The following is a 57,671-nucleotide window of genomic DNA, read 5'->3' as shown; positions in this document are numbered from 1 at the left end:
CAAATGATGGATGGTCAGTGTTGATGCCGGTATCGATCACACCAACAACCATGCCTTCACCTTTGTTGCTACCGCCACCAAAGGCATTCGCCCAAACTTGCTTGGCACCGGTTTGCTCAATGGTGTTGAATGTCGACAGCGGATACACCTTGGAACGGGTAATGCGCTTAACGCCCGGCACCTTGGCAAGGCGCATCGCCTCATCCTGGCTCATGGTCGTGGTAAACGCATTGATCGCCACCGAGTAGGCACGCTCTACATTCACACTTAACCCTTGCAGGGCACTTGCTTGCGCCACAAAGTTTTGACGCTGGTTGGTTAGGTATTGGGTATAACCAGAAAGCTCCTGAGTCTTCAAATTCAGGGGCGTGCCTTGTTGCAAGCGAGCGCTGGCAACGATGGATTTGGTTTCCGCCAAACCGTTAATTTGACCATCATAAGCCGATAGCGGCGCATCTTCTAGCTCAACGATATAGGTATGAGCACCATGCACGCCCTCTTCCGCACGGAAGATCTTTCCCTGTTTTTTTACTGTTTTTGCTACATCACCCGACCAGTGACTTTCTTCAATCATGGGCTTAGGTGCATAGTCTGATGATGGCGCAACCCACTGCTCAGAAGCGACATTGACGGCACTGGCCGCTGAGCTTCCGATGTATAAGGCTGAAGCCACCATAAAGGAGACTTTCTTCAAGTTAAACATACTTAACCTTCGGTGTTATTTATTTTTTGTAATGAAGTTGTAATAACTTCCCCTCGCCGATGGTTATGTTTTATTCATATACGTGCAATTTGATGGCAATAAAAAAGACACCTTGATCCATTTTGCGACATGTGTTGCCATCAAATTGCAGACATAAAAAAAGCCGCTTAAAGCGACTTTTTCTAAATATAATAGGCAATTAGCTCTTTTTAACCGGGCGTTGCCAGCCATCCAGGTTACGCTGCTTTGCACGAGCTACAGCCAACTGGTTATCACCCACCTTAGCAGTTACCACTGAGCCGGCACCCACAGTTGCCGTGTTACCAATCTCAACAGGTGCCACCAGCGATGAGTTAGAACCGATAAAGGCGTTATCGCCGATAATGGTTTGCGACTTATTAACGCCATCATAGTTACAGGTAATGGTGCCGGCACCGATATTTACCTTCTCGCCGATTTGCGCATCGCCAAGATAGGTTAGATGATTCGCCTTTGAGCCCTTGCCTAAACGCGACTTTTTCATCTCGACGAAGTTGCCAATGTGCGAGTCTTCTTCCATCACCGCACCGGGGCGCAGGCGTGCAAATGGGCCAAGGGTACATTTGGCAGCCACGGTAGCATCTTCAATCAGGGTGTTGGCCTTAATCACCACACCATCGCCGATTTTACAGTTTTTCAGCACACAGTTAGGACCGATAACAACATCATCCCCCAGCTCGACGTTACCTTCAAAAATAACATTCACATCGATTTGTACGTCTTGCCCGGTTTTTACCTGACCACGTACATCTATACGCGCAGGGTCCGATAAACTGGCACCGTTAATCATCAATTCTTCGGCCTGCCAGGCTTGATAGGCACGCTCTAATTGGGCGAGCTGTACGCGGTTATTAGCGCCTTCCACTTCCATCGGGTGCTCAGGCTGACTAGAGCTGATTTCAACACCCTCAGCGTGCGCCATGGCGACGATATCCGTTAGATAGTATTCGCCCTGGGCATTGTTATTTGAGAGGTTCCCTAACCACTTTTTCAACAGGCCGCCGTTACAGGCCATAATACCAGTATTGATTTCGGTGATCGCTAGCTGCTTAGGGGTTGCGTCTTTTTGTTCAACGATGCCTACTAGTTTGCCGTTTTCACGTAGCATACGGCCATAGCCCGTAGGATTTTCAAGATCGACGGTCAGTACGGCTAAGCCTTGCTCGGGCGTAGCAGCCAATAACTTCTCTAATGTTGATTTCTTGGTGAGTGGTACATCGCCATAAAGGATCAGCACGGTATCGTTATCGCCGATATGTTCTTTTGCAACGGCCACGGCGTGGCCCGTACCCAGCTGCTCGGCCTGCAGCACCCAGTTAAGCTCGTTGCCGGTGAGTTGCTGTTGCAGCATCTCGCCACCGTGGCCATAGACCAGGTTGGTGTGCTTGGCGCCAAGGGCCTTGGCATTGTCGATAACGTGTTGCACCATGGGCTTACCGGCTATCGGGTGCAATACCTTAGGAAGCTTTGAGCGCATGCGAGTACCCTTACCCGCGGCCAAAATAACTGTGGTTAAATTCATTCTAATATCCTTTTTTCGCATCCACTGTCACACGGTTCAATTTGGCGCTTTAAATCAGCACATCCTGTGTCTGGATAGAGTAAAGTCCACTCAAGTCTTGACCAACGCCGTAACTGTACCATTGTGTACAAATTGGCAATATTGTAACCGCTCCACCATGAACATTGAACGAACAGACATAAAAAAACCCACGCTGTTAGCGTGGGTTTTTGCAAACCTTTTCGGTCGATAGCAATTAGCTATTACGCAATAGACGGATTACGCGAAGTTTGGCAAGAGCCTCTTCGAGTTGCACTGCGGCGCGCTGATAATCCAGCTCATCACTTTGTGCTTTATCCATTTGTTCTTGCGCTTCGCGCTTAGCTTGCTCTGCTGCTTGCTCGTCCAGCTCTTCGGCTCGAACGGCTGTATCAGCCAGCACGGTTACGTTATGAGGTTGAACCTCAAGCGTACCGCCTGCAACATAGATGATTTCTTCACCACCTAGCTGCTTAACTAAACGCACCATACCAGGTTTCAGGGCAGTTAGTAGCGGCGCGTGACCTGGGTAAATACCCAATTCACCTTCACTACCTGTCACTTGAAGTGTTTCTACACGACCGGAAAATAACTTTCCTTCTGCGCTCACTACATCAAGATGTACGGTCATAGCTGCCATACTCCCCTCCTAATTACATGCTTTTAGCTTTTTCTTGCGCTTCTTCGATTGAGCCAACCATGTAGAACGCTTGCTCTGGCATGTCGTCGAACTCACCGTTTAGAATGCCTTTAAAGCCTGCAATGGTGTCTTTTAGTGATACGTATTTACCAGGTGCACCTGTGAATACCTCAGCAACGAAGAACGGCTGAGACAGGAAACGCTGGATTTTACGAGCACGTGATACCACTTGCTTATCTTCATCAGACAGCTCGTCCATACCTAGGATGGCGATGATGTCTTTCAGCTCTTTATAACGCTGAAGTACGGTTTGAACGCCACGAGCTGTGTCGTAGTGCTCTTGACCGATTACTAGCGGATCAAGCTGACGTGAAGTTGAGTCAAGTGGGTCAACAGCTGGGTAAATACCTAGAGCTGCGATATCACGAGAAAGTACAACTGTCGCATCTAAGTGGGCGAAAGTAGTCGCCGGAGATGGGTCAGTCAAGTCATCCGCAGGTACGTATACGGCCTGGATTGACGTGATTGAACCAGTCTTAGTAGACGCGATACGCTCCTGTAGTACACCCATCTCTTCTGCAAGAGTTGGCTGGTAACCTACCGCTGAAGGCATACGACCTAGTAGTGCTGATACCTCAGTACCGGCAAGCGTATAACGATAGATGTTATCTACGAAGAAAAGAACGTCACGACCTTCGTCACGGAACTTCTCAGCCATAGTTAGACCAGTCAAAGCAACACGTAGACGGTTACCCGGTGGCTCGTTCATCTGACCGTATACAAGCGATACTTTATCAAGTACGTTTGAATCGTTCATTTCGTGATAGAAGTCGTTACCCTCACGAGTACGCTCACCAACACCGGCGAATACAGAGTAACCACTGTGCTCGATCGCGATGTTACGGATAAGTTCCATCATGTTTACGGTTTTACCTACACCAGCACCACCGAATAGACCTACTTTACCACCCTTAGCGAATGGACATACAAGGTCGATTACTTTGATACCAGTCTCAAGTAGTTCTACCGAGCTTGACTGATCTTCGTACGAAGGTGCTTCGCGGTGAATTGACATACGCTCTTCTTCGCCGATTGGGCCAGCTTCGTCAATTGCTTCACCTAGTACGTTCATGATACGACCAAGAGTAGCTTTACCTACTGGAACCTTGATCGCTTCACCTGTGTTTTCTACTGCTGTACCACGACGTAGACCGTCGGTAGTACCAAGTGCGATACCACGTACCACACCGCCGCCTAGCTGCTGCTGAACTTCTAGTGTCAGACCTGCTAGGTCGCCGTCTGTAACTTTTAGTGCGTCATATACGGCAGGCACGTTGTCTTGTGGGAACTCGATGTCCACAACGGCGCCGATAATTTGGACGACCTTACCTAAACTCATGTCTATTCCTCTCGTTAATCTTTGCCCGAAGCATTAAACTGCTGCTGATCCGCCAACAATCTCACTGATTTCTTGTGTGATTGCGGCCTGACGAGCCTTGTTATAAACAAGCTGTAACTCATCCATCAGGTCGCCGGCGTTATCCGTTGCGGCTTTCATCGCAACCATACGGGCGGCCTGCTCAGAGGCAGCATTTTCAACCACACCTTGATATACCTGAGATTCTACAAAGCGAACCATTAGTGTTTCCAAAAGGGCTTTTGGATCTGGCTCGTAGATGTAGTCCCAGCGGTGTGCTAGTTCTTCGCTTTCTGTTTTCGGCAAAGGCAACAATTGATCGATTGTTGGTTCTTGCTTCATGGTGTTTACAAACTTATTGTAAACAACAAACAAGCGGTCTAATTTGCCTTCGTTGTATGCATCAAGCATAACTTTTACAGGACCAATTACGTCCTGAACCGAAGGCGCATCGCCTAGACCTGATTTTTTGGCAAGCACAGAGCCACCAAAACGCTGGAAGAAACCGGCAGCCTTGCTACCTAGTACGGCGAAATCCGCAGATACGCCTTTTTCTTTCCATGCTTTGATTTCTAGGGCTACTTTCTTGAACTCGTTTGAGTTCAAGCCACCACATAAACCACGGTCGGTAGAGATGACGATATAACCAACGCGCTTGACCTCACGCTCTTCCAAATAGGAATGGCGATATTCGAGGCTAGCATTAGCAACATGACCGATCACTTTGCGTAAGTTTTCAGCGTATGGACGGCTTGAAGCCACACGGTCTTGCGCCTTCTTCATTTTAGAAGCGGCAACCATTTCCATAGCGCTAGTGATCTTCTGAGTATTCTTGATACTCCCGATCTTGCTTTTTATCTCTTTTCCGCTGGCCATGACTCTTTCTCCGAATCTGGGTGAGTTTTAAAATTAAAACTCACCGTTCATAACTAATTACCAAGTTTGCGTAGACTTGAACTTCTCTAGAAGTTCTTTCAGCTGCGCTTCGATCTCGGCGTTGTAGTTACCAGTTTCATTGATTTGAGCCATTAGCTCTGCGTAAGTGCTGTTTGCGTAAGAAATAAGAGCCGCTTCGAAATCCATGATTTTCGCGATTTCGATGTCTTTTAGATAGCCCTTTTCAGCAGCAAATAGCGACAGAGACATTTCCGCAACAGACATAGGTGCGTACTGTTTCTGTTTCATTAGCTCTGTTACGCGCTCACCGTGCTCAAGCTGGGCACGAGTTGCATCGTCAAGGTCAGAAGCGAACTGAGAGAACGCCGCTAGTTCACGGTACTGAGCTAGCGCTAGACGGATACCACCACCTAGTTTCTTAACGATTTTAGTTTGCGCGGCACCACCTACACGAGATACCGAGATACCAGCGTTAACGGCTGGACGGATACCCGCGTTGAACAAGTCAGTTTCTAGGAAGATCTGACCGTCGGTGATAGAGATAACGTTTGTAGGTACGAACGCAGAAACGTCACCACCTTGAGTTTCAATGATAGGCAATGCCGTCAATGAACCTGTTTTACCTTTCACTTCACCGTTAGTGAACTTCTCAACGTAATCAGCGTTTACACGCGATGCACGCTCTAGAAGACGTGAGTGAAGGTAGAATACGTCACCTGGGTAAGCTTCACGACCTGGTGGACGCTTAAGTAGTAGTGAGATCTGACGGTAAGCAACAGCTTGCTTAGAAAGATCATCATATACGATTAGCGCGTCTTCACCGCGGTCACGGAAGTATTCACCCATAGTACAACCAGCAAATGGCGCTAGGTATTGTAGCGCTGCTGATTCAGAAGCAGATGCAACAACAACAATCGTGTTCTCTAGTGCACCGTGCTCTTCAAGTTTACGTACTACGTTAGCGATAGTAGATGCTTTTTGACCAACCGCTACGTACACACACTTAACGCCTGTGCCTTTTTGGTTGATGATAGCATCGATAGCTAGTGCAGTTTTACCAGTCTGACGGTCACCGATTACAAGCTCACGCTGACCACGACCAACTGGAATCATCGCATCGATAGACTTATAACCAGTTTGTACTGGCTCATCTACTGATTGACGCTCGATTACGCCTGGTGCGATTTTTTCAACTGGCTCGAAACCGTCGTTATCTAGAGCGCCTTTACCATCGATAGGTGCACCTAGTGTGTTAACAACACGACCAAGTAGACCACGACCAACAGGTACTTCAAGGATACGACCGGTAGATTGTACTTTTACGCCTTCTTTAAGGTCTGCGTATGGACCCATTACTACGGCACCTACTGAGTCACGCTCAAGGTTTAGTGCGATAGCATAACGGTTGCCAGGAAGCTCAATCATCTCACCTTGCATACAGTCAGCTAGACCGTGGATGCGGATGATACCGTCAGTAACAGATACGATAGTACCTTCGTTACGAGCTTCACTTACAACTTCGAACTGCTCAATACGTTTTTTGATCAGATCAGAAATTTCAGTGGAATTAAGTTGCATGCTCTTCTTCCCAATTACGATTGTAGTGTAGTGGCCAGACGGCTAAGTTTGCCGCTGATACTGCCATCGATTACGGTGTCGCCGGCTTTAATAACCAGACCACCAACAACCGTGTTATCAACACTACAATTCAGCTTAACTTTGCGTGCGAAACGTTTTTCAAGTGCCGCGACTAGTTTCTCTTGCTGCGCTGCAGCAAGCTCGGTTGCAGAAACGACGTCAACGTCGATTTCTTTGTCATAATCCGCTTTAAATTCAGCGAATAATTGTGCAACCGCCGGTAGGGCGACTAAACGTCCATTTTCGGCCATTACCTTTACCAGGTTCTGGCCATATTCGTTGAGTTGCTCTGCACAAAGCTGAATCATAGTTTCAGCTTGTTTTTCAGCAGAGGCACTGCTCGACAGGAATCGAGTAACTTGCTCGTTCTTCGCTACTTCACCAGCGAAAAACAGCATCTCGTTCCAGATGTCGACCGCACCTTTGTCAACGGCAAATTCAAAAGCCGCTTTAGCGTATGGGCGAGCGATAGTAGTCAGTTCAGACATGCTCATACCCTCCTATTAAAGCTCGGCAACAAGTTTTTCAACTATGTCGCTGTGCGCGGCTTCATTGATTTCGCGCTCTAAGATCTTCTCGGCACCGATAACCGCTAGAGAAGCAACTTGCTTACGCAATTCTTCTTTGGCACGGTTACGCTCGGCTTCGATTTCTGAATGACCTTGAGCAATGATTTTTTCACGCTCTTCGTGACCACGAGATGTCTCTTCGTCAACGATTTGCGTCGCACGCTTTTTAGCTTGCTCGATGATTTCAGCAGCTTCTGCTTTAGCTTCTTTAAGTTGCTCGGTTGCTTTTTTACGAGCAAGTTCAAGATCTTTTTCAGCTTTATCAGAGGCAGCTAAACCATCTTCAATTTTCTTTTGGCGAGCCTCGATTGCACCGTTTAGTGGTGGCCACACGAACTTCATGCAGAACCATACAAAAACGATGAAAGCGATTAATTCACCAATTAGAGTGGCGTTTAAGTTCACGACCGCTCCTCCTTACATTTTGTTCGCAAAATAGTAGAAATTAACCTGCAAATGGAGCTAGAGCGAACAACATGTATAGACCGATACCTACACCGATCATCGCGATAGCATCGATAAGACCAGCTACGATGAACATTTTAACTTGTAGTTGAGGTGCAAGCTCAGGCTGACGAGCAGCTGATTCTAGGAATTTACCACCTAGGTTACCGAAACCGATAGCAGTACCAAGGGCACCAAAACCGATAAGTAGGGCAACAGCGATATATTTAAGGCCGATTACGATTTCCATTATTGTCTCCAATATTTTTGTAAATGATTAAAGTTAAAGTTAAAGTTAAAAAAATCTTTTTTGAGCCGGTTCTTAATGGTTGTCTTCAGACGCCATGCTCAGGTAAACAATTGTCAGCATCATGAAGATGAATGCTTGCAATACGATAACCAGGATGTGGAATACCGCCCATACAAAGTGCAGCGGCAATTGGAACAAACCAAGCGCAGCAATTAGGATGAAGATAAGTTCACCAGCATAAAGGTTACCGAATAGACGTAAGCCCAATGAAACCGGCTTCGCGATTAGAGTTACTGATTCTAAAAGCAAGTTAACCGGAATAAATAGGACTTGAACAACCACGTTTTTAGAACTGAATGGGTGAAGCGTTAGCTCCTTGATAAAGCCCATTAAGCCCTTAACACGAATCGAATAGAAGATGATGAGTGCAAACACCCCGATACCTAGCGCTAGGGTTAGGTTAAGGTCGGTTGTTGGTACCACCTTCATGTATACATCGTGAGAACTTTCTACGGCACCTGAAAGTACGCCGATTTGACCTGCAAGTGCAGGAAGGAAATCAACCGGGATCAAGTCCATTAAGTTCATCAGGAATACCCAGACGAAAATTGTCAGAGCAAGAGGAGCGATTAGTCGACTTCTACCGTGGAAAGTATCTTTCACGTTTTGATCGACGAATTCTACGACCATCTCGATAAAGCACTGAAATTTCCCGGGAACGCCAAGCGTTGCTTTGTTCGCAGCGCGCTTAAAGATCCATAAGAAAATCAGTCCAAGACCGATAGACCATGCGAGGGTATCTACATTCAGCTTCCAAAACCAACCGTCGCCAATACTGACTTGACCGTTAGTTAAATGGTGCTGGATGTAACCCGTTAAGGTAAGTTCTTCACCTGCAGCCATGTTTTATCCCAAAAGTTAATGATTAAAAAAAATCGGCGCTAACCACTGTGTAAACGTCACCAATATAAAGCAGGAAAAAAATGGCAACGCCATTACCGGATAAAGCTTAAATATCAGTGCGAACAAGAAAATCGTTAGCAAAAATTTTAATCCGTTGCCTCTTTTAAATGAGGCATACACTTGTTTTGCCTTGCTTGCGCCCACATATCGAAACGCATAGATAGCAAACAAAAAGTTAGGAAGTACCGCCACCAGTCCACCAGCCAATGCTGAAACCGCGGCATCTACTTCCCAACCTACTAAAACTATTACTGCAGCTATAATTGCTACGACACCCTGAAGAAGAACGCCTTTTAATGCGGCTTGGCGATACGGGCCAGACAACCTTTGCGTCACTTTCTATTAACCTTAATTACGTTAAGTTTCATTGGGGTGCTAAAACTGGCGAAATTATACTGATTTCTGGCCAATTTGCAACTTGAGCGGGATGAAATTGTGTCAATTTCACCCCCGTGATTACGGGGGCGAGAAGGGGATAATTAAACCTGATTTCGCTGCGGGTCGATACGCTCTAAAATACCTTCAAGCTCGTCTAAATTAGTGTAAGAAATCACTAGCTTACCCTTGCCTTTCTGGTTGTAGTTTATTTCGACCTTGGCACCGAGATTATCTTGGAGCTTTTGCTCTAACTGTTTGACATCTGGGTCTTTTTCTTTTTTAACCGGTTTTTCTGAGGGTTCCAACAGGGAACGCACCAGCTTTTCCGTCTCACGTACGGTTAATGCCTTGGCCACGGCGCTGCGAGCGGCCTCAGATTGCGCTTCACCACTGAGCGCCAACAGACAACGAGCATGACCCATCTCGATATCGCCATGCTCTAACATAATTTTTACATCGTCATTGAGGTTGTTCAGACGCAGCAAATTAGTCACTGTGGTACGAGATTTACCCACCGCATCGGCCACCTGTTGATGCGTCAAGGCAAACTCTTGGATCAAACGCTCCAGGGCGATGGCTTCTTCCATGGCGTTGAGGTCTTCACGCTGAATATTCTCAATCAGGGCGATGGCCACCGCGGCTTCATCCGGTACATCCTTGATTAAACAAGGGACCATATCGAGTTTAGCCAATTGCGCGGCGCGCCAGCGACGCTCACCGGCAATGATTTCGTACTGCTGTTCGCCTAACTGACGCACTACAATGGGCTGAATAATGCCTTGGGCACGAATTGAACTCGCCAGTTCTTCAAGCGCGTCTTCGGCCATATCCTTGCGCGGCTGATACTTGCCGGGGCGTAAAAACTCGATCGCCAGCTTTTGCAGCTCGCCTTTAACGGCTTGCTCGCTTGGCCCGTCATTGGCGCTTTGCTCTGACGCGGGTGCGGCGGGTTTTGACGACGTGAGTAGGGCATCCAGGCCCCTTCCTAATCCACGTTTTTTAGCAGACATTGATTCGCTTACCTCTAGATTTAGGCGACTGCAGGTGTTTGTTTTTCTTTGCGGCGCAGCATTTCACCGGCCAAGGCCAGATATGCCTTGGCTCCCGCAGAGGCTCTGTCGTAATACATGGCCGGGGCACCAAAGCTGGGTGCTTCTGCAAGTCGAACGTTGCGCGGAATAACAGTCCGATAGACCTTATCGCCAAAGTGCTGTTTCAGCTGTTCGGAAACATCGTTGGCAAGGCGGTTGCGCGGATCGTACATGGTTCGCAAAATGCCTTCAATCTGTAATTTGGGGTTAACCAGTTGTGCTAATTGCTCTATGGTGCCCATCAATGCGGTGATCCCTTCCAGCGCATAATATTCACACTGCATGGGAACCAACACCGAGTCGGCGGCGGCCATGGCATTAACGGTAAGCATATTCAACGACGGCGGACAGTCGATAAAAATATACTCGTAGTCGGCAAGGATCTTTTCCAAGGCGTTGCGCAAACGTACTTCGCGGGCAAACAATTCCATCAGTTTCACTTCCGCCGCGGTAACATCACCGTTGGCGGCGATCAAGTGATACTCACCCGAAGTCTGAGTGATCACCACCTCTTCGAAGGGTTTATCTTCGATCAGTAGATCATAGACGGTAGCAACATCGTCGTACTTATCAACGCCGCTGCCCATGGTGGCATTGCCCTGAGGATCGAGATCGATCAATAACACCTTACGTTTGGTCGCAGCCATTGAGGCCGCCAAATTTACGGCTGTGGTGGTTTTACCCACACCGCCTTTTTGGTTTGCAATAGCAATGACTTTAGCCACGTTGATCCTCGCCAATTAATTTTTTCTTAGAATTATAAGATGGCGCTCGCCCTCTAATTCAGGAACCCTAAGCTCAATATTTTGCTCGAAACTGAAGCCATCGGGAAGGTGTGCTAATTCCTGCTCAGGGTACTGGCCTTTAAGCGCAATAAAGCGGCCGTCCTGATCAATTAAATGCGCGCACCAATGCAGCATATCATCAATAGAGGCAAAGGCGCGAGATAGCACTCCATCTAATTTAACACTTGGCTGATATTCTTCAACTCGACTCTGCACCGGGGTTACATTTTTTAGGCCAAGCTCATGTTTCACCTGCTTTAAGAAGGTGACGCGCTTGCCAAGACTATCGAGTAATACGAACTCGGTATCGGGCAGGGCAATGGCCAAAACCATACCGGGTAAACCAGGTCCAGTCCCCACATCGATGTAGTGTTGACCTTTAAGGTGCTCGGCCACAACCAGGCTATCCATGATGTGCTTAACCAGCATGTCTTTAGGATCGCGAACGGAGGTAAGGTTGTAGGCTTTGTTCCACTTGTCCAGCAAAGCAACGTAGGCAAGTAATTGCTGAATCTGTTGCTCACTAAGAGAAATGCTGGCCTTAGCCAGCAATTGTTTAAATTTGTTTTCTAACACGCTTGCTCTTGGTTACGCCGATTTGCGCAACATACCTTGCTTCTTGAGATACACCAATAATAACGAAATCGCCGCTGGAGTAATACCAGAAATACGCGATGCCTGGCCGATAGTGTCGGGACGTGCATCGGTCAGTTTGGCGACCACTTCGTTCGACAAGCCGGAAACCTGGCTGTAATCGAATTCTTTTGGCAACAAGGTTTGCTCATGGCGCAGTTGCTTGGCAATTTCATCCTGCTGACGGGCAATATAACCGGCGTACTTGGTTTGAATCGCGACCTGCTCAAGGGCTTGCTCGTTGTCTGAGCCAGAAGCCAAGCCGTCAATTGCCATCAGATCCTTGTAACTGATCTCCGGACGACGCAATAGGTCTTCCAGGCTAGCTTCGCGGGTCATTGGCGACTTAAGCAGTTCGTTGACCGAATTCAAGGCCGGATGATCTTTGTGGATCCAGGTCGAGCGAATACGCTGGGTTTCCTGCTCCATCACTTCCAGCTTGTCATTGAACGCAGCCCAGCGCTCATCACATACCAGGCCTAGCTCTCGTCCTTTGGCCGTTAAGCGTAGATCGGCATTGTCTTCACGCAGCAACAGGCGGTATTCGGCACGGGAGGTAAACATGCGGTACGGTTCTTTGGTGCCTAGGGTTGCCAGGTCGTCGATCAATACGCCGGTGTAGGCTTCGTCACGACGTGGCGTCCATGAATCCTTGCCTTGCACTTGCAATGCCGCGTTCATACCGGCGATCAAGCCTTGGGCACCGGCTTCTTCATAACCCGTGGTGCCATTGATTTGACCAGCAAAGAACAGGCCATTGATAAATTTGGTTTCCAGCGATGGTTTTAGATCGCGGGGATCGAAGAAGTCATACTCGATGGCGTAACCAGGACGACAAATATGAGCATTTTCAAAACCGGCAATGCTACGCACTATGTCCATTTGCACATCGAACGGCAGGCTAGTGCTGATACCGTTAGGGTACAGCTCATAAGAAGTTAGGCCCTCAGGCTCAACGAAGATCTGGTGTTTGTCTTTATCGGCAAAACGAACGATCTTATCTTCGATTGACGGACAATAACGCGGACCTATGCCTTCAATCACACCGGAATACATGGGTGAGCGATGCAGGTTGTCGTTAATGATCTGATGCGTTTTCTCGTTGGTGTAGGTGATATAACAGGGGATCTGTTTCGGGTGATCACTGGCCTTGCCCATAAATGAGAAAACCGGAGTTGGGGTATCACCAGGCTGAGTTTGCATCTTACTAAAGTCCACGGTTCGCGCATCAATACGTGGTGGTGTACCTGTTTTCAGGCGATCAACGCGAAACGGTAATTCGCGTAGTCGACGTGCCAGTGCGATCGAAGGAGGATCACCTGCGCGGCCTCCTTGGAAGTTTTCTAAACCAATATGAATTTGGCCACCAAGGAAGGTACCTACGGTTAATACCACGCTTTGAGCACTGAACTTTAAGCCCATCTGGGTAACAACGCCGGTAACCTTATCACCTTCAACGATAAGATCATCACAGGATTGCTGGAAGATCTTCAGGTTTTCCTGGCGTTGCAAAATGGCTTGGATCTCGGCTTTGTAGAGAGCGCGATCCGCCTGAGCACGGGTTGCTCGTACCGCTGGGCCCTTAGAAGAATTTAGGGTTCTGAACTGGATCCCGCCTTTGTCGATGGCTTTGGCCATAGCGCCGCCCAAGGCATCGATCTCTTTAACTAAATGACCTTTACCTATGCCACCGATCGCTGGATTACAAGACATTTGGCCAAGGGTGTCCATGTTATGTGTCAACAGCAGGGTATTCATGCCCATACGTGCCGCAGCTAATGCCGCTTCGGTGCCAGCATGACCGCCGCCTACAACAATGACATCAAAGTGTTCATGGAAAATCATTTAACGTTTCCTACAACCGGTGAAAGAGAAAAGGGTGCGTATTCTACCTAGAAAATGAGGGAAGGGAAACGGTTAAATAGTGTTCAAGATCTCGAAGTGGATCATATATAAAATAAAGGATCTTTAAAGAGATCTTTTATTGATCTTACTATTAGTCTCGTCCAGATCTGTTGATAACCGATAAAAACTTTATAAATTCAATAGATTGAGCGATCTTAATTGTTGTAGATATGATCGGATCTAAGGGCTAATAAGCTCTGATCAAATAGCTGTTTTATACACAGGCCAATTCGCGATAGATCTTATCAAGTGCATAATCATCGCTTGGATCGCATGATACTAAGCTTTTATCCACATTCAGATCTAACTTTTCGATATTTTGTGAATAAGTATTGGGTAAGATCCTTATGCACTTTTCCATGCTTGCAGCAAATTAGGCAGCCATTGCTCAGCAGTATCTTCCGGTAGCTCTTCGCCAAGCACATCTATTTCTAGTTGCGGCAATAGCAGGGTGGCACCCTTGGTTTGTAACAAGGAAACGATATTTTTAGCGGCAAAGTTAAAGGTGTCGTAGCTGGAGTCGCCAACTCCTATAACCGCAAAACGAACTCCATCAAGCGGCTCACTTGTTGCTAATTGCTCGATAAATGCCAGTAAATTATCGGGATAATCCCCTGCGCCATGGGTTGAAGTACAGATCAACCAGGGATGATCCCTATCTATATGTTGTAGCTCGGGTTGCTCGTGCAACTGACTTTGTACACCTTGATCCGCCAAAAGTTGGCTTAAATGTTCGGCCACATACTCGGTGCCGCCCATCTGGCTGCCTATGATAATTTCCAGCTGTTTCATGTCGTCAAACTAGTCGTTCAATTGGCCTGTATGATACCTGATCTCGTACATCACTCAATGGATCTCTTTATCAGTGCATAAATAATTACTTTGTAAAATGTGGAATCTTCTTTTAGTAATATGAAATATATAGTTTTTTTATGATTTTAAGTTGTTGATAAAAAGTCGATAAGCTTAGGTTAAATAGCCATTCCCGGTCATCAAAAAGGGATTAAAAGGGGCTGTTGGCTTATTTATTAGGGGTGTGAATTATTTGCTTGTGGATAATGATCGTTCCGTGCAAATGGAGACATAATTTTAGATCTATATATTTATTTTTTAGATCTAAAACTTCTATAGGCCACCCCGATCTTTGCGTTTTTGGTGGTTTAAATGACCATTTTGACGATCCGATCCTGTCATCAACGAGCATTATTTTATTCTGGACGTAAAAAAAGCCTAAATGATGAACGCTTGTGATAAGAAATACGTGCCTTGAATAGGTATAAATAGTCTTACTTTTGCTTTGTGATCGATTATTATTAGTGTGCTAATAACCTGAAACTGATGTGTAAATATTCAAAGGGAGTAGAAATGTTGTTGTCTGGACGTATAAGGTTTATGTGTCTGTTTGTTTTATTTTTATTGTTCGGGTGCCACAAGCACAATAGAGATGAACGAATAGTTGATATTGAAGCTCTTTCTACCCCGGTTGTTATGGCTGCATCCAAAGGATCTCAGGATGGTGTTCATTTAACCTGGCCACCGGTCCCCGGTGCCGGCAGTTATGCACTTCATCGCTGTGAAGTGCCCGAAGGTATCACCGATGATCTGGTCGAGTCCACACCAACAGATTGTGGTGGGCCGATTATTATCACCTCTGAACTTGGCTATATTGATGTGCCGCCGCAAACCGCTCCTCAAGCCTATGTTTACCGCCTTAGGGCTTGCTCTGCGAGTGATGCGAATATATGCGGAACGATTATAGCCTCAGTGGTCGCGGCGCAGGCTAGTGCGCCGGAAGTCCCTCAACTGACAACTAATATTGGTGATCATGGACGCCAGGTTATCTCCGGTTTGACCACAACATTACATGCTTTTGTCTATAACGCTTCGGGTAACGTGATCTGGAACTGGAAACAAGAGGGCGGTCCAAAGGTCACCCTAGTAGGTGCCGACACTTCTGAACTGAGTTTCACTGCCCCCGATGTTATGACCAATACCCTGTTGTCATTTGAGTTGAGGGCATCGGATGCCAATGGTAATGGTCGTCCGTCAAAAGTAGCTATCACCGTTGTTCCCGCCAATAACGTGAGTGTAAAAGCGGGCTCATCGTCGCGATTAACCCAGTCTGGCCATAAGGTAACTTTGCATGCGCGAGGCAGTGATTCGGGTTTAGACTATCAATGGCGCCAGATTGCACCGGATTCACCTATTATCACCCTCAATGGGGCTGATACGGCAAACCCAGACTTTATCGTGCCTTCCATGCCTCAAGGTGGGATTTTACATTTTGAGGTGAAAGTTACAGATCCCGTTACCGGCAGAAATGCTAGTGCCAGAACTGCGGTTGAAGTGCAATATGCAGTTCCTACAGCAACTCCGATCCTTGAACCATCGCAGACACCGGATCCGGTACCAACCCCTGTGCCAATGGCTGCTCCCTTACTGAAACCTTTATTGATCGCACAACCATTGCAAGTGCCCCATCCTCGTCAGGTAGAACCTGTGCCTAGCCCTATTTTGGTACCACCCAAAGTGCCGCCACAAGCGTTAGTTTTACTTGCCCCCCCTGCCGTCGCAGCGACTGGAGGAACTCGCGTTGAACTGAGTATGACAGTCAATGGCGGTCGCCCTCCTTACCAATGGCAATGGATACAAAGCAGCGGCCCCACAGCAAACTTGGAGACCAGCGCACAAGAAGTATTAACAGTGCAATTGCCCGTTGTAGACGCTGCTCAGGTACTTACTTTTGAAGCTAAAGTTACCGATTCAGAGGGGATTGAACGGACCGCCGAAGCGGTGGTGCACGCAATGTTAACACCTGAGGTTGCAACTGGAGTGACTCCCACTCCGATCACGTCTCTTGAACCTCGCCTTGTGGTGGTGGGTGAGCCTGCACCTGTATTGAACTCTCCATTAAGTGATTTGACCGTGGATCAAATAGCGGGCCCAAAATTGCAAATAGCTCAGCAACCAGACAGCGGTGGTACGGGAACCCAGATCTTGGTAACCGCGCCTTTAGTTAAACAACATTCGGCACACGCTATGTTATCGGTAACAGGCAAAGATCTGCAAGGTGAAGTCGTGCGTTATATCCTGCCGGTACTCATCATTCGTCCGCAGGCAATTGCTCCTCCTGTTGAGAGCCCGCCTCAGGTGCTGCCACCACAAGAGGCCCCAAAACAAGATGATCCCCTTATTATCATCGCCGGTACTGCTGGGGTTATTTTGCAAGAAGGCTCTTTAAAAGCACTCGGGGTTGTTGCCCAAGGCGGTAAGGGCCGTGAAAATTATCGCTACCTGTGGTCTTATCTTAAAGACGAGAATAGCCCCGATGTGAGCTTTAGCGGAGCCAATACAGCGAGAATCGTGGTGACTGCTCCCGCGGTACGACAAACAACGCTGTTGCGCTTCAATGTGCAAGTGAGCGATGGCGCTCAGACCACAGACAGAGACATACTGGTACAGGTAAACGATGTTGCCTCTTCTTTGGTTATTGGTGACTTAGCGCCGCTAACAGTGGATAGCGGCCAGGAAGTGAGTTTAAGCTCACCCACGCCTACTGGGGGCGTACAGTTTCCAACCCATGAGCATTATCGTTATGCCATTACTCAAATAGGCGGTTCACAGTCGGTGACTTTAACGCCAATCGGTGATCAAGAAGCCGACCGAATTAGTAATTGGCGCTTTGTAGCCCCCACTTTATTTCCGGGCGATGCCGATCTGGTACTGTTATTTGAGATGGCCAGCTATGATAGGGTCGGTAATGTGGTGAAAACCACACAGCAGGTTAGGGTGAGCGCGCCACCACCACCAGAGCCTTTGGTTGCCACCATGTCCTCACCGGTAAATATTGCCTTGGGTACATCGCTTACCTTGCAGGCCGATGTGACGGGAGGAACTGCGCCGTATAGCTTTGTCTGGAAAATACAGCCACACGTCCAGGCGATACCGGGTAAGCCTGCATTTAATTTGGGGACATTAAACGCGACCGGACAAAATCCTACTGTATCAATAGATAACCTCGGCCTTCGTCGTGATGAAGCAGCAAGTTATCAGTTAGAAGTGTCATTAACCGTGACCGATGCCAATCTTCAAGTGAGTGAAGCCACCAGCTTTACAAGGGTTGTTTTATCCGATGCCTTGAGGTCTGCAACAGAGGCCTTGGTATGTGGTCATCTTGATATTAAGGAACCTTGTACCGATCTCGACTTAGTGCTTGGGATGACGACTAAATGCCCAGTCCATCAGCCATATGCGTTGAATTTTATAAAGCAACAAGATGATTTGGTAGAGGAGTATCGCTGGTGTGCCGATGCCCGCACTGTGTTCAATCTATCCATTGCCAGTGGCAATATAGATAACCCCTTGTGCCGCAATTTTAATCCAGTTGCCCCCATGGATTTAACCTGTTATTTAGCGTGTTATGGCGATGGGTGTAATATAGATACAATTCCACCCGATGCTACATTGCTAGGGACGTTAGGCAGTGATGGCTATTTGAAAGTGGGCATGCCGCCATTAAATAATTAACGGAATATGGGCCTATTTGATAGGCCCATTTTTTATTTACCGATACAGAATGAGCTGAAGATCTTGCCGAGCAGATCATCCGAGGTGAATTCACCGGTGATCTCGTTAAGGTATTGCTGTGCTAAGCGCAGTTCTTCGGCAAGAATTTCACCGGCGATATGGGCTTCAAGCTGCTCCTGGCCAGTTTGCAGATGACTTAAAGCACGTTCTAAGGCATCAAGGTGGCGACGGCGCGCCATAAAGCTGCCTTCTTGCGTGCCTTCAAAGCCGACACAGGCCTTTAGGTGCTCACGTACTAAATCGATACCCAGGCCCTCTTTGGCGCTGATCCTCAGCACCGGATGGCTATGGCTGTCGTCAAACCCCAGCTCTTCACCGCTGAGGTCGACCTTATTACGGATCACGGTAATGCCCATATTTTCCGGAAGCTTGGCGACAAACTCAGGCCAAATTTGCTCAGGTGTATTGGCTTGAGTGTCCTGGGCGTCGACCATAAAGAGCACGCGATCGGCCTGGTTTATTTCTTCCCAGGCGCGCTCTATACCGATCTGTTCCACTTTGTCAGGGCTTTCCCTCAGTCCGGCGGTATCGATTATATGCAGAGGCATGCCATCGATATGAATGTGCTCTTTAAGCACGTCTCGGGTGGTCCCGGCGATATCGGTAACAATGGCGGCTTCACGGCCGGCCAGGGCGTTAAGCAGGCTTGATTTACCGGCGTTGGGGCGTCCGGCAATCACCACCCGCATACCGTCGCGGATGATGCTGCCCTGTTTGGCCTGAGCTCGCACCTGCTCGACCTGATCGAGTATGCGTTGCAGATCGCCGGCAACCTTGCCATCGCTGAGAAAATCTATTTCTTCATCGGGAAAGTCGATGGCCGCTTCAACATACATGCGTAGGTGAATCACCTGTTCCACCAGCTCAGTGATGTGATTGGAGAATTCGCCCTGGAGCGAGTGCAGGGCGCTTTTCGCCGCCTGTTCCGAGGTGGCATTGATTAAATCGGCAATGGCCTCAGCCTGGGTTAAATCCAGTTTATCGTTTAAAAATGCGCGCTCGGAGAATTCCCCGGGTTTGGCCAGACGCACACCCTCAATGTCGGCAATTTCACGTAGCAGCATGTCGAGAATAATCGGACCGCCGTGACCTTGCAGCTCAAGTACATCTTCGCCGGTAAAGGAGTTAGGGCCTTGAAAGAATAGGGCGATACCCTGATCCAGCTGTTGCTTATTAAGGTCGTGAAAGGGCACATATTCGGCGTAGCGGGTCTTGGGGCAATGACCGATGATCTGCTCGGCAACATCCTTGGCAAGGGCACCTGAGACGCGAATTATACCCACGCCACCGCGTCCGGGGGCCGTGGCTTGGGCAACTATAGTGTCTTGAGAATACATAGAATAACTCGATAAAGCGGCAATGTGTGTATTGTAACCTAATGTGGCTGTAAACAATAAAAAAGCGGCCATAAGCCGCTTTTCTAATATCGATTCAGGCTAAATCTAGCCTCGGACTTTCAGGCCCTTTTTCTCCATACCGCGGTAGATGATCAGCATCTGAGCGATAGAGATAAGGTTTGAAACCAACCAGTAAAGTACCAGACCCGATGGGAACCATAGGAAGAATACCGAGAAGAATACCGGCATCCAGGTCATCATCTTCTGCTGCATTGGATCCGTTACCGTCATTGGCTGAAGCTTTTGCATCAGGAACATACTGGCGCCGAATAGAACCGGTAGCACGTAGAAGGGGTCTTTTGACGACAAGTCAGTTAGCCATAGGCCGAACTCTGCATGGCGTAGTTCTGGTGATTCCAGGAATACGTAGAACAGCGCCAGGAAGATAGGCATTTGTAGCAACAGTGGGAAACAGCCACCCATAGGGTTCACTTTTTCCTTGCGGTACATTTCCATCATAGCTTGACCGAACTTCTGGCGGTCATCGCCATAGCGCTCTTTCAGTGCCTGCATCTTCGGCTGAAGGGCACGCATCTTAGCCATAGAGGTATATTGGGCTTTAGTCAGCGGGTATAGCAGCGACTTCACAACAATAGTGATAGCTATGATAGCCAAGCCCCAGTTACCTAGGAAGCTGTATAAAAACTTCAGCAGTGTTAATAGTGGCTGTGAAATAAACCATAACCAACCATAGTCCACGGCTAAGTCCAGGTTAGGGTGCAGCGCTTCCAAAGCATCCGTGTCTTTCGGACCCATATAATAGGTAGACGCAAATGTTGCAGAGCTTGCCGGAGCAATATTCACTGGCTCCGACTTAATACCAATTTGCGCAACCTTGGCGGTAGGCAGACGCATATATACGGTGTTCGTTTGATCTTGAGCGGGTACCCAGGCACTAACGAAATAGTGCTGAAGGAAGGCCACGTAGCCACCTTGAGTCGACTCTTTCAATTCTTTGTCTTGAATATCGTCAAACGAGTATTTTTCGTAGTTAACTTCGTCGGTACCGTAAGCACCACCTAGGTAGCTTTGATCGATTAGGCTGCCCTTGTCTTGGACGGTGCGCTTAACCTGAGTATAAAGCTGTACCTGAACCGCGTTAGCCGTGTTGTTTTGGATGTCATAATCCAAGGTAACGTCGTAACGGCTTTTGTGGAAGGTGTAGGTTTTGGTGTAGCTCACGCCTTGAGCATCAACAAAGGTAAGCGGTACCGCTAGTGTATCGCCAGTCATGGTATAGCTTTGTTGCTCGCTTTGATAAACCGGGCGACCTTCTTTACGAGCGTCTGGACCATTTAAGCCGATTAAACCACTTTGGGCGAAGTATTCATTGCCCTCAAACTGGCCTAACAACAGGTAAGGCTCGTCGCTGCCATGAGTTTCCGCATGCTGCAGCAATTTGGCTTCGATGATGTCGCCGCCAAGGGTGTCAATTTTCACCGCAAACACATCCGTGGTTACGGTAATAATTTGTTGGCTTGCTGATGTCGATGCTAGCGGCTCGGCAATATCCGAATTGGGAACATCACTTTGCCCGGCGTTGGCTGGGGCATTGCTTTGGGTTTGAGCACTTGGATTGTTGGCCGGTTGGTTATAATCATTATTCCATTCCTGGAATAATAAAAATGACACCAACAACAGGCCGATAAATAAAAACGTGCGTTGCGATTCCATAACAGCTCTTATTTCTCGTTGTTAAGATTAATGGTGGTTACGTTTGCCAGGAACGGGATCATCCCCTCCGGCATGTAAAGGATGGCATTTTACTATTCGTTTCGCTGCCAACCAACTGCCTTTTACCGCGCCATGCAGTTTAATAGCCTGCAAGGCATAAGAAGAACAGCTGGGATTAAAGCGACAGTTCGGCCCAAGCATTGGGCTGATCCACTTTTGATAGACCTTTATTACAGTAATGAGGGTATTTTTAGGTATTGCTAATATAAAAGCTAACATAAAGGCCCGCAGCACTGAGTAGGGTATAAGTGAATACTCAGTTAGTCGATTAAAAGGTGAGCTAAAGATACCTGAAAACCTAGGTAAATTCTATTATCTACCACGCTTTTGCGAAGTATTGTCGCGCTTTTTGTGATGTCTGCGCGGTGGCGGCTTGTATCCTGGTTTACAGCGTTCGTTGATTTTACGCCATAGTTTATCCAGTTCTTGACGAATTTCGGCGTTTGAGCGCTCGTCGATACCGCGTTTAACCATCAACACAATATCAATATTGTCGAGTTTATGCTGATGCAGGCGAAAGCTTTCACGAGCAATACGCTTGATGCGGTTTCTTTGATTGGCTTGTTTTACATTCTTTTTAGCTACGGTGAGCCCCAATCGCGGTTGCGATAACGAGTTAGGTTTAGCTAAGAGAGTAAATAAGGAAGTAGCAGCCCGAGCAGGCTCGTTAAAAATGCGGGAGTAATGCGAGGGAGTTAACAGACGTAACTCCCTGCCAAAGCGAAAGTCTTCCACTAAATATTAAGCAGAAAGAACTTTACGGCCTTTAGCACGACGACGTGCTAGTACTTTACGGCCGTTAGCAGTAGCCATACGAGCACGGAAACCGTGAGTACGCTTACGCTTTAATACGCTAGGTTGAAAAGTTCTTTTCATAACAATTCCATCCGATCGGTTAAGGTTTAAGTTCTCTGTGTGGGTCGCGATCCTCACTCAGACGCTAACACAACTTCGATGCCAAGTTTTTCTCACTCTGCGATGTTCACCGAGTGTTTCCAACGGACATTCCGTGGTGCCTTAGCGAGCGCGAGATTCTATAGAGGCTTGACGCTAAAGTCAACGATAATCGCACAACAAAGAGCCTATATATTAGCAGCTGGAGGCCAAGATCGTGCAAGCGATCCTCGAAGGATCGTTAAAAACTGAAAGTTTTCCACAGGGCATGTTTAAAAAGTGCATAAATCCCCTGAATAACCCCCTTGGATCATCTTAATTGATCAAGATCAAAGTTTTGTAAAGCGTTAAATTAAATTCTTTTTTTAAAATAAATATCAATTAAAAACAATGTGTTACATTGCTTTTCTTGTTGGAGCATATTTTCCGTAAAAATCAATATTGAAGTTGTGGATAAATAGGCGTCATAATGGGCGACCCGATCACAGAAAAGCCGTGATTCAGGGAAGAATAACAAGCGCTAAACTCGTGATGAACGAGTATCGAAACCTCTATTCTATTTTCGGGAGTACACTGTGTATCTGTCTGTTTGGCAAAGTTGTTTATACGTGTTGCAAGATGAATTGCCATCACAGCAATTTAGTATGTGGGTAAGACCCCTGCAGGCAGAAAGTACCGATGATACTCTGACTATTTATGCGCCAAACCGCTTTGTTCTTGATTGGGTTAGAGAAAAATACCTAAATCGTATAAATGAACTGTTAGTCGAAATTTGTGGCGATGAAGCGCCAGAATTACGTTTTGATGTGGGCAGCAAGCCCATGCTTAATACCGCTGTGAATACTACGGCACAGGCACCTAGTCAGGGCGTAAATGGCGCCAGTGACAACGCCAAGGCTAATAGGGCTAAACAACCGGCTCAACCCGCAGCAGTTGAACCAGCGCCCAAGTCACAGTACAAATCTAATATAAAAGAAAACTATACCTTTGATAATTTTGTTGAGGGTAAATCAAATCAGTTAGCCAAAGCCGCAGCAACTCAGGTGGCCGATAATCCTGGCTCTGCATTTAACCCTGTATTTATATACGGTGGCACTGGTTTAGGTAAAACGCACCTATTACATGCGGTGGGTAATGGCATTTTAGCGAAAAAAGAGAATGCTAAGATTGTCTATATGCACTCAGAACGCTTCGTTCAGGATATGGTGAAAGCTTTACAAAACAATGCGATAGAAGAATTTAAACGCTATTATCGCAGTGTTGATGCCTTGCTGATCGATGATATTCAATTCTTTGCCAACAAAGAGCGCTCTCAGGAAGAGTTCTTCCATACCTTTAATGCGCTCCTTGAGGGCAACCAACAGATCATTTTGACCTCCGACCGTTACCCCAAAGAAATAGAAGGGGTAGAGGACAGACTTAAATCTCGTTTCGGTTGGGGTTTAACCATTGCTATCGAGCCGCCCGAGCTTGAAACCCGTGTGGCCATTTTGATGAAGAAGGCACAGCAGAGTAAGATTAACTTACCCCATGAAGTGGCTTTCTTTATTGCTAAAAAATTGCGTTCCAATGTGCGTGAGTTGGAAGGGGCGTTAAACCGAGTGATTGCCAATGCTAACTTTACCGGTCGACCCATTTCTATCGATTTTGTAAAAGAAGCGCTGCGCGATTTATTGGCACTGCAAGATAAGCTGGTGACCATAGACAATATTCAACGCACTGTGGCAGAGTATTATCGTATTCGTGTTTCCGATCTATTGTCTAAGCGCCGTAGCCGCTCGGTGGCGCGTCCGCGTCAGGTGGCCATGGCATTATCGAAAGAATTAACAAACCACAGCTTGCCGGAAATCGGCGACGCATTTGGTGGTCGTGACCATACCACGGTACTGCACGCCTGCCGCAAGGTTAAAGCACTTCGTGATGAAAGCCACGAAGTGAAAGAAGACTATCAAAATCTAATAAGAACTTTGTCATCTTAAGGTTACCCTTATGCAAATTACTATCGCTAGAGATCAGTTTCTAAAGCCTTTAATGCAGGTATCAGGCGCCATCGAGCGTAAGCACACCTTGCCCGTGCTCTCCAATGTATTACTTGAGGTGCGCGATGGTCAGTTATCCATGACGGGAACCGATCTTGAAATAGAGCTCGTCGCCTCGGTAGCCCTGGAGCAACCTTGTGCCGACACCAAGATCACCTTGCCGGCGAAAAAGCTTTTAGATATTTGTAAAAGTCTGCCCGATGGCAGTGATATCACCTTGACCTCTCAAGAGCATCAGGTGGTACTGACCTCGGGACAAAGTCGATTTGCCTTGCTGTCGTTGGCGGCGGAAGACTTCCCTAATCTGGAGCAATGGGATGGTGAAGTTGAATTTCAACTAAGTCGCTTGGAGCTTCGTAAGTTGCTGGAAAGCACTCATTTTTCTATGGCTAACCAAGATGTTCGTTATTACCTTAACGGCATGTCCTTTGAAGTTGAAAATGACGAAATTAAAACCGTGGCCACCGATGGTCACCGTTTAGCTATAGCACAAAAGAAATTACCACAGTCGTTAAATAGCCAGCGTCAGTTGATTGTGCCGCGCAAAGGTGTGCAGGAAATTATGCGGCTGATGCCGGCCGACGATCAGCCCGTCACTATTCAATTTGGTGCGAACCATATTCGTATTACCGATGCCGAGTTCACCTTTACCAGTAAACTGGTTGATGGTCGTTTCCCTGATTACCGCCGTGTTTTACCGCGTGGTGGAGATAAGGTGATTATCGCTAATCGTGAATGGTTGCGTAATGCCTTGCACCGCGTATCGATTCTATCTAATGAAAAGTTTCGCGGTGTTCGTCTGAACTTAAGCTCGGGTATGCTCAAGGTCAGCGCTAATAACCCAGAGCAAGAGCAGGCGGAAGAAGTGATCGAAGTGATGTATCAGGGAGAAGATTTAGAGATAGGCTTTAACGTTTCTTATCTGCTTGATGTACTTAACACCATCAAAACCGAAGACGTTTCTATTACTCTTGCCGACTCAAACAGTAGTGCCCTAATGGAAGCAGCGGGAGACGGTGAAGCCCTGTATGTCGTTATGCCCATGCGCTTGTAACGGCCATGAGCCTGACTTCTTTTAGCCTCAATAACTTTCGTAATATTGAGGCTGCTACCTTAGCACCGGAAGCGATCAACATTATTTATGGTGAAAATGGCAGCGGTAAAACCAGTTTTTTAGAAGCCATTTATTTCCTTTCTCACGGACGTTCGTTCCGCACCAATAAGCACCGCAATGTGATCCGTAACGGGCAACCACAGTTTACCTTGCATGCAAAAAAGCGAAGTAACAACCTAACGATTCCCCTGGGCATACAAAAAAATGTTCAGGGTGAAACCCAGATTAAAATCCAGGGGAAGGCGAGTCGACGTATATCGGATTTGGCTCAAGTGTTGCCGGTCCAGGTCATTACCCCGGAAAGTTATTCCTTCTTTTTTGGTGGTCCCAAGGAACGCCGTGCTTTTATAGATTTAGGTGTGTTCCACGTGGAACAAGAGTTTTTTGTCCACTGGCAAAACTTTAATAAGGTGCTGAAACAACGCAATGCACTATTAAAAAATAAGCCCACCGAACTGCGCACCATGCTGCCGGTTTGGGACAAAGAATTCGTTCGCTTAGCCGAGAAAATTACCCAGCTAAGAGAGTCGTATATAGAGAGGTTTAAAGCGCTTTTTTTTGATAGACTGTGTACAGAATTAGAATTGCTAAACGACCTGGAAATTGATTTCAATTGGGGTTGGAAGCGTACTGAATCCCTCGCCGATGTACTGGCTCAAAACAGGGATGGTGACCTGATGCGGGGCTATACCAGCAAAGGGCCACACAAGGCCGATCTAACGATAAAAACATCTCTCGGCCCGGTAGAATCAGCCTTCTCGCGAGGGCAGTTAAAATTGCTTTTATATGCGCTCAAAGTAGCGCAAAATAGCTTAATAGAAAAAGAGACCGGAAAACAATCGATTCTGCTTATTGACGATTTACCCTCGGAACTAAGCGAAGATACCAAGAAGAAAGTCGGGCAACTGCTTTCTCGTTGTGATGCACAGATATTCATAACAACGATTGAATCCCAAAGTGTCTCCGCCGTGTTAGAGGCTTTGGCAAGGCCACAGGCTTTGTTCCACGTGAAACATGGCGAACTAATAACAAGATAAATGGAAACACCATGTCTGAAAATTACGATTCATCAAGTATTAAAGTACTTAAAGGACTAGACGCTGTACGGAAACGACCAGGAATGTACATTGGTGATACCGATGATGGCACCGGTTTACACCATATGGTATTCGAGGTGGTCGACAACTCAATCGATGAGGCGTTGGCGGGGTATTGTGACGATATTTACGTGACAATCCATACCGATGGTTCCGTGTCGGTGCGCGATAACGGCCGTGGTATTCCAACCGAGCTGCACCCGGAAGAAGGGGTGTCGGCCGCAGAAGTTATTATGACCGTGCTACACGCCGGCGGTAAGTTCGACGATAACTCTTATAAAGTATCCGGTGGTTTGCACGGTGTAGGTGTTTCGGTAGTAAACGCTCTATCTGAGAAGCTTGCGTTGGAAATTCGTCGTGACGGTAAATTACATAAGCAGACTTATTCAATGGGTGAGCCTGATGCACCGCTGGCTGTGATTGGCGAATCAGACTCTACCGGAACAGAAATTCGTTTCTGGCCTAGTTCACAGACCTTTAGTGACACCAATTTCCACTACGATATTTTGGCCAAGCGTCTGCGTGAGCTATCCTTCTTGAACTCAGGTGTGTCGATTATTTTGACCGATGAGCGTGAAGAAGATAAGCGCGACCACTTTAAATATGAAGGCGGTATCGAGGCCTTTGTAGCTTACCTAAACCGTAAGAAAACCCCTGTTCATCAAAATGTATTCCACTTCACCCATGAACGTGAAGAGGATGGCATTAGTGTTGAAGTGTCGATGCAGTGGAACGATGGCTTCCAGGAAAGCATCTTCTGTTTCACCAACAACATTCCACAACGTGATGGTGGTACTCACCTAGCTGGTTTCCGTGCGGCATTAACGCGTACGCTTAATAATTACATGGAAAAAGAGGGCTTTAATAAAAAGGCTAAAACGACAAGCAATGCAACGGGTGATGATGCTCGTGAAGGTTTGACCGCGGTTGTTAGCGTAAAAGTGCCTGATCCTAAGTTCTCTTCACAAACCAAGGATAAATTGGTTTCCAGTGAAGTGAAGACAGCGGTAGAGCAAGCCATGGGTGAAAAGCTTAGTGAATTCCTTTTGGAAAATCCAAGCGACGCGAAAATTGTGGTAGGCAAGATCATTGATGCTGCCCGTGCCCGTGAAGCGGCGCGTAAAGCCCGTGAAATGACGCGTCGTAAAGGCGCCATGGATTTAGCAGGCCTACCGGGTAAGCTGGCCGACTGTCAGGAAAAAGACCCGGCAGAATCTGAACTCTACATAGTGGAGGGTGACTCTGCGGGTGGTTCTGCCAAGCAGGGCCGTAACCGTAAGAATCAGGCCATCCTGCCGCTTAAAGGTAAAATTCTTAACGTAGAAAAAGCCCGTTTCGATAAGATGTTATCGTCACAGGAAGTAGCTACTCTGATCACCGCCTTGGGCTGTGGTATCGGTCGTGACGAGTATGATCCTGAGAAGCTTCGTTATCATCGCATCATTATCATGACCGATGCCGACGTCGATGGCTCGCACATTCGTACCTTGCTATTGACCTTCTTCTACCGTCAAATGCCGGAAATCATCGAGCGTGGCTATGTGTATATTGCTCAGCCGCCGCTATACAAGATTAAGAAAGGCAAGCAAGAGCGTTATATTAAAGACGATAACGCCTTGGTCGAGTACCTTACCTCATTAGCGCTAAATGGCTCAGCCCTTTACAGCAGCGAAGGAGCATCGGTTATCGAAGGGAATGCCCTGGAAAACCTGGTTCGTGATTACCAATCGACCGAAAAGGTTATCGAGCGCCTGGCCCGTAAATATCCATCGGCCATGATGCACAGTCTAATTTATCGCGATTGCATCAGCGAAGGCGATTTAGGCGAAGAGGCCAAGGTACAGCAGTGGACTCAGGCATTGGTTGACGATTTAGTTGTTCGCGACGAAGATGCGGCCATCTACAGCGCCCACACGCATTTCGACGATGAGCGTAAGCTGTATTACCCCATGGTGAATATTCGTCAGCACGGTGTGGACAAGCAGTATGTGCTTAACCATGACTTCCTGACGTCTAAAGATTACCAACGTATCTGCGTTACCGGAGAGAAGGTGGGTAACCTTATTGGCGCCGGTGCTTACGTACAACGTGGCGAGAAAACTCAGCCGGTCGACAGCTTTGTTGAGGCACTAGACTGGTTGATCAGCGATTCGAAGAAAGGCTTGTATACGCAGCGATATAAAGGATTGGGTGAGATGAACCCGGACCAGCTGTGGGAAACCACCATGGACCCTGCGGCACGTCGTATGCTGCGCGTTACCATTGAAGATGCCATCGCCGCCGACCAATTGTTTGCGACCCTAATGGGCGACCAGGTTGAGCCGCGCCGTGAGTTCATCGAGCAGAACGCTCTGCGTGTGGTTAACCTAGACGTATAATGTCAATCGATACTAATCAATAGGCATAAAAAAGCCCTCGCAATCGCGGGGGCTTTTTATTTCACTTAGTTCACAACAATTTTAGAGATGTAGGATAGAATCTGCATTGCCGTCAGGATCGTTGATGGCTTGACCATCTGTACCCGGGTTACCATTACGCATCATGATCACTGCACATGCAGCCGGAGACGCCATAGAGGTACCTGACATGGTTGTTGTGCCACCACCAGAACGAGTAGATAGAATGCTTACACCTGGTGCCGCATAGTCTACCGGTGGGTTACCATAGTTGCTGAAGCTAGCGAAGTTATCGCTGCTGTCGGTCGCTGAAATGGTAAACACGCGAGGGTGTGATGCACTGGCAGGAGACACGTTACCCGCATGCTGGCTTTCGTTACCTGCAGCAACCACGAAGAATGCACCCGATTGCTGAGCAGCATTTTCAACGGCATCATTCAGGTCTTGGTTAAAACCACCACCCAAACTCATGTTCGCACAGTCACCAGCAGACGCATTGGCGGCAACGTGATCAACACCGGCTAATACGCCAGACCAGCTACCTGAACCACGTGCGTCCAATACTTTTACCGGGATAACGGTTGCACCGGCAGCAACACCAACAACATCCTGCTGGTTATTTAGCGCAGCAATAGTACCGGCAACATGGGTACCGTGACCATTACCGTCGTCCATACCGGCATTACGGCCGCTGGTGAAGGCGCTAAAGCCACGGCTAGCATCAACGTTTAGGTCACCATGGTCTAGATCGATACCGGTATCAATAACCCAAGCGGTATAGCCCGAACCGTCTACTGGACCACCTACACGGGTGACACTCCAAGGAGTTTGTTGACCTTGGCTGCCACCGCCGCCACCAGGCTTACCCTGTTGTGCTGAAGGTGAAGCATAGGCGATACCGTCAGGAGTAAAGTGCATGATGTCCGCTTCGTCTGCAAACACGCTTTTCGCTTTATCACAGCTCATGTTAATAGCCATACCTTTTATGGCATTACTATAAATGTGCTTAGCTTGAGACTGAGATTTCATTAGCATGCCGCGGGCCTTGCCCTCGACATCAAACTTAGAAACGCTGTCGTTAAAGCGAACAATACAGGTATTTGCAATTTCAAGCTCGGCAGCCATGCCCGCGTGATCGGGAGCGGGTTGGGCATTTGCGAAGCCTGTTGATGCAGCTAAAACAGCTGTTGCGATGAGAGTTTTGTTCATTGGTTTAACCTTTATAATCGTTATTATTAAAATGGTGTCTTTTAACACCAGGTTAACAATTTAGGACAGTTTGCAAAAAAAGCAACTGTTTCAAATAGAAAATACGAAAAGGGTATTAGATAAAGATTAAAAAATGCGTGTTTTAAGAGTGTTGAAAATGATGAATGCAGAAGATTTATCAAGGCCGCTCTGTAGCCAATAAAAAGAAACTGCTTAAAACAAGGCGGTGCAAGGGGTATACTGTGCGCAATAAAACCGCACTCTAAGCAGCAGAATTTTACGTCATTATGCAAAAATACGACTTACAAACTTTTCAGGGCCTGATCCTTGCGCTTCAGGATTATTGGGCACAGCAAGGCTGTGTTATTGCTCAGCCGCTCGATCTCGAAGTAGGCGCCGGCACCTTCCATCCGCTTACGTTCTTAAAAGCCGTCGGCCCAGAGCCGATGTCGAGTGCTTACGTACAGCCCTGCCGCCGCCCAACCGATGGCCGTTATGGTGAAAACCCGAACCGTTTGCAACATTACTATCAATTCCAGGTGGTGTTAAAACCTTCTCCGGATAACATTCAGGAGCTTTACCTGGGTTCGCTTGCGGCCATGGGCATCGACACATTGAAACACGAAGTACGTTTCGTGGAAGACAACTGGGAATCACCAACATTGGGTGCCTGGGGTCTAGGTTGGGAAGTGTGGCTAAATGGCATGGAAGTGACTCAGTTCACTTATTTCCAGCAGGTGGGCGGTCTTGAGTGTGCGCCGGTGACCGGCGAGATCACTTATGGTCTTGAGCGTTTAGCCATGTATATTCAAGGCGTAGACAGCATCTATGACCTGGTTTGGACGGATGGTCCTATGGGCAAGGTGACTTATGGCGACGTATTCCACCAAAACGAAGTTGAGCAATCGAAATACAACTTTGAATACGCCGACGTAGACGCGCTGTTTAAGCAATTTGATCAGTGTGAAAAAGAAAGCCAGAAGCTTATTGAAGCAAATTTACCGCTGCCGGCCTACGAGCAAGTAATGAAGGCGTCTCATGCGTTTAACCTGTTAGATGCGCGTCACGCTATTTCTGTAACAGAGCGTCAGCGCTACATTCTGCGTGTACGTGCTCTGTCTAAAGCCTGTGCTGAAAGTTACTACGCGGCGCGTGAAGCGCTTGGCTTCCCGCTGTGTAAGGATTAAGAATTACCATGTTAAAGCAAAATTTATTAGTAGAAATCGGTACCGAAGAACTACCGCCGAAATCATTGCGTGCCCTGGCCGAGGCTTTCGCAGACGGCCTGAAGGCACAATTAGAAGATCTGGCCCTGGCACATGACGGGGTGCAATGGTACGCCTCACCACGTCGCTTAGGCTTAATGGTGCTACAACTTGATGGCAAGCAGGCTGATAAGGTAGTCGAAAAGCGTGGTCCTGCGATCCAGGCGGCATTTGATGCCGATGGCAACCCGACCAAAGCGGCAATGGGCTGGGCCCGTGGTTGTGGTATCGAGGTGAGCGAAGCGGGTCGTCATGTCACCGATAAAGGCGAGTGGCTGCTACATAAGGCCGAGGTTGCCGGTCAACCGGTTCAGGAATTGATCGTAGCCGCGGTGAATGCGGCACTGGCAAAACTACCTATTCCTAAGCCAATGCGTTGGGGCGCCAACAAGACACAGTTTATCCGTCCTGTGCACACGGCCACGGTATTTTACGGCGATAGCCTGATTGCCGGCGAGATCTTGGGTAAGCAGGTTACTAACCAGCTGCAGGGACACCGTTTCCATCACCCGGAAAAGGTCACCATCAACAATGCCAATGAAGCGCTAGAGCAGTTGAAGAAAGCTTATGTTATTGCCGATTACGACACTCGTAAGGCAATGATCCGCAATCAAATCGAAGCGGCGGCAGCTAAACTAGGTGCGGTTGTAGCCATGGACGAAGACTTGCTTGAGGAAGTGACCTCCCTAGTAGAATGGCCGGTGACCTTAACGGCATCATTTGAAGAAAGCTTCCTAGAAGTGCCTGATGAAGCCTTGATCTACACCATGAAGGACGACCAAAAGTACTTCCCGCTGTTAGACCAAGACGGCAAGCTGATCAACAAATTCCTGTTTGTTTCGAACATTGAAAGTAAAGACCCAAGTGTGGTCATTGCCGGTAACGAAAAGGTGGTTCGTCCACGTCTTGCCGATGCACAGTTTTTCTTTGAAACGGATAAAAAGAAAACGCTGGAAAGCCGTTTGGAGTCACTGGGTACGGTATTGTTCCAAAAGCAACTGGGTACGCTTAAAGACAAGTCCGAGCGTATTAGCGCGCTTTCCGGTTATATCGCCGAGCAGCTGGGCGCAGATAAGGCCCTGGCCGAGCGTGCGGGTCTATTGAGTAAGACCGACCTGATGACCGAAATGGTGATGGAATTCACCGATGTGCAGGGCGTGATGGGTATGCACTACGCGCGCTTTGACGGTGAAGACGAAGCCGTGGCCCTGGCCATGAACGAACAGTATATGCCGCGCTTTGCCGGTGATGCCTTGCCACACAGCGAGATCAGCTGTGCCGTGGCCTTGGCGGATAAGTTCGATACCCTGGTTGGTATTTTCGGCATTGGTCAGGCCCCTAAAGGCGACAAAGACCCGTTTGCACTGCGCCGCGCCGCTATCGGTGCCTTGCGCATCATGGTTGAAAAGCAACTACCTTTGGATGTGCTTGATATCGTTGCGAAAGCGAAAACCTTATTCGGCGATAAGTTAAGCAATGAACAAGTTGCCGAAGATGTGTTTGAGTTCCTACTGGGTCGCTTCCGCGCCTGGTATCAGGAGCAGGGCATTGAAGTGGATGTGATCCAAGCGGTATTGGCGCGTCGTCCTTCGAAGCCACTGGACTTTGACCTGCGCGTTAAAGCGGTAAGCCACTTCCGTACGCTTGAGCCGGCAGAAGCGCTAGCGGCCGCCAACAAGCGTGTTGGTAACATCCTGAGCAAAAATGACGTGCATGAAAGCGGAGCGATTGAGCAAAGCCTACTGCAAGAAGCGCCCGAGCAAGCACTGGCACAAGAAGTAGCGGCCTATCAGGCCAAACTTGCGCCTTTATATGAGCAAGGCGATTACCAGCAAGCGCTAAGCGAGCTGGCCAATATTCGCCAAAGCGTTGATGCCTTCTTCGATAATGTCATGGTCATGGCGGACGACGAAGCAATTAAACGCAATCGTCTGGCGCTATTGTCACAACTGCAGGATCTGTTCTTACAGGTTGCCGACATCTCGGTACTGCAAAAATAGTGAATATTTCTCACATTCATGACAAAAGCCAGCATTTAGCTGGCTTTTTTATTGAAGCTAATGCACTAATTTCTTAGACTGATGAAAAGTGCGTCAAATTTGGAAACAATAACAATGAAGACAAAACTCTCCCTCGTTTTAGCCACATTATTTTTAGGTGCGTGTTCAAGCACGGTCACCTTAGACGACATAGTGCCGGTTGAAGAAGTGCAAAAACCCCTGTATCTGCGTGGCGACTTCTCGTTATGGGATGCACAGCCGGAATATCAAATGGTGAAGGTGGCGCCGGCCATTTATGAAACCAAGATCAAGCTATCGACTCCCGGTAAAGCCTATGAATTTAAAATCGCCGATGCCGATTGGAGTGAAAATTATAACTGTGGTTATTTAGACGAAGGTCTGGATAAGCAATTGGAAATTGGCCTGCCGGTTCAAGCGGACTGTAACAGCGTATATAACTACTTTAGCTTTACCCCTGCGGAAGAGGGCTGGTACAAGGTATCTATTAACTTCTCACGCTTTAGCAAGCCATTGGTAACCATTAATCAGGTCTTTGATTAAAGACCTTTTTTGATCAGGTACTGATAAGGTAATTGCTCTGTTTGCTGGGCCACCAAGGTGTGGTCCATAAAGCGGCAAAACTTTGGAATATCGCGGGTCGTCGATGAGTCATCGGCGATAATAAGCAAGGTTTCACCATTATTCATTTTGCGCACCGTACCGCGCACCATCATAACGGGTTCCGGGCAGCGTAAACCAAGGGCGTCAAGAACGTGATCGGCGGTATCAAAGGTCATAAATGAGTGCTCGTGTATAAAACGCCCATTTTACCCAAAGTCGCGGCAAGAAAAAAGGCGGGAGCATAAAGCTGAACCCGCCTTTTTATCACCAAGATTTAAGTAACCTGGACTTGTGATAACAACTTGCTTTCTAGCTGCTGTTTTTTCTTACTACCGCGTTAAATTTGTTTGCAATAGAGCTTCTATTGCCGCACAAATTTGCCTTGTATTAATCAAAACATCTAGCTAGAAAAATTTGACCTCAAGTTAGTTATTTTTAAAGCATATTAGCGAACTTCTTAACCCAAGTTCAGGTTATTTACGGACGTTCAAAGACCGTGGCAATACCCTGGCCAAGGCCTATACACATGGTAGCTAAACCGTATTTGGCATCTTTGTCTTCCATGATATTGATTAGCGTCGTACTGATACGTGAGCCGGAGCAACCCAGTGGGTGACCCAAGGCAATAGCACCGCCGTTGAGGTTAACTTTTTCGTCTACCTTATCCAGCAAGCCAAGATCTTTCAGTACAGGTAAAGACTGAGCGGCAAAGGCTTCATTCAGTTCGGCCACATCGATGTCATCGATAGTCAGACCGGCCATTTGCAATGCCTTCTTACTGGCTGGTACAGGGCCATAACCCATGATGGAAGGATCGCAGCCCGCCACCGCCATCGACTTCACATAGGCACGGATCGGCAAGCCCAGCTCTTTGGCCTTGTCTTCACTCATGACCAACATGGCCGAGGCACCGTCAGACAGGGCCGAAGAGGTCCCCGCGGTCACACTGCCTGATGCTGGGTTAAATACAGGACGAAGCTGAGACAAGCCTTCCACCGTGGTTTCCGGGCGGATAACTTCATCGTCCTCAACCAAGGTCAGAGCACCGTTTTCGTCGTGACCTTCCATTGGCAGGATTTCTGATTTGAAGCGACCCTCAACCGTTGCCGCGTGCGCGCGCTGGTGAGAGCGAGCACCGAATTCGTCCTGCTGCTGACGACTGATGCCGTGTAGGGTAGCCAGGTATTCGGCGGTTAGACCCATCACTCCAGCCGCTTGAGCAACGGATGTTGCCAGGCCAGGGTGGAAGTCGTTGCCGTGCGTCATAGGCACGTGACCCATGTGTTCTACACCACCGATTAGGTAGGTGTCACCGGCGCCGGTCATAATGGCGCGGGCTGCGTCATGGAGCGCCTGCATGGATGAACCACACAAGCGGTTTACCGTCACGGCTGGCACGGTGTGAGGAATACCGGCAAGCAGGGCGGCATTACGGCCCACGTTAAAGCCTTGCTCTAGCGTTTGCTGCACACAGCCCCAATAAATATCGTCAATCGAAGCCGGGTCAACCGCCGGGTTGCGCTCCAGTAAGCCCTTCATCAAGTGTGCACTGAGATCTTCGGCTCGTTTATGACGGAATACACCGTTTTTAGAACGGCCCATGGGCGTACGAATACAATCTACAATAACAACCTTATTCATGATTATTGTCCCTCCACTTGATAAAACACACGGCCTTGTTCAGCCCATTGACGGGTTTCGTCTGAAACCTGGTAAATAGCACCTAGGTGCGCGTACTTATCGGCTGCCGCCACAAAGTTGGCTAGGCCAATTTGGTCTAGGTAACGGAATACACCGCCTCTAAACGGAGGGAAACCGATGCCGTACACCAGCGCCATGTCGGCTTCTTGTGGTGACGCAACAATGTTTTCCTGTAGACAAAGCAGTACTTCGTTGATCATCGGAATCATACAGCGGTCGATGATCTCTTGTTTATCCAACTCTTTTTCGCCATCGAACAGCGGCGCAATAAGCTCTAGGGCTTGCGCATCCTGGCTCTTCTTCAAGCGGCCACGGCGATCCGGGGCATAGCTGTAGAAGCCTTTACCATTTTTCTGACCAAAGCGTTCGGCATTGGCCATAATGGTAACCGGGTCTTTTTCCTGACGCGCCATACGCTCAGGGAAGCCATCGGCCATCACGCCGGTACAGTGGAAGGCGGTATCGATACCAACAACATCAAGCAGGTAAGCGGGGCCCATAGGCCAGCCAAAGATGTTTTCCATCACCTTATCAATTTTAACGAAACTGACGCCTTCGCTGACCATCTTGCTGAAACCGGCGAAGTAGGGGAATAGCACGCGGTTTACAAAGAAGCCCGGGCAGTCATTGACGACGATAGGCGATTTACCCAGCTTAAGGGCGTAGTCGACAACGGCGTTAACGGTTTCTTGAGAGGTCTTTTCACCGCGAATAATCTCTACCAGCGGCATGCGAGGTACCGGATTGAAGAAGTGCATACCACAGAATTTTTCTGGTTTATCAAGCGCTGTCGCCAGTTCGTCGATGCGAATGGTTGAGGTATTAGAAGTCAGTACCGTGCCTTCGGGCATGGACTTTTCGAGGTCACTTAAGACCGCTTTTTTCACATTCGAGTTTTCAACAACTGCTTCGACGACGATATCGGCGGCTTGCACATCGGCATCATTCAAGGTCGGCTTGATTTTACCTAGTACGCCAACCATCTTGTCCATGCTCATATGGCCGCGTTTTACCTTCTTACCAAGTAGCTTAGCGGCTTCTCCCATACCAAGATCCAAGGCACCTTGGTTGATGTCCTTCATGATAATGGGGGTGCCTTTGTAGGCCGATTGATAGGCGATACCACCACCCATAATGCCGGCACCTAGTACGGCGGCTTGATTAATTTGGGTGTCGCTGCCTTTGGCCAGCTTCTTGGCCTTGCCTTTAATATATTGGTCGGCGAGGAAGATACCGGTGAGCGCCGCCGCTTCTTGGGTTTTAGCTAATTTAGCGAAGTTGGCGTTTTCCAATGCCATGGCTTCATCGCGACTCATATTCGCTGCTGCCTTGATGGTTCTAACCGCCATCACAGGGGCTGGGTAATGACCCTTTGTTTTGCCCATCACCAGGCCTTCGGCCATCGCAAAGCTCATGCCTTGCTCTACCTTGTTCATCTTTAGTGGCGCTTGCTTTTGCGCTCGGCGTTGCTGCCAATCCAGCTTACCGGCAATGGCTTGTTCTAGCATGCTGATACTGGAATCCAGTAATTTGTCAGCGGCCACCACGGCGTCGACGGCACCCACTTTTAGGGCATCGTTAGCGCGGTTTTCCTGTCCCGTGGTGATCCAGGTCATGGCGTTATCAGCGCCGATTAAGCGAGGTAAACGTACAGTACCCCCAAAGCCCGGCATGATACCCAGTTTCGTTTCAGGCAAGCCGATTTTGGCGGTTTCGCTGGCAACACGGAAATCGGTTGCCAGGATCCACTCGCAACCACCACCGAGAGCCATGCCATTGACGGCGCACAGGGTTGGAAAAGGTAAATCTTCTAAGGCATCGAATACGTCGGTGGCATTCTTAATCCAGCCAACCAGTTCTTCTTCTGGGCGCTGGAAAGTGGGTAGGAATTCGAAAATGTCGGCGCCAACGATAAAGTGATCTTTGTCACTGGTAAACACCATACCTTTGATGTCGTCGCGTTGGGCTAATTCTTTAATTGCCTGATGGCAATCACTCAGGGTTTGCTGAGATAGCTTGTTTACTGAACCGGGTACAGTGAACTTAAACTCAGCAATTTGGTCCTTTATAAAAGAAACTACAAAGGAATCGCTCTGAAATATCATGGGTATCTCCCTTTGTTTCACATGAAACTGGTACGATGAGTTAAATTTAAATCAGTGTCGCGCCTTTAATCGCAAAATGCAATGAAAATTTAAGCTTAAAATTTACATACGGTTAAAGTTAGCTCAAAAAATAGATGCGACCAAAACACGCCAGAATGCGGTTGGCATAGGTCAAAAGTCTGGCATTTATGTAGTACAGTTAATGAGAGTCTTTGACTCAATGAGGGCAGCGCGCCTTTTTTGCCTAGTGTAGGCTTCTTCGCTGCTTTTGTTTCACGAAATACAGTTAGGATTATCATGAAACGACTTCTTCACACCCTGCTGGCCGCCTCCTTAATGCAAGTTTGCAGTGTCTCATTTGCCGGCAGTCACGATGATTTTCTCAAAGCCGAAAAAATTGCCCGTGGTGGCAATTACAGTGAATTTAAGCGCGTTAACGAGCAGCTTAAGCATCCGCTTAAGCCTTATGTGGAAATGGCCTTTTATAAGCACCATCCACACATTAAATATCAAACCGAAATAGAGCACTTTTTACAGGTTTATCAGCATACGCCGTTGGAATGGCCGGTGCGCAGTGCCTGGTTAAACTACCTGGCTAAGCATGGGCATAAGGCCAAGTTTGTAGAAAATTACAGCATTACCAAGGACGTCGAGCTCACCTGCCAGTATCTTGATTTTCAATGGCAGCTCGGGGCGCCAAAAGATGCCCTGTTGGAGCAAATAGAAAAGCTGTGGCTGGTCAATAAATCACAACCTAAAGAATGCGATGGGGTGTTTTCTTACTGGCGTAAGGCTGGCGGACAGACGCCGGAAATAGTGTGGCAACGATTGGGTTTGGCGGCTCGGGTGGGGCAGTATAAGTTGGTAGGCTATTTAAAAACGCAATTGCCAGCCAAAGAAAGGTATCTAGCGGACTTATATACTAAGGTCAAAAAAGACCCCAGTGCGGCAGCCGGTTTGTATCGCTATAAGAACAAATCGCCCAAGGAAGCAGAAATTGCGGTGTACGGGGTTAAACGCCTGGTGTGGCAAGACCCGGATTTGGCCATTCGTGCCTGGCAAAAATTATCGACCATGTTTACCTTTAGCGCGCAGCAGCAGGATAAGGTGCATTATGCTTTGGCCTATGCCCTGGCGGTAAAACAGCATGATGAAGCCAAGTTCTGGCTCAATAAGGTGCCCGATACCAAACAGGATAATAAATTGGTGCAATGGCATTTGGCCAACATGCTTAGGGAGCAGGACTGGCCAGCCATTATCGCCTTCTTTACCCCGAAAAAAGAGCTCAGTGCCGGACATCAATATTGGCTGGCCTACAGTTATTCACGCCAGGGCAAAAATGAGCAAGCCAACGAGTTATGGCAAAAGCTGGCAACAGAACGGGACTATTACGGCTTTTTGGCGGCGGCGCGATTAGATTTGCCGGTTAACCTCAATAACCAAGAGTTGACCCTGCCACCGGGTTTAAAGGCTAAGGTAGAGCAGGCGCCGGGCTATAAACGGGCAAAGGTTTTATATGAGTTGGATAGGGTTACCAGTGCCAGAAGAGAATGGAATTACCTTATCGATACCTCCAGCAATGCCGAGAAACTGGCCGCTGCGGTGCTGGCCTCGGAGCAGGGCTGGCACGACCGAGCCATTATTACCCTAGCACGGCTCAAGGCCTGGGATTATGTCGACCTGCGTTTTCCCGATGCTTACACCAACCTCTTCGAACGTTATAGTAACCGTCATAAAGTCGACCTGGATTGGAGTATCGCCATTGCCCGCAGGGAAAGCTCTTTTGCCGCCGATGCGCGCTCTCGAGCCAACGCCAGGGGCCTGATGCAACTGCTACCGAGTACCGCCCAATACATTAATCGCAGCTCGGTAGCCAGCAAGCGCCTGTATGAACCCAGCACCAATATTAATTTAGGTACCAAGTATTTGAAGTATTTGGAAGGTAAGACCCGTGGCAATCAAATATTAGCCACGGCCTCGTATAACGCCGGTTATCATCGCGTCAATAAGTGGATCCCAGACGAAGCCATGCCGGCGGAGTTGTGGATTGAGCTGATCCCTTATCGTGAAACCCGTGATTACGTGAAAAACGTGTTTGCCTATCGTCAGGTTTATTTGGCCAAGCAGGGTAAGAACGAAAATGTGCTGGCGACAATTTTGGATATGAATATTGGCGGTTAGCCGCAACGGTGGCGGCTATGATAGACTGGCATAAACATAATTAGCAAAGTGGGTGATACATGAATACATTGGCGGTGTTATACGCTGAACATATTGCAACCTTGCAAAAACGCACACGCGAAATTGTTGAGCGTGAAAACCTTGATGGTGTGGTAATTCATTCTGGTCAGGCAAAGCGCCAGTTCTTAGATGATATGTATTATCCGTTTAAGGTTAACCCGCAATTTAAGGCCTGGTTGCCGGTGATCGACAATCCTCATTGTTGGATTGTGGCCAATGGCAGCGATAAACCTAAACTTATCTTCTATCGTCCCGTCGATTTTTGGCACAAGGTGCCGGATGAACCAAACGAATACTGGGCCGACTATTTTGATATCGAGCTGCTGGTTAAGCCGGAGCAGGTAGAAAAACTATTGCCCTATGACAAGGCGCGCTATGCCTACATTGGTGAGTGTGTAGAAGTGGCTCAAGCCCTTGGTTTTGAGTTGATGAACCCAGAGCCGGTAATGAATTACCTGCATTACCATCGCGCCTACAAAACTCAATATGAGCTAGCCTGTTTACGCGAAGCGAACAAGCTGGCGGTGGCCGGTCATCAGGCGGCGCGTGATGCCTTCTATCAGGGTAAATCGGAATTTGAGATCCAACATGCCTATTTGTTGGCGACCAAGCACAGTGAAAACGACACGCCTTATGGCAATATCGTGGCCCTAAATGAGAATTGTGCCATTTTGCACTACACCCATTTTGAACGGGACATCCCGGCGCAACACCGCTCGTTTTTGATCGATGCCGGTGCCAATTTTAATGGCTACGCCGCCGATATTACCCGTACCTACGACTTTGCGCGTCAGGGTCAGTTTGCCGAGCTATTGGCGGTGATGAACCAACATCAGATAGAGCTATGTAACTCGCTAACACCGGGAAAACTCTACGGTGAGTTGCATCTTGATTGCCATCAGCGTGTGGCTCAGGTGCTAAGCGATTTTAATATCGTCAATCTGCCGGCGGCGCAAATTATCGAAAAGGGTATCACCTCGACCTTCTTCCCTCATGGTCTGGGTCACCATATTGGTTTGCAGGTACATGATGTGGGTGGCTTTATGGCCGATGAAAGTGGCACCCATCAGGCACCGCCAGAAGGGCATCCGTTCCTACGTTGCACCCGTATGATTGAGGCGAACCAGGTGTTCACCATCGAGCCGGGCCTGTACTTTATTGACTCTCTGCTTGAAGATGTAGCGGCAACGGACAATAGACAGCATGTGAACTGGGACAAGATAGCCGAGTTTAAGCCGTTTGGCGGTATTCGTATCGAGGACAATATCATTGTCCATGAGCATGGTCTGGAAAACATGACCCGCGAATTAAACCTCGACTAACCATCCTCCTGTGAAGGTGGTGGCAATGGTGCCACCGCCTTAGGCAGCTAAACCCTATGTCAGAATACGCTTATCCAGCTCAATCCCTGAGCTACGAAGAAGAAATTAAAAAAAGCACCTTTATCGTTCATCTTGCCCATACTCCGGACGTGGCCAGCGCCAAGGCCTTTATTGCTACCATCAATGAGCAGTACCCGGATGCCCGTCACAACTGCTGGGCCTATGTAGCCGGGGCGCCCGGTGGTAGCCATGTCTATGGTTTCAGTGATGATGGCGAGCCCAATGGCACCGCCGGCAAGCCCATGCTGAATGTACTGCAGGGCAGTGGTTTGGGTGAGATCTGTGCCGTTACCACCCGTTATTTCGGCGGCATTAAGCTGGGAACGGGTGGTTTGGTGCGCGCCTATGGTGGCACTTTGAATAACGCCTTGGCGCAATTACAGACACAGATTAAGGTGCCCAGTGTGGTGCTAACCGGCGACAGTGACTATGCTCTACAAGGGCAGATAGAACAATGCCTTAACTCACAATACCAGGTGCTGGCTATGGACAAGGAATACGGCAGCCACATTTCCTGGCAGATCCGTATCGATGCGCGCCAGGCAGAGGACGCAATAAAAGATATTTTTGATTTAAGCCATGGTACTGTTGAGTTAAAAATAAAACAGTAAGACAATAACATGCAAAGAAAAGTCACGGCGATGCGCTAAATGCAATACCGCACGATAATAAAGATACTCGGTCAGCTAGTAGCCCTGTTTAGTATCACCATGGTTCCTCCTGCGCTGGTATCACTTATCTATAAAGATGGTGGTGGTCTGCCTTTTATTCTTGCGTTTATCTTCAGCGTTATTGCCGGCTTATTTGCCTATTATCCTAACCGCCATGAGCATGGCGACCTCAAAGCCCGCGAAGGCTTTTTGATCGTGGTACTGTTTTGGCTGGTACTGGGGTCGTTCGCATCCTTGCCCCTGATCTTCCTTGATGCACCAAAACTGTCGCTTGCCGACGCCGTGTTTGAGGCCTTCTCCGGCTTAACGACCACGGGGGCGACCGTGTTGACCGGCATCGAATATCTGCCCAAGTCGGTGCTCTTCTATCGCCAGCAGTTGCAGTGGCTCGGTGGCATGGGGATCATCGTACTCGCGGTGGCCGTGCTGCCCATGCTTGGCGTTGGTGGCATGCAGCTGTACCGCGCCGAAACGCCAGGGCCGGTGAAAGACTCGAAAATGACACCGCGTATCGCCGATACCGCCAAGCACCTCTGGTATATCTATGTATCCCTTACCCTGGCCTGTACCTTGGCCTATTGGGTGGCGGGGATGAGTTGGTTCGATGCCATTTGCCATGCCTTCTCGACCATAGCCATTGGCGGTTTCTCCACCTATGATGCGTCCATGGGCTACTTTGATAGCCCGGTGATCAACCTGATTTGTGTGTTTTTCTTATTAATCGCGGCGGTGAATTTTTCCCTGCACTACGCAGTGGTGGCCAGTCGCAGTCCTAAAGTGTATTTGCGTGACCCTGAATTTAAGGTGTTCTTCTTAATCCAGGTGGCGCTGATCATCGTTTGTTTTGCGGTGTTGTCGTCTAATAATATCTATGCCAATGGGGATGAAACCTTAGATCAGGCCATGTTCCAGGCCGTGTCTATCAGTACCACGGCGGGCTTTGCCACGGATAACTTCTCAGCCTGGCCCTTGTTCCTACCCATTTTGCTCATCTTCTCCAGTTTTATTGGTGGCTGTGCCGGTTCTACCGGTGGCGGTATGAAGGTGGTACGGGTGTTCTTGTTGTACTTGCAGGGCATTCGTGAACTCAACCGCCTGGTCCACCCAAGAGCCATCTATTCCATTAAGCTGGGTCGTAAGGCGCTTCCCGATAAGGTCGTTGAGGCGGTTTGGGGCTTCTTTTCCGCCTATGCCCTGGTCTTCGTGATCATCATGATCAGCCTAATGGGCACGGGCTTAGACAATATCACCGCCTTTTCGGCGACCGCAGCTTGCTTAAATAACCTGGGTCCGGGCTTGGGTGAGGTGGCGGCCCATTACGGTGATATCAGCGATAACGCCAAGTGGATTCTAACCCTGGCCATGGTCTTTGGTCGTTTAGAGATCTTCACCCTGTTAGTACTATTCACCCCAACCTTCTGGCGTGGGTGAGGCGCGGTCGCTACCGCGACCGAGAGTGACTTAACGTCACTCTTGGAGCGCCAAACGCGAGGGCGTGGATGCCCGAGCCGGGACCCAGCGTCAGGACGACTTACTTGCACAAAACTTACCTTCGACGTATTTCAGTCACTCTTGTAAATTCGAACGCGAGACACGGATGTCGAGCCGGACCGCAGCGTCAGGATGACTTACTTACACCGAACTCACCTATTGCATATAACGCCACTCTTGGAGCGCCGAACGCGAGGGCGTGGATGCCCGATCCGGGCCCAAGCTTCAGGAAGAATTGTTATCACTATTACCAACTTCAAGCGTCACTCAGGTCACTCTTATTAATTCACCCGCGCCAACCTGAACAAGGCCCTGTGTGTTGCTAAAAGGCAACAATTTATCTATGACCGTGTTCTGGCTATGAAATTAATTTTAAAAAAAGTGCATAAAAAAAATAACTATATGATTTATAACTATTAAATTATTTTTTCTCTCTTATCAAAATCTGCCACTTGGCACTTCTATTCAGATAAAAATCATAAAAGCGTGTCGACCATTTGTGTGGTTTCTGAATGAAATCCCCATTAAAAATAACTAACTCCATGAAAAACATGGATTTTATTTCCAGAGCGTCGAGCTTGTCGCGAAATGGCAACAGAAAAAGCGGTGAAAACCAGAGTGTTTTGGCAAATAAAAAATTAACTTATTGAATTTATTTGATTTTTAATTTTTGGCATCGGATTTGTAATAGTCCTAGAGAATCGAAAATGTGACGGCGAATATGAATTCGTCAAGGTTCACACCAAAACAAGTAGGAAGGAAAGCAATATGAAACCAATGACAGCAACTATCGCTCTGATCACGCTAGCCGCATCAAGCGCAGCATTCGCTGCCGATTTCTCAACTCTTGATGTTGATGGCAACGGTGCTATCTCCGTGCAAGAAGCTGCCGCTGATGCTGCACTAGCCGAGCAATTTGCACAATTAGATAGCGACGGTAACGGCGAGCTTTCACAAGCCGAGTTCGATAAAGCACAGTAATTTTCAGCAGTTATTGCAGTTATCAGTAGGAGTTAATGATGAATAAATCTAAGCATATTTTAGCGCTATGCGCCCTTGTCGGTTCTTCTGCGGCCTTTGCCTTAGCAGCTGACTTCGCCACGATAGACACCGATGGCAATGGCGCCATTAGCATGGAAGAAGCCTCAAAGCACCCAGAGCTAATCAGCCAGTTCAAAGACTTAGACACTAATGTAGATGGCGAGCTGTCTCAAGAAGAGTTCGCTAACGCGAAATAACACAGGGAGTTAACAATGAATAAGACCTCTAAAGCAATCGCCTTAATCGGCTTAGTCAGTGCATCGTCGGCATTCGCGATGGACTTGGAATTTAACAACGTGGACGTAGATAGCGATGGCGCTATCAGCATGGAAGAAGCGGCTCAATATCCTGAATTGATGCAACAGTTTAAGGACTTGGACAGTAACAAAGACGGCCAGCTGAGCGAGCAAGAGTTCGCGGCAGTTCAGTAAGTTTACTTTTTGAATTTTTGGAGCAAGTTATGAAAACGACCAATACACTACTAGCTATGGCAATTTTGGCATCATCTTCAACCGCCTTTGCAGGCACTGGTGCGACGTTTGAATCGCTTGATGTTGATGGTAATGGCAGCATCAGCAAGGAAGAAGCGAGCGCCGATGCCGAGGTGATGGCTAAATTCGATGAGCTTGATATCGATGGTAACGGCGAGCTATCGCCAGAAGAGTTTGCCAATATTGAGTAAACACCTAAATCCATTAGAGAAGCAAAAAGCAGCATTTAGTTTCCAACTAAAGCTGCTTTTTTTTGCTTATAAGAACATGGCGCTGACTTGGAAGAGCTTCTCGACTACATGAATATGCTTTTTGTCGATCAAGAACATGATCACATGGTCGCCGCTTTGAATCACGGTGTCGTCATGGGCGATAAGCACATCATCATTACGCACTATGGCGCCAATGGTAGTGCCCGAAGGGAGTTTGATTTCACTAATGGCACGACCCACCACCTTAGAAGTGTTTTCATCGCCATGGGCCACAGCTTCAATGGCTTCAGCAGCACCCTTACGCAGTGAGTAAACGTTCACTATATCACCGCGGCGAACATGGGTTAACAGGGCCGATATGGTCGCTTGTTGCGGCGAAATGGCAATATCGATTTCACCACCTTGAACCAGATCCACATAGGCACCACGCTGAATTAGCACCATGGTTTTTTGCGCACCCATGCGCTTGGCCAGCATGGCCGACATGATATTCGCTTCATCATCGTTGGTCACGGCGATAAAGACATCTACCTGCTCGATATGCTCTTCCGACAGCAGCTCCTGATCCGAGGCGTCACCACAGAAGACCACGGTATCGTCAAGCATTTCCGAGAGTTGCTCGGCCCGCATAGGATTGCGCTCCAGCAGCTTGACGCTGTGATTTTTTTCCAATGAGCGAGCCAAGCCTGCGCCTATGTTACCGCCGCCGGCAATCATGATCTTTTTATATGAACGTTCCAGCTTTTGCAGCTCGCTCATTACCGCGCGAATATGCTTGGTTGCGGCGATAAAGAAGACTTCATCATCGGCTTCGATAACCGTGGTTCCTAGCGGCTTGATGGCCTTACCTTGACGGTAAATGGCGGCAACCCGGGTTTCCACATTGGGAATATGTTCTTTTAATGCCGAGAGTGCATAACCAACCAGCATCCCGCCGTAGTAGGCCTTAACTGCTACCAAGGACAGCTTACCGTCGGCAAACTGCAACACCTGCAGGGCGCCAGGGTAGTCGATTAAGCGGCGAATATACTTGGTGACCAGAGCCTCGGGTGCAATGTAGTGATCAACGGGCAGGTCATCATTGTGGAATAACTGCTGGCGATAACGTAAGTATTGTTCCGAGCGGATCCGCGCAATTTTAGTCGGGGTGTTAAAGATACTGTAGGCAACCTGACAGGCCACCATGTTCACTTCGTCGGAGCTCGTCACGGCGATGATCATATCCGCATCTTCGGCGCCAGCCTTGCGCAGCACATCGGGGTGAGCACTGTGGCCATTAACGCCTTGCAAGTCATATTTGTCTTGCAGCTCGCGCAAACGGTCACCGTCGATATCGACCACGGTGATCTCGTTTTGCTCACCCACTAAGTTTTCCGCTAATGTGCCGCCAACCTGGCCTGCACCTAAGATGATAATTTTCATGACTATGTCACTGCTTTATTATTTTTGCGTAGTAAAAACCATCGGTTTCTCCCGGCAACAACTGCCAACCCGGCTGCTGCTCGGTATCCTTATCATGCAACGCTATATGCTTGGCGTCACCATGTTTGGCTAAAAATGCTCGTATTTGCGATTGGTTTTCTTCGCTTAATACCGAGCAGGTGGCGTAAACCAGAGTACCGCCCGGTTTGAGCAGCGGCCAAATGGCGTCCAGTATGCTGGCTTGCAGTTGCGCCAGTTCATCGATATCGCTGCCGCGACGCAGCCACTTGATATCCGGATGACGGCGGATCACCCCGGTGGCCGAGCAGGGCACATCAAGGAGAATACGGTCGAACTGCTCACCTTGATACCATTGCTCTGTTTGCTCCGCCTGGGCGCAGATCAATTCGGCGTTTAAACCGATTCGCTCTAGGTTTTCATTAACGCGCTCAAGGCGCTGAGCATCGGCATCCAAAGCGACGACGCGGGCATCGGCAAGCTCGAGAATATGACAGGTTTTGCCACCGGGCGCCGCACAGGCGTCCAAGATCAATTCACCATCTTGTGGGTCCAGAAGCCTTGCCGCTTGTTGGGCCGCCGCATCCTGTACCGAACAGGCGCCGCGCTCGAATTCGGGCAGGGCAAACACATCCATGGCCTTATCGAGGCGGATAGCATCTTGGAATGCTTCATCTATGCTAAAGCCAATGTTTTGATCAAACAGTTTATCGGCATAGGCATCGCGGCTATTAATGCGATTATTCGCTCGCAGCCACATGGGGGCCTGTTGCTGATTTTCCTCGATAATATCCTGCCATTGCTCTGGGTAATCACGTTGTAGCTTTTTAATCAACCAGCCGGGGTGATTGTATTTGCAGGCATCGATTTGTTCCGCTTGCTCTTCCAGGCCTTGTTGTTGGCGTTGAAAGGTGCGTAGCACGGCGTTAACCAGGCCTTTGAGGCCCACCGCACGCATCGATTTGAGGGCATTGACCGTTTCGGCCACGGCGGCATGCTCGGGCACGCGCATATATTGCAATTGATACAAGCCGACGTAGAGCAGAAATTGATAAACCCGGCTTTTTCCTTTCAATGGCTTTTCGAGTAACTGTTGGCAATAAAATTCCAGGCTCGGCAAATAACGTAAAACACCAAAGCAAATCTGTTGCATTAGTGCCTTGTCTTGCGGGCTTAGATCGCGGCTGTACCTGGGCAGGGCCACAGACAGAGAAATGCCTTTGTCGACCACCTGGTAAAGGGTGTGCGCCGCCTGGGCGCGAACATTACTCACCCTGGTCATCCGCAGTGATTAATGAGCTGCCAACGGTGACCCAGTCGGCACGGCCGTTTAGGAAATCCTGGCTCGACATCGGCTTTTTACCTTGGGGTTGCAGCTCGGTGATGCACAGTGCATCGCTCGCACAGGCGATCACAATGCCACTTTTATCAGCACGTAAAATGGTGCCCGGCGTGCCTTGCTCGGCAACCACCTCGGCTTGCCATACCTTTACCGTATTGCCAGCCATTTCCGTGTAACTAACGGGCCAGGGGTTGAAGGCGCGAATATTGCGCTCTAATTGTGCCGCATCCAGCTGCCAATCCAACAGGGCTTCTTGTTTGGAGAGCTTTTTCGCATAGTTAGCCAACTGCTCGTCCTGTTGCTGCGGCTTAATGGCTTTTATATTTGCCAGCGTTTCAATAAGCGCGGCGGGGCCAAGTTCTGCTAATTTGGCGTACAGGGACGCTGAGGTTTCCTTGGCATCGATGGCGCAACGACTCACGCTGAGCATGTCACCGGTATCTAAGCCTTCATCCATTTGCATTATGGTCACACCGGTTTCATGATCACCGGCCCAAATTGCTCTTTGAATCGGAGCGGCGCCGCGCCAGCGCGGCAGAATCGAGCCATGGACGTTGATGCAACCGAGTTTTGGAGTCTCTAGAATGCTTTTCGGCAGCAGTAGGCCATAGGCGACCACCACCATGATATCGGCATTTAACGCAGCCAATTGTTGCTGCGCTTCTTCACTTTTGAGACTTTCTGGTTGAAACACCGGCAGGTTGTGCTCAAGGGCCAGGGTTTTTACCTCACTGGCTTTGAGTTTTTTACCACGCCCGGCGGGGCGATCCGGCTGGCTATATACGCCAACCAGCTCATGCTCGGAGTCGATTAAGGCCTGCAAATGGCGTGCAGCAAAGTCCGGTGTACCGGCAAATACAATGCGAAGGGCTTGTGTCACTGTGATTCCTTGTAATTAAGCTTTGGCAGCCAGGCGCGCTTCTTTCTCAAGCTTTTTACGGATACGCTGGCGTTTTAACGGCGACAAGTAATCAATAAATAACTTACCAACTAGGTGATCTAGTTCGTGTTGAATACAGATGGCCAATAAACCATCGGCGTCTAAAGTAAACTCTTGACCCTGGGCGTTGAGGGCTTTAACGGTTACGGTTTCGGCGCGATCAACCTTGGCATAAGAATGGGGAACAGACAAACATCCTTCTTCGCTGACGGTAGAACCATCTTTGTGCGTGATCTCTGGGTTGATGAGGATCAAAGGTTCATTACGTTCCTCGGAAACATCAATAACAACAATGCGTTGGTGAATATCAACTTGCGTTGCCGCTAAACCGATACCATTTTCGTCATACATGGTTGCTAACATGTTTTCGGTAATGCTACGAATGCCGTCATCGACTTGTTCGACCGGTGCAGCAATCGTGCGTAAACGTTCATCTGGGAACCTAAGTACTTCTAAAAGTGCCATAATTGCCTTATTAAAAATTGTGCTAAATATCAGGTATTGTGTTATGTTTTTATTTTAGCCATTCGTGTGCACCTTTAACAGGTTATTGGGTAATAAATATAATAAAACAAGCTTTAGGAAGCTCATTACAATGATTAAACAGCTATCAGCTGCCGTATTTGCTCTTGCGGTTGCTTTTCCATCATTAGCAGATGTTTTAGCAGTCAAAGACGACGCACCAGAACAATATGTGGTGAAAAAGGGAGATACACTTTGGGATATCTCTGCTATTTATTTGGACAAGCCTTGGCTGTGGCCAGAGCTTTGGCAAATGAACCCACAAATTGACAACCCACACCTTATTTACCCTGGCGATACACTGTATCTAGTGTACGACGCCCAAGGGCGACCGCGTCTAGTGGTTAAACGCCCGGATAACTATCAGAAACTATCGCCCCATGGTCGTAAGACGATGAAGCGTGACGCGCTACCCACCTTGTCGTTGGAGCTACTGCGTCCGTTTTTAACTTACGACCAGGCTCTCAGTGAAGAAAAGATTAATGCGCAGCCTTATGTACTGGGCGCCAACGAGAATGTGAAACGCTCTACGCAGGGCCATATTCTTTACGTTAAAGGTGACCTGGAACGTAACCGTAGCTATGCCATCTACCACAAAAACCGACCTTATATTGACCCGCAAACCGAAGAATTGTTGGGTTATGAGGTAAAACTGGTGGCTACCGCTAAGGCGTTCCGCAGTGGGGATGTCAATGCTGGTGTGCCTGCGTCCATCTTTGTTGATGGCGTTAAGCGCGAAATCAACGCCGGTGATTTCTTAATGCCGGTTAGCCAAGGTCAGAGTTTGCCTGCGACCTTCCAGATGCGTCGCCCAGAGACTGAAATTGATGGTGAAATTATCGCCTCGAGTAATCAGCTACGCGAATTCAGTAAGATGGATATCGTGGTACTCAACCGTGGCATGGTGGACGAAGTGAAAGCGGGTCATATGTTTGATATTCGTCGTCAGTCACCCACCGTAATCGACGGTCGTGATGGTCCTCAATACAAAGAAGACTCCAGCACCTATGATAAGTTTATGTCGAATATGGAAGAAGGCATGGGCATGGAAGAGGATGCGGACAATAAGACCTGGCATATGCCCAAGGAAAAAGTGGGTGAGCTAATGGTTCTTAAAGTTCAGGAACGCGTAAGCTATGCCATCATTACTAAAACATTACGACCCATTCGTGTCGGAGATGTTGTAAGCGTCGACTAACCGACGCTTTCCGTAACAAGCTTTTGGGTCTTGCTCAAGGAGGGAGCATGACACAGAGTGAATTTATTCCATCGGCCTCTTCTGAGGCCGATTTACTTCGTGCCGATGCTATCTTATTGGCATTAATGCGCACCCCGGGTCTTGGCTTGCGTAGCGCCTACTCCTTGCTGCAACACCTTGCCATTAGCGACCTGTTCGATAATACAGAAACGCTTATTGAAGCTGGTTTGCGCCGTGATATTGCTACCCGTTTAACCGCTACTAAACTTGAACCTCTGCAACACCAGCTCAGTGAGTATCAGCGTCAGGGCATAGCTGTGATCAGCCTGGTTAACCCCTTATATCCGCCGTTATTAAAGGAGCTGCCAGACCCACCTTTGTTATTGTTTTGTCTAGGTAATAGCACCTTGTTGAGCCGGCCTCAGGTGGCGATTGTTGGCAGTCGTGGTGCGAGCGTGGGGGGGAAACGCCATGCTTTTGAATTTGCGGCGCAACTGAGTGACGCCGAAATAGTGGTGACTTCGGGTATGGCCATGGGCATAGATGCCAGCGCCCATCAGGGAGCATTGCACAATGGTGGCGCGACATTAGCGGTACTGGGGACGGGAGTTGATTTATGTTACCCGCGCAGAAATAAGGCGCTATGGGAGCAAATAGCCCAGCACGGTTTGTTGGTCAGTGAGTTTTTACCTGGGACCCCGCCACGGGCCCAGCATTTTCCCCGGCGAAATCGCATTATTGCCGGGTTGAGTTTGGCTACCCTAGTGGTCGAAGCGGAGCAAAAGAGTGGCTCTTTGATCACCGCCGAATTGGCGATGGATTATAACCGTGAGGTGATGGCCATGCCGGGGGCGGTGAATAATCCGTATTCCCGTGGTTGTCACGCTTTGATAAAGCATGGGGCGGCCTTGGTGGAAAATGCCGAAGATGTGTTAGCCGAATTAGGTTGTTATCAACAAAAGGGTCTATATATAAATAAGAGGGAAGAGCAAAAAGAGGGTGAGAACACTTTACTTCGCCATATTGGTTTTGAGCCGACCAGCATAGATGCTATTGCGGTGAGTTCGCAGATTCCAATCGCGCAGTTATTAACGCTATTAATAGACCTAGAACTCGAGGGCAGCATTACTAGCACTTCGGGCGGCTATACCAGAGTAGGGGGCGAGTGACATGTTTGATATCCTAATGTATTTGTTTGAAAACTATATTCATAACGAAAGCGAAATTTTCGTTGAAGAGAGCGCGCTTACCGATGAGCTACTGAAGGCTGGTTTTAACAGCCCGGAAATATACAAGGCGCTGGACTGGCTCGAACAACTGGCCCAGCTCCAGCACAGTGATGAATTGCCCTATCTGCACACCGCACCCACTGCGGCCTGCCGTATCTATACCGGCGAGGAAAGCATTAAGCTCGATATGCAATGCCAAGGCTTCCTACTGTTTTTAGAGCAAGTGGGAGTAATCAACAGCACCACGCGTGAAATGGTAATAGACAGGGCCATGGCATTAGATCATGCGCAAATAGCATTGGATGACTTGAAGTGGGTGGTGTTGATGGTGTTGCTCAGTGTGCCCGGCCAGGAGCTGGCCTATGCGCAGATGGAAGATTTGATCTTTGACGACCCTAATCCGACCCTTCATTAAGCTTGATCTTCATCGGAGTCTGAGTATATTGGGCGCACATTAACCAAGGGGCTGGGGTGCGCATGACGAAAATTGATCATTCTTTATTTAATGCCGATAAACACGCGTTGGAAAAAGAGTACGAGGTGTGTCCCGAGTGCGGCAGCGAGCTGGTGATGCGCCATTCCAAATCTGGCGCCTTTTTAGGTTGTGCCAGTTATCCAGCGTGTCATTTTATTCGCCCTTTGCATCAGCATGACACCAGTACCTTAAAAGTCCTTGAAGATAATCCATGCCCCCAATGTAGCGCACCGCTGGCGGTTAAAAACGGTCGTTTTGGTATGTTTATCGGCTGCACCAACTTTCCCGAATGTCACTATATCGCCGATCAGCGCGAGCAAAACGAGCAGGCGAGTACTTTGCCGCCTTGCCCCAAGTGCAAAAAAGGCCATTTAACTCAGCGCAGCAGCAAATATGGTAAGACCTTTTATTCCTGCGATGCCTATCCTAAGTGCAAGTACAGCGTGAATTACCCGCCGGTTGCGGTGGGGTGTGAGCAATGCCATTGGCCGGTCATGATGAAACGCCACTTTGCCGAGGGAGCTATGCTACAATGCCCGCAAAAGAATTGTGGGCACAAACAGCCCGATGATGTGGAGAGCGGACAGTGAGCGATGCAGTGCAGCCGAAAACGGCGCTGAGCAGTTTACAGCAGGGCGAAGTGATCCTTTACCCGACCGAGGCGGTATACGGTTTAGGCTGTGACCCTATGAATCAAGAGGCCGTTGAGGCCTTATTGGCAATCAAACAACGCCCAGTTGAAAAAGGCCTGATTTTAATCGCCGACAACTATGGCCAATTACTTCCTTATGTGGCCGATCATCGCATTCCAATGGATAAGCGCGCGGATATTTTCTCGCAGTGGCCAGGCGCTGTGACCTGGGTCATGCCCGCAGCGGCAAGTACGCCGAAGTGGCTCACTGGCGCGTTTGACTCTATCGCCGTGCGCGTGAGTGCCCACCCCACGGTTAAGCGCTTATGTCAGGAGTTTGGTGGCCCAATCGTTTCTACGAGTGCGAACCTCAGCGGTCAGGACCCGGTTGCGTCTATCGCCCAAGGACAAACTACTTTTGGTGATCGCGTTGGTTTTTACGTTGACGAGCCCCTGGGCGGCGGTACCCAGCCAAGTGTGATCAAAGATGCCATGAACGGACAAATCATTCGAGGATAAGTATGCAATCAGAGTTACTGACCCAGGTTAAAGCCTATTTAATGGCGTTGCAGGATAAAATTTGTGCCGGATTGGAAGAAGCCGATGGCGGTACCAAGTTTGTTGAAGATGCCTGGCAACGTGAAGAGGGCGGCGGCGGTCGTACCCGAGTGCTCCGTGACGGCAATGTGATCGAACAAGGCGGTGTGAACTACTCTCATGTGTTTGGTGCTTCCATGCCTGCTTCGGCCACCGCTCATCGTCCGGAATTGGCCGGTCGTAGCTTTCATGCCTGTGGCGTATCCCTGGTTATTCACCCGAAAAATCCACATATTCCCACCAGTCATGCCAATGTGCGTTTCTTTATCGCCGAAAAAGAGGATGAGGAGCCGATTTGGTGGTTTGGTGGCGGTTTTGATTTAACCCCCTTTTATCCACAACTCGAAGATGTACAGCATTGGCACCAGGTTGCTCATGACTTATGCGTCCCATTTGGTGATGAGGTGTACCCCAAGTATAAAACCTGGTGTGACGAATACTTTTACCTGAAACACCGAGATGAGACGCGTGGCGTTGGTGGACTTTTCTTCGATGATCTTAACGAATGGGGCTTTGAGAAGAGTTTTGCCTTTATGCAGGCAGTGGGTAACGGCTACCTGGATGCTTACCTACCTTTGATTGCAAAGCGTAAAGACACGCCTTATGGCGAGGCAGAGCGTCAGTTCCAGCTATACCGTCGTGGTCGTTATGTGGAATTTAACCTGGTGTGGGATAGAGGCACCTTGTTTGGTTTACAAACCGGTGGGCGTACCGAGTCGATATTGATGTCGATGCCACCTTTGGCGCGTTGGGAATACGACTTTAACCCCGAGCCGGGTTCACCAGAGTCTCAACTCTATGAGCATTACCTCAAACCAAAAGACTGGTTATAAGAGTAGAAAAACGCGGCCGATGCCGCGTTTTTTAGTTGTCGCTATTGATCATATGGGTCGCCAGCTGGGTTAGCGACTGTCGCAGACCCTCACGTAGCACCGGATTATCGACTTCCATATCCAGTGCCTTATTCATACAGTACATCCACTGATCTCTAAGCTCTGCGGTGACCGGGAAGGGCATATGGCGTTGACGTAAGCGCGGATGACCATATTTTTCTACAAACAGGTCCGGGCCACCTAGCCAACCGGATAAAAACTCAAAGAAGACCTGGCGAATACGATCCAGTGGCTGCGGATGCATATCATATAAGGGCTTGGCGTACGCATCGCTGGCCATTATGTCGTAGAATCGATTGGCGAGGGCACGGGCACCCTGTTCGCCACCCATTAGCTCGTAGGGGGTACGTTCAACATCAGGGTGGACGTCGTCCGTACTTTGCTGAGAATTTTTTGCATCTTTGCTAAAGATGCGTTTTAGTAACTGCTTCATGATGCGCTCGATATAAGGAAAGGATAATGGATAAATACGCGGTGTTTGGTAACCCCATAGCGCACTCAAAATCACCCCTCATTCACCATGCCTTTGCGGCGCAATTAGGTGAACAAATAGAATATCAGCGCATTTTAGCACCGCTCGACGGCTTTGTTGACTGCGTCAGTGAGTTTTTTCGCCAAGGTGGCTGCGGGGCTAATGTTACCCTGCCATTTAAAGAGCAGGCCTTTGCCCTGGTTGATACCCTTAGTGAGCGAGCGCGTCTTGCTGGCGCCGTAAACACCCTAATCCTTGAAGAAGGCGGGGTATTAAGGGGTGATAATACAGATGGCATTGGCTTGGTGAGTGACCTGGAGCGACTTGACGGCTCACTGGCAGGCAAGCATGTCTTGCTAATTGGGGCCGGTGGGGCGGCCAAAGGTGCAGCGCTGCCCTTGCTAGAAGCTGGGGTTGAACAACTGCATGTGGTCAATCGTACCGAGGAAAAAGCACGGCTGTTGGTAGAGCGTATCGGTCAATACCAAAATGTCAGTTATGCGGGCTTAACAGATAAAAACACGCAAAACTGGGATATTGTCATAAATTCAACATCTTCAAGCGTCACCAATGCATTGCCTGGCATTGATCCCAGCTATCTTGAAGGGGCCCAGTTTGCCTACGATATGTTTTATGCTGAGCAGGCCACTTCTTTCATGCGCTGGGCGTCTGAGGTTAATCCGAACGTAGCAACCGCGGATGGTTTGGGTATGTTGGTGGCGCAAGCGGCCCATGCGTATAAACTTTGGCGTGGGCAAATGCCCGAATGTGCGCCTATAATAGCAGCGCTAAAAGAGGGGCGATTATAATGAATCAAGCAATTCAATTTGTTGACAGAGTAGAATACGAAAACGGCGTAATTACCTTTTACGCCATGGTTAATGGGCTGCTTTTACCTTGTATTATTGAGCTTAAAGTAAAGGAGCGCAGCGATGCACTGGCGCATTTTGCCGAGCATCGCTTTGATTATGAAGAGTTGGCCGAGCAACAAATAGAAGAGGAAGCCTTCGGTGAGGAAGGCGAAGTACAAATTAAAGCACTGGCTTAACGTCGTTTAGATATTCTTCCTTTAGACGCACATAGTTATCTGCCGATACCTTTAAGAAGGCGCGTTCTTCATCGCTTAATGGACGCGCCTGCTTTACCGGGCTACCCACGTATAAATAGCCTGACTCAAGGGTCTTGTTTGGAGGCACGAGAGCACCACCACCAATAATGACATCATCTTCCACTATGACGTTATCCATAATAATGGCACCCATGCCAACCAATATACGATTGCCAAGGCGACATCCGTGCAACATGGCCTTATGGCCTACGGTCACATCCTCGCCAATAATCAGCGGATAACCTTCTGGGTTCGAGGCGCTGGCGCGAGTCAGATGCAGTACACTCCCATCCTGAATATTAGAGCGTTTACCGATACGCATATAGTTGACGTCACCTCGAGCGGCAACCAAGGGCCAGATGCTGGCGTCTTCTGCGATTTCTACGTCGCCAACGATTACGGCCGACTCATGAATGTATGCCGACTTATGAACAAGGGGGGATTTATCTTTGTAACTTTGTAAGCTCATATCAGGTTCCTATCACCGAGCTATGACTAGTACCCTAACTCTAACTAGGGCAGAGCAGCTACGCAATAAACATTAGTCGTACGAAAAAACGCCATACGTCTAGTTTGCTAAGTGATTTGAGGTAAGAATCTGGTTAATAACGTAGAAAAAGTATGTCTATCGAGCGCTTTTTAGACGAACGATCCATTTTTAGCAATTTTCTTTAAAAAAGGGGTTGCGTAGAAATCGTTTCTCCCTATAATGCGACCCCACTGAGACGGCAGGCAGCAACGCATAGCGAGGCGCTAGCGACTCAGGGAGTCAAGTAAAACTGAGTTTTGAAAAACATTAAACTTTCTCAAAATTAAGTGTTGACAACAAATCAGGGTTGAGTAGAATGCACAGCCCTCGAGACGCGAAAGCAACTCGAAACCGGGTAACCGGACCTGTTCTTTAAAAATATGAAGCAATCATCTGTGTGGGCACTCGTACAGATTGAGTTCTAACAGCAGATTCTAGTTCGCTAGATGACGCAAACAAATTTAGAGTCTCAATGTTTTTTCCTTAAATGGAAAGTGAGTGACCAACGGAATAAAGAAATTTATTCAGCACAGTCAATTCGATATCGAAAGATATCATCACAGTATTCATTGAGCACGAAACTTCGGTTTCAAAAAACTTTTAATTGAAGAGTTTGATCATGGCTCAGATTGAACGCTGGCGGCAGGCCTAACACATGCAAGTCGAGCGGTAACATTTCTAGCTTGCTAGAAGATGACGAGCGGCGGACGGGTGA

At 48.4% G+C, this 57,671-nt stretch carries 55 protein-coding genes and 1 rRNA gene (1 of these 56 running past the window's edge); 25 read left to right on the top strand and 31 right to left on the bottom strand.

The features are described from left to right. The 16 genes from KD147_RS16910 to mioC form a co-directional block, all read right to left on the bottom strand. Positions 1 to 703, bottom strand: the 5' portion of a protein-coding gene (locus tag KD147_RS16910; protein ID WP_212547068.1) for a S8 family serine peptidase. 4,226 nt of this gene lie to the left of the window's left edge; the window shows 703 of its 4,929 coding nt (coding positions 1–703); its start codon is at positions 701 to 703; its stop codon lies off the left edge, out of view. Positions 704 to 902: 199 nt separating this feature from the next. Beyond that, positions 903 to 2,264 carry a bifunctional UDP-N-acetylglucosamine diphosphorylase/glucosamine-1-phosphate N-acetyltransferase GlmU gene (gene glmU / locus KD147_RS04585; protein ID WP_212547067.1) on the bottom strand — a complete coding sequence of 454 codons (1,362 nt, stop codon included), beginning with the start codon at positions 2,262 to 2,264 and terminating at the stop codon, positions 903 to 905. Between the two features lie 235 nt (positions 2,265 to 2,499). Beyond that, positions 2,500 to 2,922, bottom strand: coding sequence for a F0F1 ATP synthase subunit epsilon (locus tag KD147_RS04580; protein ID WP_105188733.1), 423 nt, complete (start codon positions 2,920 to 2,922; stop codon positions 2,500 to 2,502). A gap of 13 nt (positions 2,923 to 2,935) precedes the next feature. Next, positions 2,936 to 4,321 carry a F0F1 ATP synthase subunit beta gene (gene atpD / locus KD147_RS04575; protein ID WP_105253387.1) on the bottom strand — a complete coding sequence of 462 codons (1,386 nt, stop codon included), beginning with the start codon at positions 4,319 to 4,321 and terminating at the stop codon, positions 2,936 to 2,938. Positions 4,322 to 4,354: 33 nt separating this feature from the next. Further along, positions 4,355 to 5,215 carry a F0F1 ATP synthase subunit gamma gene (gene atpG, locus KD147_RS04570; protein ID WP_212547066.1) on the bottom strand — a complete coding sequence of 287 codons (861 nt, stop codon included), beginning with the start codon at positions 5,213 to 5,215 and terminating at the stop codon, positions 4,355 to 4,357. A 57-nt stretch (positions 5,216 to 5,272) separates the two neighbouring features. Next, on the bottom strand, positions 5,273 to 6,814 hold the full coding sequence (gene atpA, locus KD147_RS04565; protein WP_105188736.1) for a F0F1 ATP synthase subunit alpha: 1,542 nt from the start codon (positions 6,812 to 6,814) through the stop codon (positions 5,273 to 5,275). Between the two features lie 14 nt (positions 6,815 to 6,828). After that, positions 6,829 to 7,362: a F0F1 ATP synthase subunit delta gene (gene atpH / locus KD147_RS04560; RefSeq protein WP_212547065.1), complete on the bottom strand. Its 534-nt coding sequence runs from the start codon at positions 7,360 to 7,362 to the stop codon at positions 6,829 to 6,831. A gap of 15 nt (positions 7,363 to 7,377) precedes the next feature. Further along, the gene (atpF, locus tag KD147_RS04555; protein ID WP_105188738.1) at positions 7,378 to 7,848 is read right to left on the bottom strand and encodes a F0F1 ATP synthase subunit B; all 471 of its coding nucleotides are present in this window, start codon (positions 7,846 to 7,848) and stop codon (positions 7,378 to 7,380) included. A gap of 40 nt (positions 7,849 to 7,888) precedes the next feature. Beyond that, complete coding sequence (atpE, locus tag KD147_RS04550) at positions 7,889 to 8,137, bottom strand: F0F1 ATP synthase subunit C (RefSeq protein ID WP_105188739.1); 249 nt, start codon at positions 8,135 to 8,137, stop codon at positions 7,889 to 7,891. A 72-nt stretch (positions 8,138 to 8,209) separates the two neighbouring features. Next, the gene (gene atpB, locus KD147_RS04545; protein ID WP_105188740.1) at positions 8,210 to 9,040 is read right to left on the bottom strand and encodes a F0F1 ATP synthase subunit A; all 831 of its coding nucleotides are present in this window, start codon (positions 9,038 to 9,040) and stop codon (positions 8,210 to 8,212) included. A gap of 15 nt (positions 9,041 to 9,055) precedes the next feature. Then, positions 9,056 to 9,436, bottom strand: a complete 381-nt coding sequence (locus KD147_RS04540) for an ATP synthase subunit I (protein ID WP_105188741.1) — start codon at positions 9,434 to 9,436, stop codon at positions 9,056 to 9,058. 143 nt (positions 9,437 to 9,579) lie between these two features. After that, complete coding sequence (locus KD147_RS04535) at positions 9,580 to 10,488, bottom strand: ParB/RepB/Spo0J family partition protein (protein WP_105253382.1); 909 nt, start codon at positions 10,486 to 10,488, stop codon at positions 9,580 to 9,582. A gap of 20 nt (positions 10,489 to 10,508) precedes the next feature. After that, entirely contained in the window at positions 10,509 to 11,294 is a 786-nt protein-coding gene (locus tag KD147_RS04530) for a ParA family protein (RefSeq protein WP_105253381.1), read from the bottom strand. Between the two features lie 15 nt (positions 11,295 to 11,309). Further along, positions 11,310 to 11,930, bottom strand: a complete 621-nt coding sequence (gene rsmG / locus KD147_RS04525) for a 16S rRNA (guanine(527)-N(7))-methyltransferase RsmG (protein ID WP_212547064.1) — start codon at positions 11,928 to 11,930, stop codon at positions 11,310 to 11,312. A 12-nt stretch (positions 11,931 to 11,942) separates the two neighbouring features. Then, a complete protein-coding gene (mnmG, locus tag KD147_RS04520) occupies positions 11,943 to 13,832 on the bottom strand; it encodes a tRNA uridine-5-carboxymethylaminomethyl(34) synthesis enzyme MnmG (RefSeq protein ID WP_105253379.1) in 1,890 nt (629 codons plus the stop codon). A gap of 405 nt (positions 13,833 to 14,237) precedes the next feature. Beyond that, complete coding sequence (gene mioC, locus KD147_RS04515; RefSeq protein ID WP_212547063.1) at positions 14,238 to 14,684, bottom strand: FMN-binding protein MioC; 447 nt, start codon at positions 14,682 to 14,684, stop codon at positions 14,238 to 14,240. A gap of 696 nt (positions 14,685 to 15,380) precedes the next feature. Between mioC and KD147_RS04510 the strand changes: the two genes are divergently transcribed. Further along, positions 15,381 to 18,419, top strand: coding sequence for a hypothetical protein (locus tag KD147_RS04510; protein WP_212547062.1), 3,039 nt, complete (start codon positions 15,381 to 15,383; stop codon positions 18,417 to 18,419). 32 nt (positions 18,420 to 18,451) lie between these two features. Here the strand turns inward: KD147_RS04510 and mnmE are convergent, their stop codons facing one another. From mnmE to rpmH, 5 genes are all read right to left on the bottom strand, one after another. Then, positions 18,452 to 19,816: a tRNA uridine-5-carboxymethylaminomethyl(34) synthesis GTPase MnmE gene (mnmE, locus tag KD147_RS04505; RefSeq protein WP_105253474.1), complete on the bottom strand. Its 1,365-nt coding sequence runs from the start codon at positions 19,814 to 19,816 to the stop codon at positions 18,452 to 18,454. Between the two features lie 105 nt (positions 19,817 to 19,921). Beyond that, entirely contained in the window at positions 19,922 to 21,550 is a 1,629-nt protein-coding gene (gene yidC / locus KD147_RS04500) for a membrane protein insertase YidC (RefSeq protein WP_105253376.1), read from the bottom strand. Between the two features lie 27 nt (positions 21,551 to 21,577). Beyond that, positions 21,578 to 21,829, bottom strand: a complete 252-nt coding sequence (gene yidD / locus KD147_RS04495) for a membrane protein insertion efficiency factor YidD (protein WP_105253375.1) — start codon at positions 21,827 to 21,829, stop codon at positions 21,578 to 21,580. A 93-nt stretch (positions 21,830 to 21,922) separates the two neighbouring features. Continuing rightward, positions 21,923 to 22,345, bottom strand: coding sequence for a ribonuclease P protein component (gene rnpA, locus KD147_RS04490; protein ID WP_105253374.1), 423 nt, complete (start codon positions 22,343 to 22,345; stop codon positions 21,923 to 21,925). A 6-nt stretch (positions 22,346 to 22,351) separates the two neighbouring features. Continuing rightward, the gene (gene rpmH / locus KD147_RS04485; RefSeq protein WP_008488847.1) at positions 22,352 to 22,486 is read right to left on the bottom strand and encodes a 50S ribosomal protein L34; all 135 of its coding nucleotides are present in this window, start codon (positions 22,484 to 22,486) and stop codon (positions 22,352 to 22,354) included. 662 nt (positions 22,487 to 23,148) lie between these two features. Between rpmH and dnaA the strand changes: the two genes are divergently transcribed. Genes dnaA through gyrB form a run of 4 tightly spaced genes read left to right on the top strand, consistent with a single transcriptional unit; the run spans position 23,149 to position 29,132 of the window. Beyond that, positions 23,149 to 24,483: a chromosomal replication initiator protein DnaA gene (gene dnaA, locus KD147_RS04480; RefSeq protein ID WP_442792535.1), complete on the top strand. Its 1,335-nt coding sequence runs from the start codon at positions 23,149 to 23,151 to the stop codon at positions 24,481 to 24,483. A 10-nt stretch (positions 24,484 to 24,493) separates the two neighbouring features. Next, entirely contained in the window at positions 24,494 to 25,597 is a 1,104-nt protein-coding gene (gene dnaN, locus KD147_RS04475; RefSeq protein ID WP_105253373.1) for a DNA polymerase III subunit beta, read from the top strand. A gap of 5 nt (positions 25,598 to 25,602) precedes the next feature. Further along, positions 25,603 to 26,694 (top strand): DNA replication/repair protein RecF, encoded by a 1,092-nt coding sequence (gene recF / locus KD147_RS04470; protein WP_105253372.1) that lies wholly within the window; start codon positions 25,603 to 25,605, stop codon positions 26,692 to 26,694. An 11-nt stretch (positions 26,695 to 26,705) separates the two neighbouring features. After that, the gene (gene gyrB / locus KD147_RS04465; protein ID WP_212547061.1) at positions 26,706 to 29,132 is read left to right on the top strand and encodes a DNA topoisomerase (ATP-hydrolyzing) subunit B; all 2,427 of its coding nucleotides are present in this window, start codon (positions 26,706 to 26,708) and stop codon (positions 29,130 to 29,132) included. A gap of 81 nt (positions 29,133 to 29,213) precedes the next feature. Here the strand turns inward: gyrB and KD147_RS04460 are convergent, their stop codons facing one another. Continuing rightward, positions 29,214 to 30,359 (bottom strand): S8 family serine peptidase, encoded by a 1,146-nt coding sequence (locus tag KD147_RS04460; RefSeq protein ID WP_105253370.1) that lies wholly within the window; start codon positions 30,357 to 30,359, stop codon positions 29,214 to 29,216. Positions 30,360 to 30,646: 287 nt separating this feature from the next. On the opposite strand from KD147_RS04460, the gene glyQ reads away from it, so the two are divergent. The 3 genes from glyQ to KD147_RS04445 all read left to right on the top strand — a co-directional run bounded on the left by glyQ (position 30,647) and on the right by KD147_RS04445 (position 34,185). Continuing rightward, positions 30,647 to 31,546, top strand: a complete 900-nt coding sequence (gene glyQ / locus KD147_RS04455; RefSeq protein ID WP_105188756.1) for a glycine--tRNA ligase subunit alpha — start codon at positions 30,647 to 30,649, stop codon at positions 31,544 to 31,546. Between the two features lie 8 nt (positions 31,547 to 31,554). Further along, positions 31,555 to 33,624 (top strand): glycine--tRNA ligase subunit beta, encoded by a 2,070-nt coding sequence (gene glyS, locus KD147_RS04450; protein WP_212547060.1) that lies wholly within the window; start codon positions 31,555 to 31,557, stop codon positions 33,622 to 33,624. Between the two features lie 114 nt (positions 33,625 to 33,738). Beyond that, positions 33,739 to 34,185, top strand: coding sequence for an early set domain-containing protein (locus tag KD147_RS04445; protein WP_212547059.1), 447 nt, complete (start codon positions 33,739 to 33,741; stop codon positions 34,183 to 34,185). Here the strand turns inward: KD147_RS04445 and tusA are convergent. The 3 genes from tusA to fadB all read right to left on the bottom strand — a co-directional run bounded on the left by tusA (position 34,182) and on the right by fadB (position 38,051). Next, complete coding sequence (tusA, locus tag KD147_RS04440; RefSeq protein WP_212547058.1) at positions 34,182 to 34,421, bottom strand: sulfurtransferase TusA; 240 nt, start codon at positions 34,419 to 34,421, stop codon at positions 34,182 to 34,184. The genes KD147_RS04445 and tusA overlap by 4 nt on opposite strands. Positions 34,422 to 34,722: 301 nt before the next feature. Further along, positions 34,723 to 35,886, bottom strand: a complete 1,164-nt coding sequence (gene fadA, locus KD147_RS04435) for an acetyl-CoA C-acyltransferase FadA (RefSeq protein ID WP_212547057.1) — start codon at positions 35,884 to 35,886, stop codon at positions 34,723 to 34,725. 2 nt (positions 35,887 to 35,888) lie between these two features. Then, positions 35,889 to 38,051, bottom strand: coding sequence for a fatty acid oxidation complex subunit alpha FadB (gene fadB, locus KD147_RS04430; protein WP_105253367.1), 2,163 nt, complete (start codon positions 38,049 to 38,051; stop codon positions 35,889 to 35,891). A gap of 297 nt (positions 38,052 to 38,348) precedes the next feature. Between fadB and KD147_RS04425 the strand changes: the two genes are divergently transcribed. From KD147_RS04425 to KD147_RS04390, 8 genes are all read left to right on the top strand, one after another. Beyond that, positions 38,349 to 40,232 (top strand): transglycosylase SLT domain-containing protein, encoded by a 1,884-nt coding sequence (locus KD147_RS04425; RefSeq protein WP_212547056.1) that lies wholly within the window; start codon positions 38,349 to 38,351, stop codon positions 40,230 to 40,232. A 59-nt stretch (positions 40,233 to 40,291) separates the two neighbouring features. Then, positions 40,292 to 41,614: a Xaa-Pro dipeptidase gene (pepQ, locus tag KD147_RS04420; RefSeq protein ID WP_212547055.1), complete on the top strand. Its 1,323-nt coding sequence runs from the start codon at positions 40,292 to 40,294 to the stop codon at positions 41,612 to 41,614. A 56-nt stretch (positions 41,615 to 41,670) separates the two neighbouring features. Continuing rightward, positions 41,671 to 42,285: a YigZ family protein gene (locus tag KD147_RS04415; protein ID WP_105253364.1), complete on the top strand. Its 615-nt coding sequence runs from the start codon at positions 41,671 to 41,673 to the stop codon at positions 42,283 to 42,285. A gap of 39 nt (positions 42,286 to 42,324) precedes the next feature. Next, a complete protein-coding gene (locus KD147_RS04410) occupies positions 42,325 to 43,776 on the top strand; it encodes a TrkH family potassium uptake protein (RefSeq protein WP_105253363.1) in 1,452 nt (483 codons plus the stop codon). A gap of 828 nt (positions 43,777 to 44,604) precedes the next feature. Continuing rightward, positions 44,605 to 44,817 carry an EF-hand domain-containing protein gene (locus tag KD147_RS04405; protein ID WP_105253361.1) on the top strand — a complete coding sequence of 71 codons (213 nt, stop codon included), beginning with the start codon at positions 44,605 to 44,607 and terminating at the stop codon, positions 44,815 to 44,817. A 38-nt stretch (positions 44,818 to 44,855) separates the two neighbouring features. Further along, a complete protein-coding gene (locus KD147_RS04400; RefSeq protein WP_105253360.1) occupies positions 44,856 to 45,074 on the top strand; it encodes an EF-hand domain-containing protein in 219 nt (72 codons plus the stop codon). 15 nt (positions 45,075 to 45,089) lie between these two features. Then, positions 45,090 to 45,308: an EF-hand domain-containing protein gene (locus tag KD147_RS04395; RefSeq protein WP_105188767.1), complete on the top strand. Its 219-nt coding sequence runs from the start codon at positions 45,090 to 45,092 to the stop codon at positions 45,306 to 45,308. Positions 45,309 to 45,337: 29 nt separating this feature from the next. After that, entirely contained in the window at positions 45,338 to 45,559 is a 222-nt protein-coding gene (locus tag KD147_RS04390; RefSeq protein ID WP_105188768.1) for an EF-hand domain-containing protein, read from the top strand. A 66-nt stretch (positions 45,560 to 45,625) separates the two neighbouring features. Here the strand turns inward: KD147_RS04390 and trkA are convergent, their stop codons facing one another. The 4 genes from trkA to def are packed head-to-tail and all read right to left on the bottom strand — an operon-like array spanning position 45,626 to position 49,767. Beyond that, positions 45,626 to 47,002: a Trk system potassium transporter TrkA gene (gene trkA, locus KD147_RS04385; RefSeq protein WP_105201210.1), complete on the bottom strand. Its 1,377-nt coding sequence runs from the start codon at positions 47,000 to 47,002 to the stop codon at positions 45,626 to 45,628. 7 nt (positions 47,003 to 47,009) lie between these two features. After that, on the bottom strand, positions 47,010 to 48,302 hold the full coding sequence (gene rsmB, locus KD147_RS04380) for a 16S rRNA (cytosine(967)-C(5))-methyltransferase RsmB (RefSeq protein ID WP_105253358.1): 1,293 nt from the start codon (positions 48,300 to 48,302) through the stop codon (positions 47,010 to 47,012). Further along, positions 48,286 to 49,242: a methionyl-tRNA formyltransferase gene (gene fmt, locus KD147_RS04375; RefSeq protein WP_105253357.1), complete on the bottom strand. Its 957-nt coding sequence runs from the start codon at positions 49,240 to 49,242 to the stop codon at positions 48,286 to 48,288. The genes rsmB and fmt overlap by 17 nt, the downstream gene beginning before the upstream one ends. A gap of 15 nt (positions 49,243 to 49,257) precedes the next feature. After that, positions 49,258 to 49,767 carry a peptide deformylase gene (gene def, locus KD147_RS04370; RefSeq protein ID WP_212547054.1) on the bottom strand — a complete coding sequence of 170 codons (510 nt, stop codon included), beginning with the start codon at positions 49,765 to 49,767 and terminating at the stop codon, positions 49,258 to 49,260. A gap of 130 nt (positions 49,768 to 49,897) precedes the next feature. Here def and KD147_RS04365 point away from each other — a divergent pair, with 130 nt between their 5' ends. The 6 genes from KD147_RS04365 (at position 49,898) to hemF (ending at position 54,787) form a co-directional block, all read left to right on the top strand. Further along, on the top strand, positions 49,898 to 51,022 hold the full coding sequence (locus KD147_RS04365; protein ID WP_105253355.1) for a LysM peptidoglycan-binding domain-containing protein: 1,125 nt from the start codon (positions 49,898 to 49,900) through the stop codon (positions 51,020 to 51,022). Positions 51,023 to 51,069: 47 nt separating this feature from the next. After that, entirely contained in the window at positions 51,070 to 52,191 is a 1,122-nt protein-coding gene (gene dprA / locus KD147_RS04360; protein ID WP_249318964.1) for a DNA-processing protein DprA, read from the top strand. A 1-nt stretch (position 52,192) separates the two neighbouring features. Continuing rightward, the gene (locus tag KD147_RS04355) at positions 52,193 to 52,666 is read left to right on the top strand and encodes a DUF494 family protein (protein ID WP_105253353.1); all 474 of its coding nucleotides are present in this window, start codon (positions 52,193 to 52,195) and stop codon (positions 52,664 to 52,666) included. Positions 52,667 to 52,728: 62 nt separating this feature from the next. Further along, a complete protein-coding gene (locus KD147_RS04350) occupies positions 52,729 to 53,316 on the top strand; it encodes a DNA topoisomerase family protein (protein ID WP_212547053.1) in 588 nt (195 codons plus the stop codon). After that, on the top strand, positions 53,313 to 53,876 hold the full coding sequence (gene tsaC / locus KD147_RS04345; protein ID WP_212547052.1) for an L-threonylcarbamoyladenylate synthase type 1 TsaC: 564 nt from the start codon (positions 53,313 to 53,315) through the stop codon (positions 53,874 to 53,876). Before KD147_RS04350 ends, tsaC begins: the two co-directional genes overlap by 4 nt. Before the next feature lie 2 nt (positions 53,877 to 53,878). Further along, positions 53,879 to 54,787, top strand: coding sequence for an oxygen-dependent coproporphyrinogen oxidase (gene hemF / locus KD147_RS04340; RefSeq protein ID WP_212547051.1), 909 nt, complete (start codon positions 53,879 to 53,881; stop codon positions 54,785 to 54,787). A gap of 31 nt (positions 54,788 to 54,818) precedes the next feature. On the opposite strand, the gene KD147_RS04335 is transcribed toward hemF, so the two are convergent. After that, on the bottom strand, positions 54,819 to 55,280 hold the full coding sequence (locus KD147_RS04335; protein ID WP_212547050.1) for a group II truncated hemoglobin: 462 nt from the start codon (positions 55,278 to 55,280) through the stop codon (positions 54,819 to 54,821). Positions 55,281 to 55,306: 26 nt separating this feature from the next. On the opposite strand from KD147_RS04335, the gene aroE reads away from it, so the two are divergent. Beyond that, positions 55,307 to 56,128 carry a shikimate dehydrogenase gene (gene aroE / locus KD147_RS04330; RefSeq protein WP_212547049.1) on the top strand — a complete coding sequence of 274 codons (822 nt, stop codon included), beginning with the start codon at positions 55,307 to 55,309 and terminating at the stop codon, positions 56,126 to 56,128. Further along, positions 56,128 to 56,367, top strand: coding sequence for a DUF1488 family protein (locus KD147_RS04325; protein WP_105188779.1), 240 nt, complete (start codon positions 56,128 to 56,130; stop codon positions 56,365 to 56,367). The genes aroE and KD147_RS04325 overlap by 1 nt, the downstream gene beginning before the upstream one ends. On the opposite strand, the gene KD147_RS04320 is transcribed toward KD147_RS04325, so the two are convergent. Beyond that, positions 56,351 to 56,896, bottom strand: a complete 546-nt coding sequence (locus tag KD147_RS04320; protein WP_105188780.1) for a gamma carbonic anhydrase family protein — start codon at positions 56,894 to 56,896, stop codon at positions 56,351 to 56,353. The two genes, KD147_RS04325 and KD147_RS04320, sit on opposite strands and share 17 nt — an antisense overlap. A 661-nt stretch (positions 56,897 to 57,557) precedes the next feature. Here KD147_RS04320 and KD147_RS04315 point away from each other — a divergent pair. Then, positions 57,558 to 57,671: ribosomal RNA gene (locus tag KD147_RS04315) — 16S ribosomal RNA — on the top strand; the annotation flags it as partial.

Source organism: Pseudoalteromonas sp. BDTF-M6, assembly GCF_018334135.1.
GTDB lineage: Bacteria > Pseudomonadota > Gammaproteobacteria > Enterobacterales > Alteromonadaceae > Pseudoalteromonas.
This window is presented reverse-complemented; position numbering and strand designations above follow the sequence as displayed.

Bases quoted from the DNA above. Each gene is read 5' to 3' on its own strand.
- fadB (WP_105253367.1), bottom strand. From the start codon at position 38,051: ATGATATTTCAGAGCGATTCCTTTGTAGTTTCTTTTATAAAGGACCAA.
- atpG (WP_212547066.1), bottom strand. From the start codon at position 5,215: ATGGCCAGCGGAAAAGAGATAAAAAGCAAGATCGGGAGTATCAAGAAT.
- KD147_RS04445 (WP_212547059.1), top strand. From the start codon at position 33,739: ATGAAGACAAAACTCTCCCTCGTTTTAGCCACATTATTTTTAGGTGCG.
- KD147_RS04355 (WP_105253353.1), top strand. From the start codon at position 52,193: ATGTTTGATATCCTAATGTATTTGTTTGAAAACTATATTCATAACGAA.
- KD147_RS04415 (WP_105253364.1), top strand. From the start codon at position 41,671: ATGTCAGAATACGCTTATCCAGCTCAATCCCTGAGCTACGAAGAAGAA.
- rsmB (WP_105253358.1), bottom strand. From the start codon at position 48,302: ATGACCAGGGTGAGTAATGTTCGCGCCCAGGCGGCGCACACCCTTTAC.
- atpD (WP_105253387.1), bottom strand. From the start codon at position 4,321: ATGAGTTTAGGTAAGGTCGTCCAAATTATCGGCGCCGTTGTGGACATC.
- KD147_RS04325 (WP_105188779.1), top strand. From the start codon at position 56,128: ATGAATCAAGCAATTCAATTTGTTGACAGAGTAGAATACGAAAACGGC.
- atpA (WP_105188736.1), bottom strand. From the start codon at position 6,814: ATGCAACTTAATTCCACTGAAATTTCTGATCTGATCAAAAAACGTATT.
- KD147_RS04335 (WP_212547050.1), bottom strand. From the start codon at position 55,280: ATGAAGCAGTTACTAAAACGCATCTTTAGCAAAGATGCAAAAAATTCT.
- tusA (WP_212547058.1), bottom strand. From the start codon at position 34,421: ATGACCTTTGATACCGCCGATCACGTTCTTGACGCCCTTGGTTTACGC.
- KD147_RS04410 (WP_105253363.1), top strand. From the start codon at position 42,325: ATGCAATACCGCACGATAATAAAGATACTCGGTCAGCTAGTAGCCCTG.
- mioC (WP_212547063.1), bottom strand. From the start codon at position 14,684: ATGAAACAGCTGGAAATTATCATAGGCAGCCAGATGGGCGGCACCGAG.
- KD147_RS04395 (WP_105188767.1), top strand. From the start codon at position 45,090: ATGAATAAGACCTCTAAAGCAATCGCCTTAATCGGCTTAGTCAGTGCA.
- hemF (WP_212547051.1), top strand. From the start codon at position 53,879: ATGCAATCAGAGTTACTGACCCAGGTTAAAGCCTATTTAATGGCGTTG.
- yidC (WP_105253376.1), bottom strand. From the start codon at position 21,550: ATGGAATCGCAACGCACGTTTTTATTTATCGGCCTGTTGTTGGTGTCA.
- KD147_RS04350 (WP_212547053.1), top strand. From the start codon at position 52,729: ATGACGAAAATTGATCATTCTTTATTTAATGCCGATAAACACGCGTTG.
- def (WP_212547054.1), bottom strand. From the start codon at position 49,767: ATGGCACTTTTAGAAGTACTTAGGTTCCCAGATGAACGTTTACGCACG.
- yidD (WP_105253375.1), bottom strand. From the start codon at position 21,829: ATGTTAGCTTTTATATTAGCAATACCTAAAAATACCCTCATTACTGTA.
- KD147_RS04320 (WP_105188780.1), bottom strand. From the start codon at position 56,896: ATGAGCTTACAAAGTTACAAAGATAAATCCCCCCTTGTTCATAAGTCG.
- KD147_RS04365 (WP_105253355.1), top strand. From the start codon at position 49,898: ATGATTAAACAGCTATCAGCTGCCGTATTTGCTCTTGCGGTTGCTTTT.
- glmU (WP_212547067.1), bottom strand. From the start codon at position 2,264: ATGAATTTAACCACAGTTATTTTGGCCGCGGGTAAGGGTACTCGCATG.
- KD147_RS04400 (WP_105253360.1), top strand. From the start codon at position 44,856: ATGAATAAATCTAAGCATATTTTAGCGCTATGCGCCCTTGTCGGTTCT.
- atpB (WP_105188740.1), bottom strand. From the start codon at position 9,040: ATGGCTGCAGGTGAAGAACTTACCTTAACGGGTTACATCCAGCACCAT.
- glyQ (WP_105188756.1), top strand. From the start codon at position 30,647: ATGCAAAAATACGACTTACAAACTTTTCAGGGCCTGATCCTTGCGCTT.
- KD147_RS04535 (WP_105253382.1), bottom strand. From the start codon at position 10,488: ATGTCTGCTAAAAAACGTGGATTAGGAAGGGGCCTGGATGCCCTACTC.
- KD147_RS04580 (WP_105188733.1), bottom strand. From the start codon at position 2,922: ATGGCAGCTATGACCGTACATCTTGATGTAGTGAGCGCAGAAGGAAAG.
- recF (WP_105253372.1), top strand. From the start codon at position 25,603: ATGAGCCTGACTTCTTTTAGCCTCAATAACTTTCGTAATATTGAGGCT.
- atpE (WP_105188739.1), bottom strand. From the start codon at position 8,137: ATGGAAATCGTAATCGGCCTTAAATATATCGCTGTTGCCCTACTTATC.
- fadA (WP_212547057.1), bottom strand. From the start codon at position 35,886: ATGAATAAGGTTGTTATTGTAGATTGTATTCGTACGCCCATGGGCCGT.
- KD147_RS04390 (WP_105188768.1), top strand. From the start codon at position 45,338: ATGAAAACGACCAATACACTACTAGCTATGGCAATTTTGGCATCATCT.
- dnaN (WP_105253373.1), top strand. From the start codon at position 24,494: ATGCAAATTACTATCGCTAGAGATCAGTTTCTAAAGCCTTTAATGCAG.
- KD147_RS04425 (WP_212547056.1), top strand. From the start codon at position 38,349: ATGAAACGACTTCTTCACACCCTGCTGGCCGCCTCCTTAATGCAAGTT.
- KD147_RS04405 (WP_105253361.1), top strand. From the start codon at position 44,605: ATGAAACCAATGACAGCAACTATCGCTCTGATCACGCTAGCCGCATCA.
- mnmE (WP_105253474.1), bottom strand. From the start codon at position 19,816: ATGTATTCTCAAGACACTATAGTTGCCCAAGCCACGGCCCCCGGACGC.
- KD147_RS04510 (WP_212547062.1), top strand. From the start codon at position 15,381: ATGGCTGCATCCAAAGGATCTCAGGATGGTGTTCATTTAACCTGGCCA.
- gyrB (WP_212547061.1), top strand. From the start codon at position 26,706: ATGTCTGAAAATTACGATTCATCAAGTATTAAAGTACTTAAAGGACTA.
- atpH (WP_212547065.1), bottom strand. From the start codon at position 7,362: ATGTCTGAACTGACTACTATCGCTCGCCCATACGCTAAAGCGGCTTTT.
- dnaA (WP_442792535.1), top strand. From the start codon at position 23,149: ATGTGGGTAAGACCCCTGCAGGCAGAAAGTACCGATGATACTCTGACT.
- glyS (WP_212547060.1), top strand. From the start codon at position 31,555: ATGTTAAAGCAAAATTTATTAGTAGAAATCGGTACCGAAGAACTACCG.
- trkA (WP_105201210.1), bottom strand. From the start codon at position 47,002: ATGAAAATTATCATCTTAGGTGCAGGCCAGGTTGGCGGCACATTAGCG.
- dprA (WP_249318964.1), top strand. From the start codon at position 51,070: ATGACACAGAGTGAATTTATTCCATCGGCCTCTTCTGAGGCCGATTTA.
- pepQ (WP_212547055.1), top strand. From the start codon at position 40,292: ATGAATACATTGGCGGTGTTATACGCTGAACATATTGCAACCTTGCAA.
- KD147_RS04460 (WP_105253370.1), bottom strand. From the start codon at position 30,359: ATGAACAAAACTCTCATCGCAACAGCTGTTTTAGCTGCATCAACAGGC.
- rpmH (WP_008488847.1), bottom strand. From the start codon at position 22,486: ATGAAAAGAACTTTTCAACCTAGCGTATTAAAGCGTAAGCGTACTCAC.
- mnmG (WP_105253379.1), bottom strand. From the start codon at position 13,832: ATGATTTTCCATGAACACTTTGATGTCATTGTTGTAGGCGGCGGTCAT.
- aroE (WP_212547049.1), top strand. From the start codon at position 55,307: ATGGATAAATACGCGGTGTTTGGTAACCCCATAGCGCACTCAAAATCA.